The 48,291-nt window shown below is 43.6% G+C and carries 40 protein-coding genes, 3 tRNA genes and 2 rRNA genes (1 of these 45 cut by a window edge); 15 read left to right on the plus strand and 30 right to left on the minus strand.

The annotated features are described in order from the left end of the window. The 4 genes from cptA to A391_RS0113300 all read left to right on the plus strand — a co-directional run. Positions 1-415, plus strand: partial view of a phosphoethanolamine transferase CptA gene (gene cptA, locus A391_RS0113280; protein ID WP_019899875.1) — the 3' portion only. 1,268 nt of this gene lie to the left of the window's left edge; the window shows 415 of its 1,683 coding nt (coding positions 1,269-1,683); the start codon falls outside the window, past its left edge; its stop codon occupies positions 413-415. Between the two features lie 623 nt (positions 416-1,038). Further along, entirely contained in the window at positions 1,039-2,565 is a 1,527-nt protein-coding gene (locus A391_RS0113285; RefSeq protein WP_019899876.1) for a porin, read from the plus strand. 325 nt (positions 2,566-2,890) lie between these two features. Further along, a complete protein-coding gene (locus tag A391_RS0113295) occupies positions 2,891-3,226 on the plus strand; it encodes a rhodanese-like domain-containing protein (RefSeq protein ID WP_019899878.1) in 336 nt (111 codons plus the stop codon). 45 nt (positions 3,227-3,271) lie between these two features. Further along, complete coding sequence (locus tag A391_RS0113300) at positions 3,272-3,505, plus strand: sulfurtransferase TusA family protein (RefSeq protein WP_019899879.1); 234 nt, start codon at positions 3,272-3,274, stop codon at positions 3,503-3,505. A 147-nt stretch (positions 3,506-3,652) separates the two neighbouring features. Here A391_RS0113300 and A391_RS0113305 read toward each other — a convergent pair whose 3' ends face one another. The 4 genes from A391_RS0113305 to A391_RS0113320 all read right to left on the minus strand — a co-directional run bounded on the left by A391_RS0113305 (position 3,653) and on the right by A391_RS0113320 (position 9,380). Next, entirely contained in the window at positions 3,653-6,541 is a 2,889-nt protein-coding gene (locus A391_RS0113305; protein WP_019899880.1) for a valine--tRNA ligase, read from the minus strand. Positions 6,542-6,574: 33 nt separating this feature from the next. Further along, a complete protein-coding gene (locus tag A391_RS0113310; protein ID WP_019899881.1) occupies positions 6,575-7,471 on the minus strand; it encodes a hypothetical protein in 897 nt (298 codons plus the stop codon). Between the two features lie 7 nt (positions 7,472-7,478). Further along, entirely contained in the window at positions 7,479-8,045 is a 567-nt protein-coding gene (locus A391_RS0113315) for a LemA family protein (protein WP_019899882.1), read from the minus strand. A gap of 66 nt (positions 8,046-8,111) precedes the next feature. Beyond that, positions 8,112-9,380, minus strand: coding sequence for an FAD-binding domain-containing protein (locus A391_RS0113320; protein ID WP_232416182.1), 1,269 nt, complete (start codon positions 9,378-9,380; stop codon positions 8,112-8,114). A 114-nt stretch (positions 9,381-9,494) separates the two neighbouring features. Between A391_RS0113320 and A391_RS0113325 the strand changes: the two genes are divergently transcribed. After that, the gene (locus tag A391_RS0113325) at positions 9,495-9,944 is read left to right on the plus strand and encodes an NfeD family protein (protein ID WP_019899884.1); all 450 of its coding nucleotides are present in this window, start codon (positions 9,495-9,497) and stop codon (positions 9,942-9,944) included. Between the two features lie 34 nt (positions 9,945-9,978). Beyond that, the gene (locus tag A391_RS0113330; protein ID WP_019899885.1) at positions 9,979-10,821 is read left to right on the plus strand and encodes an SPFH domain-containing protein; all 843 of its coding nucleotides are present in this window, start codon (positions 9,979-9,981) and stop codon (positions 10,819-10,821) included. A 56-nt stretch (positions 10,822-10,877) separates the two neighbouring features. On the opposite strand, the gene A391_RS0113335 is transcribed toward A391_RS0113330, so the two are convergent. From A391_RS0113335 to A391_RS0113410, 16 genes are all read right to left on the minus strand, one after another. Next, entirely contained in the window at positions 10,878-11,624 is a 747-nt protein-coding gene (locus tag A391_RS0113335) for a HesA/MoeB/ThiF family protein (RefSeq protein WP_019899886.1), read from the minus strand. A 3-nt stretch (positions 11,625-11,627) separates the two neighbouring features. Beyond that, positions 11,628-12,401 carry a type II secretion system protein gene (locus A391_RS0113340; RefSeq protein WP_019899887.1) on the minus strand — a complete coding sequence of 258 codons (774 nt, stop codon included), beginning with the start codon at positions 12,399-12,401 and terminating at the stop codon, positions 11,628-11,630. After that, positions 12,398-14,149: a hypothetical protein gene (locus A391_RS0113345; protein ID WP_232416183.1), complete on the minus strand. Its 1,752-nt coding sequence runs from the start codon at positions 14,147-14,149 to the stop codon at positions 12,398-12,400. The genes A391_RS0113340 and A391_RS0113345 overlap by 4 nt, the downstream gene beginning before the upstream one ends. Continuing rightward, the gene (locus A391_RS0113350) at positions 14,142-14,675 is read right to left on the minus strand and encodes a hypothetical protein (RefSeq protein ID WP_019899889.1); all 534 of its coding nucleotides are present in this window, start codon (positions 14,673-14,675) and stop codon (positions 14,142-14,144) included. The genes A391_RS0113345 and A391_RS0113350 overlap by 8 nt, the downstream gene beginning before the upstream one ends. A gap of 2 nt (positions 14,676-14,677) precedes the next feature. Then, complete coding sequence (locus tag A391_RS0113355; RefSeq protein ID WP_019899890.1) at positions 14,678-15,307, minus strand: hypothetical protein; 630 nt, start codon at positions 15,305-15,307, stop codon at positions 14,678-14,680. Next, the gene (locus A391_RS0113360) at positions 15,304-16,956 is read right to left on the minus strand and encodes a hypothetical protein (protein ID WP_019899891.1); all 1,653 of its coding nucleotides are present in this window, start codon (positions 16,954-16,956) and stop codon (positions 15,304-15,306) included. The genes A391_RS0113355 and A391_RS0113360 overlap by 4 nt, the downstream gene beginning before the upstream one ends. A gap of 18 nt (positions 16,957-16,974) precedes the next feature. Beyond that, a complete protein-coding gene (locus A391_RS0113365; RefSeq protein ID WP_019899892.1) occupies positions 16,975-18,180 on the minus strand; it encodes a type II secretion system F family protein in 1,206 nt (401 codons plus the stop codon). A 3-nt stretch (positions 18,181-18,183) separates the two neighbouring features. Continuing rightward, on the minus strand, positions 18,184-19,890 hold the full coding sequence (locus tag A391_RS0113370; protein ID WP_019899893.1) for a GspE/PulE family protein: 1,707 nt from the start codon (positions 19,888-19,890) through the stop codon (positions 18,184-18,186). Positions 19,891-20,028: 138 nt separating this feature from the next. Further along, the gene (locus A391_RS0113375; protein ID WP_019899894.1) at positions 20,029-21,576 is read right to left on the minus strand and encodes a tetratricopeptide repeat protein; all 1,548 of its coding nucleotides are present in this window, start codon (positions 21,574-21,576) and stop codon (positions 20,029-20,031) included. 7 nt (positions 21,577-21,583) lie between these two features. Then, on the minus strand, positions 21,584-23,449 hold the full coding sequence (gene mshL / locus A391_RS0113380) for a pilus (MSHA type) biogenesis protein MshL (protein WP_019899895.1): 1,866 nt from the start codon (positions 23,447-23,449) through the stop codon (positions 21,584-21,586). Positions 23,450-23,696: 247 nt separating this feature from the next. After that, positions 23,697-25,232, minus strand: a complete 1,536-nt coding sequence (locus tag A391_RS0113385; RefSeq protein WP_019899896.1) for an ExeA family protein — start codon at positions 25,230-25,232, stop codon at positions 23,697-23,699. 31 nt (positions 25,233-25,263) lie between these two features. Further along, entirely contained in the window at positions 25,264-26,685 is a 1,422-nt protein-coding gene (locus A391_RS0113390) for a sigma-54-dependent transcriptional regulator (protein WP_019899897.1), read from the minus strand. Positions 26,686-26,952: 267 nt separating this feature from the next. Further along, positions 26,953-27,438, minus strand: coding sequence for a diguanylate cyclase domain-containing protein (locus tag A391_RS0113395; RefSeq protein WP_157261368.1), 486 nt, complete (start codon positions 27,436-27,438; stop codon positions 26,953-26,955). A 210-nt stretch (positions 27,439-27,648) separates the two neighbouring features. After that, positions 27,649-27,724 (minus strand) — tRNA-His (locus A391_RS0113400). Positions 27,725-27,745: 21 nt separating this feature from the next. Continuing rightward, positions 27,746-27,822, minus strand: a tRNA-Arg gene (locus tag A391_RS0113405). A 110-nt stretch (positions 27,823-27,932) separates the two neighbouring features. Further along, a tRNA-Pro gene (locus tag A391_RS0113410) sits at positions 27,933-28,009 on the minus strand. Positions 28,010-28,112: 103 nt separating this feature from the next. On the opposite strand from A391_RS0113410, the gene folD reads away from it, so the two are divergent. Both folD and dksA read left to right on the plus strand, forming a co-directional pair. Continuing rightward, positions 28,113-28,979, plus strand: coding sequence for a bifunctional methylenetetrahydrofolate dehydrogenase/methenyltetrahydrofolate cyclohydrolase FolD (gene folD, locus A391_RS0113415; RefSeq protein WP_019899899.1), 867 nt, complete (start codon positions 28,113-28,115; stop codon positions 28,977-28,979). A 148-nt stretch (positions 28,980-29,127) separates the two neighbouring features. Continuing rightward, positions 29,128-29,550, plus strand: coding sequence for an RNA polymerase-binding protein DksA (gene dksA, locus A391_RS0113420; protein WP_019899900.1), 423 nt, complete (start codon positions 29,128-29,130; stop codon positions 29,548-29,550). A 119-nt stretch (positions 29,551-29,669) separates the two neighbouring features. On the opposite strand, the gene pnp is transcribed toward dksA, so the two are convergent. The 7 genes from pnp to rimP form a co-directional block, all read right to left on the minus strand. Next, entirely contained in the window at positions 29,670-31,799 is a 2,130-nt protein-coding gene (gene pnp, locus A391_RS0113425; RefSeq protein WP_019899901.1) for a polyribonucleotide nucleotidyltransferase, read from the minus strand. Between the two features lie 145 nt (positions 31,800-31,944). Further along, complete coding sequence (rpsO, locus tag A391_RS0113430) at positions 31,945-32,214, minus strand: 30S ribosomal protein S15 (protein WP_019899902.1); 270 nt, start codon at positions 32,212-32,214, stop codon at positions 31,945-31,947. A gap of 148 nt (positions 32,215-32,362) precedes the next feature. Then, positions 32,363-33,271 (minus strand): tRNA pseudouridine(55) synthase TruB, encoded by a 909-nt coding sequence (truB, locus tag A391_RS0113435; RefSeq protein WP_019899903.1) that lies wholly within the window; start codon positions 33,269-33,271, stop codon positions 32,363-32,365. Positions 33,272-33,291: 20 nt separating this feature from the next. After that, a complete protein-coding gene (gene rbfA, locus A391_RS0113440; protein WP_019899904.1) occupies positions 33,292-33,648 on the minus strand; it encodes a 30S ribosome-binding factor RbfA in 357 nt (118 codons plus the stop codon). Positions 33,649-33,857: 209 nt separating this feature from the next. Then, positions 33,858-36,599, minus strand: a complete 2,742-nt coding sequence (infB, locus tag A391_RS0113450) for a translation initiation factor IF-2 (protein WP_019899906.1) — start codon at positions 36,597-36,599, stop codon at positions 33,858-33,860. Between the two features lie 120 nt (positions 36,600-36,719). Further along, positions 36,720-38,186 carry a transcription termination factor NusA gene (nusA, locus tag A391_RS0113455; RefSeq protein WP_019899907.1) on the minus strand — a complete coding sequence of 489 codons (1,467 nt, stop codon included), beginning with the start codon at positions 38,184-38,186 and terminating at the stop codon, positions 36,720-36,722. Positions 38,187-38,258: 72 nt separating this feature from the next. Continuing rightward, positions 38,259-38,744, minus strand: a complete 486-nt coding sequence (rimP, locus tag A391_RS0113460) for a ribosome maturation factor RimP (protein WP_019899908.1) — start codon at positions 38,742-38,744, stop codon at positions 38,259-38,261. A gap of 282 nt (positions 38,745-39,026) precedes the next feature. On the opposite strand from rimP, the gene A391_RS14070 reads away from it, so the two are divergent. The 7 genes from A391_RS14070 (at position 39,027) to A391_RS0113495 (ending at position 45,980) form a co-directional block, all read left to right on the plus strand. Beyond that, on the plus strand, positions 39,027-39,251 hold the full coding sequence (locus tag A391_RS14070) for a YezD family protein (RefSeq protein ID WP_019899909.1): 225 nt from the start codon (positions 39,027-39,029) through the stop codon (positions 39,249-39,251). A 72-nt stretch (positions 39,252-39,323) separates the two neighbouring features. Next, positions 39,324-41,024, plus strand: coding sequence for an alginate export family protein (locus tag A391_RS0113470; RefSeq protein ID WP_019899910.1), 1,701 nt, complete (start codon positions 39,324-39,326; stop codon positions 41,022-41,024). Positions 41,025-41,051: 27 nt separating this feature from the next. Next, the gene (locus A391_RS0113475; protein WP_019899911.1) at positions 41,052-42,059 is read left to right on the plus strand and encodes a sulfate ABC transporter substrate-binding protein; all 1,008 of its coding nucleotides are present in this window, start codon (positions 41,052-41,054) and stop codon (positions 42,057-42,059) included. A 41-nt stretch (positions 42,060-42,100) separates the two neighbouring features. After that, positions 42,101-42,976, plus strand: a complete 876-nt coding sequence (locus A391_RS0113480; RefSeq protein ID WP_019899912.1) for an EAL domain-containing protein — start codon at positions 42,101-42,103, stop codon at positions 42,974-42,976. Positions 42,977-43,105: 129 nt separating this feature from the next. Next, the gene (gene cysT, locus A391_RS0113485; protein WP_019899913.1) at positions 43,106-43,936 is read left to right on the plus strand and encodes a sulfate ABC transporter permease subunit CysT; all 831 of its coding nucleotides are present in this window, start codon (positions 43,106-43,108) and stop codon (positions 43,934-43,936) included. 39 nt (positions 43,937-43,975) lie between these two features. Beyond that, a complete protein-coding gene (cysW, locus tag A391_RS0113490) occupies positions 43,976-44,866 on the plus strand; it encodes a sulfate ABC transporter permease subunit CysW (protein WP_019899914.1) in 891 nt (296 codons plus the stop codon). 52 nt (positions 44,867-44,918) lie between these two features. Beyond that, positions 44,919-45,980, plus strand: coding sequence for a sulfate/molybdate ABC transporter ATP-binding protein (locus A391_RS0113495; protein ID WP_019899915.1), 1,062 nt, complete (start codon positions 44,919-44,921; stop codon positions 45,978-45,980). 37 nt (positions 45,981-46,017) lie between these two features. Here A391_RS0113495 and A391_RS0113500 read toward each other — a convergent pair whose 3' ends face one another. From A391_RS0113500 to A391_RS0113510, 3 genes are all read right to left on the minus strand, one after another. Then, the gene (locus A391_RS0113500) at positions 46,018-46,950 is read right to left on the minus strand and encodes a GGDEF domain-containing protein (RefSeq protein ID WP_019899916.1); all 933 of its coding nucleotides are present in this window, start codon (positions 46,948-46,950) and stop codon (positions 46,018-46,020) included. 365 nt (positions 46,951-47,315) lie between these two features. Continuing rightward, positions 47,316-47,429, minus strand: a 5S ribosomal RNA gene (rrf, locus tag A391_RS0113505). 202 nt (positions 47,430-47,631) lie between these two features. Further along, a 23S ribosomal RNA gene (locus tag A391_RS0113510) occupies positions 47,632-48,291 on the minus strand; the annotation flags it as partial.

Below are 48,291 nucleotides of genomic sequence, written 5' to 3' on the forward strand. Positions count from 1 at the left end.
TGCAATACGTTATAACGACAGCATTGTGTATGATCTGATTCAAAGATTAAAATCAACTAATCAGCACAGCATGCTTACATTCTTTTCTGACCATGGTGATGACGTCTATGATTCAAACAATCATGAGTTTCAAGGTAGAAACGAATACTCACCAACATTGCCTATGTATGCCGTTCCGTTTATCACTTGGTCCTCTAAAGATTGGTTTACTAACGACCTACTGAAAAACCCTGAGATTTTGGATAGACAATATAGCAATGCAGATTTTATTTATACGTGGTCTCAATTAATGGGGATAACGTACAAAGGCTTTGATCATGCGAAAAGTATCGTCTCTAGCAAGTTTAAGGACTATCCAATCATTGTTGGTAACCCCTATGATGCAAAGTCACTCAAGAAACTAGAAATCAATTAACTCTGCTCTTTTTTGCAGAATTGCAAACAACCGCACTTAAAAGCCCACCTGTATGTGGGCTTTTTTCTTGGTAGTGATGGCTCACCATAGACTCAAATAAATGCAAAGATAAGCAATAGGCTAATCAGCCCCACATCCACAATTTGTGTGGATAACTTTGTGGGTGCGATGGGGATAGCGCATGTAAGCCACTGGCGGATATATCAAACGGCTAATCGTAGAAGTTTTGAGCAATCAGTATTACTGCAGTTAATATTAACTGGATCACCCAACTTGCTAGCACTTGGTTTAATCATGTTGGCGGTTGTTATATGCTTGATTATCTTTTTCCAATATTAAACTCGCTTATTAGCCACCTACTTCTGGTGGTGTTTCAACATCAAATCGAATGCTACCTTTGTAGGTTTCTATATTTGTAGTTGTCATATTTTTGTCATATTATTGTCACATTTAGCGCGCCTATCTAACAAAACACAAAGTAGCATGGCAACTTTAGATTGATATTGCACGGGCAGTAATTTAGACAACAACATCAAGCCGGCACAATTAAATGCCTAAGCAACTCTTTTAGACAGCTATCAACAATTGATAAGTTCTTTACCAACCAATTTTATGGTGATTTCATGAATATAAATAAAATAGCTATTGCCTCACTATCTATGATGAGTGCTTCATGGATCAATCCTGCATTCGCGCTAGACTTGTATGTGGACAGTAACACTCAGCAGATTTACGCTGCACCGGGTGAGAATCGCGTCAAATTAGGATCTTTTGAGAAAAAAGAAGAAATCGACAAATTAAAGGCAACGCTAAAAGCAGAAATTGAAGCAGAGCTTAAATCAAAACAACCTGCTCAAGCAGACAAACAGGCGAACACCTCTGAAGTAATCACTAGTTTAAACACAGACTCAACAAATACAGATTTAACCGATAATGTTGCTACGGTAGAAACTCAACCAAAAGTGAAAAAAGGCTATTCACCTGCAAATCTAAGCTACGGGAAAAACGGTTTTGAGTTTAGAACTGATGATGATAAGTTCTCTCTCGCAATTCAAAACAGAGTGCAAGCGCGCTTTGCAGAGCCATTTGATGGTGACCCGCGCACACTGGCAGATTTAGACAAAGACGAGAAGTCATTCATGATTCGTCGTGCCCGTACCAAGCTGAATGGGCACGCATACGTACCCTGGTTAAAATATTACCTCCAATACGACTGGTCTCAACCGGTATTAAGAGATTTAAACTTAACGGTAGACAAATATAAATGGGCGCAAGTGAGAGTTGGGCGCGGCAAAGTCTCTTACAATAATGAACGCGTTACCTCATCTGGTAGCCAACAGTTTGTGAATCGATCTATTGTTAATGACGTTTTTACGGTTGATCGCCAACAAGGCATTGAGGTGAAAGGTAATTTATTTTCAGGTACTTGGTATGACATGACTTACTATGCCGGTGCTTTTACAGGCTTAGGCGTAGGCGAGAGAAATAATGACGATGGCAATATGATGTATTCTGGCAGATTACAGTGGAATGCATTAGGTGGCGAAATGAAGTTCAGCCAGTCGGATATCGAGTTTCATGAACAACCAGCACTAAATATCTCTGTAGCAGCCAATTCAAACAGAAGCAAATGTACCGCTTTTGAAACTGATAGCAGAAGCTGTAGAAACTTAACAGATGTGAACGCTGCAGGCACAGCAAGGTATAGATCACCATCAGAAACGTTCGAAAAAGGTGGCGCAAAGTCTGGTCAATACGAAATCAGCCAAATGATGGAAGAAATACATTTCAAATGGAACGGCTTTTCATTCTTGCATGAGCTGCATGCTAAAAGAATTAAAGACACCCTCAATAACGATCAAGAAACAAAATTACTTGGTGGCTTTGTTCAAGCAGGCTATTTCCCACATCGTCAAATCATGGCTATCCCCGAAAACATCGAACTGGCTGGACGCTATGCTTTTGTAGACATGGATACTGACCGTGACAATGACAAGCAAACTGAGCTAAGCGCAGTGATTAACTACTTTTTAGAGGGTCACTTCAACAAACTAAGCTTACAATTAAGTCGACTCAACGTAGAAGACCCGATTAAACTAGAAAAAGATAACGAAACCAGAGTTTGGGCACAATGGGACTTTTCTTTCTGACACCTTAGTTTATTCCATACATTAAGAAAAATAGCGCCTGTTTGGCGCTACTTAAAACTAATGGCGGCTCACTCTGTCAATGAATTAGGAATTGATGTTGTTTGAAACTGCATGTGTCGTGGATATTTAGCCATTCGCAAGATTACACTAGCAAAAAAACCAAACATCAGCCAAAATTAACAAGAGATGTAGATGAAAGCGCTAATTCAGACAATCAAACATTGCCTCACTGGTTGATGATGCAAATTACATCATTGAATCACCGTCAATCTCAATTGAATTGATAACATCTCGCCCTATTTATTAGTTACTTCAGGTTTATTTAATGAGCACATACAACGAAATCGACGCCCATGACTTATCTGTCATGCTGACCACCCAATCTCTATTATTAGTGGACGTCCGCAACGACGATGAAGTGGCTCGAGGCGTGATTCAAAACGCAGTACATATTCCACTCGCAATGCTTCCAGTTCAGTATGAGTCGCTCGCCAAAGCAGATAACATTGTATTTTACTGCCACAGTGGCGTGCGTTCTGCACACGCAGCTGCTTTTGCCGCTAGCAAAGGCTGTAAGCATGTATATAATTTAGCTGGCGGCGTATTGGCTTGGGCTAGAGCAGGTCATCCGTTTGTGCAAATCAACACACCGTCTAGATAAGCGAGATTATGCAAATCAAAATAAAAGTAACACAGGAAAACTATCATGGATTTTGACAAAGTAGTCGATGCAACAGGTTTAAACTGCCCTTTGCCGATTTTGCGTTGCAAAAAGGGGTTAAGCGATATGGCGGCCTCTCAAGTATTAAAAATAATCTCTACCGACCCAGGCTCAGTGAAAGACTTTAATGCTTTCTGCGTACAGACAGGCCATGAGCTTTTATTATTAGAAGAAGACGAAACCGCATTTACGTTTTATATTAAAAAACGTGTGAGCTAATGAATGCTTGCTGAGATGTAAGCGACTCGTTTAAAAGTTTTTTAACGTCATCTTAATTACTTATCATGTTGTAACCAGCGCAATATCAAAAAAAATAGCTAGCCAATCGGCTAGCTATTTTTACAACTTGTTGCCTAAAGTTTAAAGTTACTTAAGCTTTGCCAACTGACTAGCCAACTTATCCAAAGTTGCACTAAAGTCAGCCACTCGTGCTTTCTCTTGCTCAACCACTGCGGCTGGCGCTCTTGCTACAAAACTTTCGTTATTGAGCTTGGCGTTTGCTTTGTTGATTTCGCTTTCTAAGCGTGTAACTTCTTTACTTAAGCGCTCTTTTTCCGCTGCGACATCAATCTCAACTTTCAGCATTAATTTAAAGTCATTGACTAACATCACAGGTGCATCAGCTTCTGGTAGGTCGCTTACGATGCTTACTTCCTCAAGCTTAGCCAGTGCTTTTAAGTATGGTGCATAGGCAGTTAACGCTTCTGCATCACCTGCGGCAATCAGTGGCACCCGCGCTGCTGGTGAAATGCCCATTTCGCCACGTAAGCTTCTGCATGCATCTACCGCTTGTTTCAGCAAAGCAACCCATGCTTCAGAGCCTTCATCAAGCTTGTCTGGCTGTGCTTTTGGATAAGCTTCTAGCATAATGCTTGGGCCATGCTTTTCTGTCATCGGCGCGATCGTTTGCCAAATTTCTTCTGTGATAAATGGCATGATAGGGTGAGCTAGGCGCAAGATGGTTTCCAATACACGTAACAAAGTACGACGAGTACCGATTTTTTCTGCCTCATTGCCGTTTTGTATCTGTACCTTGGCTAGTTCTAAATACCAATCGCAATACTCATCCCATACAAATTCATAAATCGCTTTGGCTGCCAAGTCAAAGCGATAGTCTTCAAACGCACGCTCAACCTCAGCTTCTGTACGTTGCAATATGCTCACAATCCAACGGTCTGCCTGTGAAAATACGCGACCACCTTCCACACAACTACCAAGACCAAAACCGTTGTCTTGGCCTTCTGTATTCATCAACACAAAGCGCGTTGCATTCCACAATTTATTGCAGAAATTACGGTAGCCATCACAGCGCTGTAAATCAAACTTAATATCACGGCCTGGTGAGGCTAATGCGGCAAACGTGAAGCGTAGCGCATCGGTACCATAGGCGTTAATGCCTTCAGGGAACTCTTTACGTGTACGCTTCTCGATTTTTTCGGCATCTTTCGGGTTCATCAACCCTGTCGTGCGTTTTTTAATCAGCTCATCCAGACCAATCCCATCAATCAAATCGATTGGGTCCAGCACGTTGCCTTTAGATTTACTCATCTTCTGACCTTCAGCATCACGAATCAAGCCGTGTACATAGACATGCTTGAACGGAATTTTGCCTGTGATGTGCGTGGTCATCATCACCATACGCGCGACCCAGAAGAAAATAATATCGAACCCTGTCACCAACACTGAAGATGGCAAATACTGTTGCAAGGCAACATTGGCAGCATCTTTCTCTGCATCACCGGTCCAGTCTAACGTTGAGAACGGCCATAAGGCTGATGAGTACCAAGTATCCAGCACATCATCGTCACGTTTCAAATGACCAGCATAACCATCTTTTGCGGCCTGTGCCTTAGCTTCTACTTCATCATGCGCAACGTATACTTTGCCGTCATCAGAATACCAAGCCGGGATTTGATGCCCCCACCATAACTGACGAGAAATACACCAGTCTTGAATGTTATTCAGCCATTGGTTATAGGTATTAACCCAGTTTTCTGGATAAAACTTGATTTCACCACTGGCAACAACGTCCAATGCTTTCTGGGTAATTGATTTACCATCAGCCGCAGGTTTGCTCATTGCTACAAACCATTGGTCGGTCAGCATAGGCTCAATCACCACATTGGTACGGTCACCACGCGGCACTTTGAGCTTATGTTTCTCAGCCTTAACTAAGTAACCTTGCGCCTCTAAGTCTGCTACCACCTGCTTACGTGCGGCAAATCGCTCAAGACCAATCAGATTAGCTGGCATCTCGATGGCTGGGCTAATAGAGCCGTCTGCCGCCCACACTTCCGCGGCCGCTGGAACAAAGCCTTGCAGATTCAAAATAACAATTTTATCCAAGCCATGACGTTGACCGACCATATTATCGTTGAAGTCATGTGCAGGCGTGACTTTCACCACTCCGGTACCGAACTCCAAATCGACGTAATCATCAGCAATAATTGGGATCTCACGGCCACATAATGGCAATTTAACGTGCTGACCAATCAGGTGTTTATAACGCTCATCTTCTGGATGCACCATCACCGCCACGTCACCCAGCATAGTTTCTGGGCGAGTTGTCGCGACTGTCAAATGACCTGCACCATCCGCGAGCGGATAGTTGATGTGCCACATGAAGCCGTCTTCCTCTTCCTGCACCACTTCTAGATCTGATACAGCTGTACCTAACTTCACATCCCAGTTCACTAAGCGTTTGCCACGGTAAATCAGGCCTTCGTTATACAAGCGCACAAAGGTTTTGGTCACCGTTTGGTTTAGGCCTTCATCCATGGTGAAGCGCTCACGTGACCAATCTGGGGATGTGCCTAAACGGCGCATTTGTTTAGTAATCGTACCGCCTGAGTACTCTTTCCATTCCCAGACTTTTTCAAGAAACTTTTCACGCCCTAAGTCATGGCGGGATACGCCTTGTGCATCTAACTGACGCTCAACCACAATTTGCGTCGCGATACCTGCGTGATCTGTGCCTGGTTGCCATAGCGTATTGTCGCCGCGCATACGGTGATAACGGGTTAACGCATCCATTAGCGTCTGGTTAAAGCCGTGCCCCATATGGAGCGTGCCTGTCACGTTTGGCGGGGGTAATAAAATACAGAAGTTATCTTGCTTAGCGGTATCTAAACCAGCGGCATAGTAGCCTTGCCCCTCCCAGAATTCATACCATTTGCTTTCAATGGTTTTTGGGTCGAATGATTTTGCTAACTCTTTATTTTCTTGCATCTTTTGTGTGGTGTTGTCAGTTGTCATAACCTAGCATTTTATCACAGGGCAAACCTGCTGTTATATCGCCAAATAGCTTGCGATAAAAGAAAGCAAAATAGCCGCAAGAAATATTGAAAAGTGCACAATTGCCCAATAGCGGTAACGCAGCCTTAATGCCTGCGGCGTGATGCCAGAGATCACGAATAGGCGTTTATTTTTTGGTTTTGCAATCAGATGTCGCTCGCTCTTTAGCAACTGCGCCTGCTTAAGTTTCACTTCAGAATAAGCCTGTTCGCGCGCCAGCGCCCATTCATGCATATCAACTTCACCATCTCGGTTAAGATCAAAACGCTGTAAAAGCCTAGTTTTAGATTGCTTCCATTGCGTCAGTAATTTGCCGACTTCCTGATGGATTTCAGATTCCGTATTGGCTTGTGTATTGCCATCTAAATCACCCAATACATAAATAGATTTATCTGTAAATAACACATCCTCAATATATCGATGCCCATTTTGCGTAATCACATGGCGGCTGGCTGCATAAATATGAGCACCTTTGGGGTCAACCACGCACACGCCAGACTCATCATGCAACTCAAATACTTGCTCGCTCACTTGGTAGTCTTCTAAACGCCACATGTAATTGCTATCACGTGCGTAAACCCATAGCCGAAACCAAACACAAGGTACGCCTTGTATCGGGCTGCGCGTTGGGCTTAGATGTTTAGATTTTCCGAAAAGCTCAACATAGCCTTGGGCCGCCGAAGCAATCGTTGAAATAGGCACTTCAGATATCGCAAGCAGTCTTTTATAGTTAAATGCCCAAGCAAATATAGCCACCAAGGCACTTAATCCAAATAGAAATGGGAGTTGATGGGCTTGCCGATCGTGATAATCTAAATACACGCCCGCAAGCACCAATCCAATACAAACACATAAGGCTAGCGGGTTTAAATAGTAACTACGAAACTGCACACACGACCTAAAGCTTTGTATTAAAGCGCTGACCAACCTCAACATCGGTTAACTCGGCTGAAGAGAACTTAAGCAGCTGTTCTTTAACAAAACCAAATAGTCTCGCCACAATTACATCGGGAAATTGTTGAACACGTACATTGTTAATATAAACACTATCGTTATAAAACTCGCGCCGATCTGCAATTTGATTTTCAAGCCCTGTGATGCGGGTTTGCAACATAAGGAAGTTTTGGTTTGATTTAAGCTCTGGGTAATTTTCTGCCACTGCAAAAAGGCCACCTAGGCCCACGCGAAGTGCACTTTCAGCCTGCCCTAATGCGGCAACATCATGATGATCACGTGCCTCATTGACTTGGGTACGTGCTTGAATGACTTTTTCTAACGTTGCTTGCTCATGCTGCATATACTGCTTACAAGTATCAATCAGCTTGGGCAACTCATCGTGCCGCTGCTTTAGCAATACATTGATATTGGACCAGGCTTTCTCAACGTTATTTTTAACACTGACCAAGCTGTTGTAAGTGATCACAAAGTACAGCACGACTACCGCCACCACCATCCACGTTAACATCGCGTCCCCTTATTGTTATTCATATGGCCTACATGATAAAAGATAGTATCACTGACTGTTTATATATTAAATATCAGGCATCAATAACGGGCTGACTTTTTCCCAGTATCTAGAAAATCGTTTTAAGCGCTTTTCACTAAGTCGCACATTCACTAACTTTTCCATAGGCTGCCATCTTGGTGCAAATGGCGCTAAAATCTCTTTGACTGTCAGGTTGGGTGTATCTTGCGTGACCACTTGCCCCACCCCTTTTTGCATGAACACTTCATGCGTGTCACCCATCCACACCTCAACACTCATCATCTCATGCAGGCAATCCGCAACAAACTGCAAACGATTAAGCGACCAGTGCCCACATAGCACAGGATCAAAGACAAATATCTTAGGGTATGGCTTATCCATCAATGCATTATGTGCAGATAACATTTCATCATGGACATAAATAGCATTCGCCTGAAAACGATGGGCGGCTTTCATTGGCAATGATTTAATCGTATATTGTTTTGGAATCGTGGCGATAGGTGGCGAAAATAAGCGTGCATTCAATGCCTCATAGCTAGCATCAAACGGACATTTTGCAGAACATGTGGCGCAGTACTTTCCGCCAGTATAACGCTCTAAGTTTTCTTTGTTGAAGTAATACGGTTTAGAGCTAAAGGTAGAAGCAATCCATTGCCAAGACAAATGATTGCTGGCGAAATCACCATCCAACAAATGCGCCTCAAACCAATCAGCGGCTTCACGCCAGTCCATTTTTAGATGATGGACAATATAACTGGCAAACCACATGCGGGCATGGTTATGCAGATACCCAGTATCAAGTAACTCTTTCACAAAGCCATCCATACATGGCAAGCCAGTGTTCGCTTGTTTAACGGCATCACTCAGTGGCTGGTACTGAATATCTACTTTAGGAGGCTCCATTTCACTAAAGATTGCATTTCCTTCTGCAAACCAGACTTGTCGCCAAAAGTCACGCCAAGCCAATTCCATCAGCAACTTCTCAGCTTGTATGCCTGACTGTTTTTTCACAAAAGCGAACACTTCACTAAGCGTCAAACAGCCATGACGTAAATACGGTGATAAATGTGTCACCGCACCATTAACAAAATTACGATTGCGGCCATATTGTATGGCATCAATCGCATTGAGCTTTCTAACCCCACTGGCCCTGCCTCCAGACCACGCCAACTCAAGATCAGGTCCTTTCGCCGCAGAAAATAGACGCCTAATGTAGTGCAACCTTTCTTCCCGATCGCTAGGGATATTGAGTTTTTGTGCGGAGCCCATTGATGTATTTCCTACAAGATTAAGGATGTGTGATATACCACCCAAAAGGGTACACCTTTTGTACATAATTTAATATTAAAAAATATTGAAATATCATGCAATAATAATCACCGATGTTTACGATTATCAATTTATAAATTCTTTTTAGCAGGATATCAAATGATAGAAGCAACATGGGTTTGGGCGGTATTAGGTATTGTTTTAATCGCAGTCGAAATACTGGCCATCGGTACGTTGTATGTATTATGGTTTGGTATTGCAGCCATTTGTTTGGCGATCGCAACGTGGTTCTTTCCTGACACTCCTTACGCAATTCAATTTATCGCTTTTGCCATACTCTCACTCGGATCCTTAGCAATATGGCGTCGTTATTACAAAAGAAATGACACCAGCTCACCTGTTGGACAATCACAAGGCGAAGAAATAGGACGCGTTGGCACCGTAGTAGAAGCAACAAGTCCCACACAAAATGGCTTGATACGCTTCACTCAAGGCTTAATGGGTAGCCGCGAGTGGATGGCAGTTTCCGATGAAGTTATTGAAATTAACAGTCAGGCAAAGGTCATCGCTGTTGAAGGCAATGCACTTCGCATTACAAAAATCAGTTAACGCTTTTTAATCGTCACTTAAGAGGAATATTCAAATGACAGAATTTAGTTTAGTACTCATATTTTTAGCCATTGTTGCCATCATTAAAGGTGTTCGTATTGTGCCGCAAGGTGAAGAGTGGGTGGTTGAGCGACTAGGTAAGTTTGCTGGCGTATTAACTCCAGGACTACATGTCATCAACCCGATTTTCACCAAGGTCAGCTATAAAGTCACTACCAAAGACATTATTTTGGATGTGCCAGAACAAGAAGTCATCACTCGCGATAACGCTGTGATTTTAGCCAATGCAGTTGCATTTATTAAAGTGACGAAGATTGACCGCGCTGTATACGGCATTGAGAATTTCCGTGAAGCAATGCGCAACATGGTGCAAACCAGCTTACGTTCCATCATTGGCGGCATGGATTTAAACCAAGCCCTGACCTCACGTGATCGCATTAAATCTGAGCTAAAACTTGCCATTGCAGATGAAGCACTAGACTGGGGCTTAACGGTTAAGTCTGTAGAGATTCAAGACATCAAACCATCCCCTAACATGCAAGATGCAATGGAGCGTCAGGCAGCAGCAGAACGCGAAAGAGTTGCGGTAGTGACCGAGGCAGAAGGCGCAAAACAATCCCTTATTTTAAATGCTGAAGCACGCTTAGAGGCCGCACGTAAAGATGCTGAAGCACAGATGGTCGCGGCAAAAGCCTCTGCAGAGTCAATCAAGTTCATTACAGAAGCCGTGCAAGAGAATAACGCATCAGCGATGTTCTTGTTAGGTGACCGCTACATCACTGCGCTACAGAAAATTTCATCTTCTGAAAACAGCAAAATTGTGGTCATGCCTGGTGACTTAGTGGGTGCCGTTAAAAGCCTTGTTGGCGGGAAATAAATAACGCTTAATCAATCAACCTTACCGATTTCCTCCCCTGTAATAGGGGAGGAACATTAATGACCACAGACCGTACATGCAGGGTCTTTACCCAGCTTAATCGTACGCCATTCCATAGAGAGTGCATCTAGCAACAATAAGCGCCCTTGCAAGCTATCTCCGATACCCATGAGTATTTTCAGCGCCTCTGCCGCTTGGCAAGTGCCGATCATCCCCACCAGTGGTGCAAACACACCATTCGTGGCACAACGTAAATCGCTATCTTCACCGTTATCAGGAAATAGGCAGTGGTAACATGGGCTGAGTACTGAGCGCATGTCATACACAGTGATCTGCCCCTCAAAACCAATCGCAGCCCCGGACACCAATGGTTTTTTCAATTGCACACAAAGACGATTCAAGAGATAACGCGTCGAAAAATTATCACTACAGTCAATCACCACATCCGCCTGTGTAATTAGCTTTTCAAAGTCAGTCTCTGATGACTTTTCACAAACGGTATTCACCGTAATCTCTGGATTAATTGCCAATAAGGTGGCTTGTGCCGATAGGGCTTTGTTCACACCCACAGCGCTTGTGGTGTGCACAATTTGGCGCTGTAAATTAGTTAAATCTACCACATCAAAATCACAGATAGTGAGGGTACCCACACCCGCAGCTGCTAAATATAAGGCCACGGGCGAGCCCAAACCACCAGCGCCCACGATTAATGCATGGCTATTAACAAGTTTGTCTTGTCCTTCATATTCAATCTGCGGTAATAAAATATGGCGGCTATAGCGGAGAAGTTGATTGTCGTTCATAAATTAATGCAATTGTCCTGCTTGAATCATCACATTATAAAGAACATAGGGTGAAATCCAAGTGACGATATGATCAAACTCGCCATTAGGGTCGTCTGCACCTCTAGGTTCGTGGCTTACAAATACGCCATCATTATTTAGATTAGCAGTTTCGTCTGCCCCACCTGTAGCTTGATCACCAGTCGGCCCCGTTGAGTAAATAACAGCAACAGCATTATTAATTAGATAGTTAGTTTCTGGCAATCCAGCAGAGCAGGCAGCGGCGACGATGCCAACAGAGCTAACACAAACCCTTAGGTCTGGCGCCAAAGCAGACATGCCTACGACGTTCATACCATCAGTTGCATTATTTGTAGTGAAGTCTGGGGGCGTAGTAATAGCACCATCTTTAAACTGCGTCACAGCATACCTAATTTGATTACCCCAACCATCTAATGCAAAGCCTTGCGAGTCAATCGGTTGTACACCCAAAGTTGCAGCAGGTAAAAAACCTACAGCCAGCGTGCAGTCAGCCCCACCACCTAAAGGCTGCTCCATACCATTACTTGCCGCCGTAGCTGGGCAAGGCAGTCGTCCATGCGTTTGCGCATACCCAAGTAAGGCCTTCTTAGCTAATTCAAGTGTACTTTCAGTTTGTGATTGAAACAGTAGATTACGCTGCGCTTGTAAAGGTAACAGTAGCGCAGCTAAAACAAAAGCCAATATAACCAATACGATGGCCATTTCAACCAGTGAGAAACCATGAGTTTTTTGATTTAATCTAAATTTATTACTCATGGTGCAACCACAAAAGTTTGATCGTTATAGTTAGTAGCTCTTTGCTTACTTGTTGCATCCAAGGTCATATCGCCATCAGCATTTTCTTCACTATCTAAATAGTTTCTAACATCATTACATGATGGAGTAAGTTGCGCACCACCAAGATAAGCAAATGGAGCAGAAATAATTGGACGCCCAGTAGTCACAACAGCAGACTCTGTCGTTCGCCCCCCTAATGTTATTGTCGCGCTAGCTGGCCTTGTCATTTGGTAGTACACATAATTTTGCCATTGATTTGTCACAAACCAAGTCGGCAAATAGTTTTTAAAACTGATATCCCCACAAGATGAAAGATCCCCATCTGAAGTATTGCATGTAATCACGGAGTTTGAATTAGAGCAACTAGCGGCGGTTTTCGTGGGGAAAGTATTTTGTGAGCACCCCCCAGATCGAAACCGAAACTTACCATTAGTGATTCTATAGCTACCCCGCAACCCTGTGGATGAACACCCAAGGCTAGTGCATAAAACTCTAGAGGTAGCATTGCCACATGTCCCTGCACCCGTACAAGTGCAGCGAGTTGAACTGTTACGAGTGCATAGCCCACTATCTGTATTAGCTATATTACCGCCACTTGTTCTATCAAACCTGATGCTAGTAACTCCTGAGCTGCTAGCATCAAAAATTGACTCCTCACATGACAAAGTTGTAGCAGATGCTGTTCTTGTATATGCACAACTTTGATTATTTACTGGTAAAACCCCAGCCATGAGCCCAGTAGTCATTGCGGATGTAGTTAACTCACATGCGAAGTTTGTAGTGGTACCCAATTGCGCAGCATAAGGATAATACCCATTGGCATCTTGATAGTTTTTTAATGACGCGCGCGCGACTTCACCCACTCGCTTTTCAAGGACAGCCAAGAGTTCATCAATCGTAATGTAAACTAATTTATCATTAAAATAGTAAGGTTGGTTAAGGCTAGCATCATTTGAAGACACATTTCGGCTATCTTCCCCCATGATGAAATCTTCATCAACTAAAGCAGCATCACTATTCTTAAAAGTTGCCGCACCTATTCTCACTGTATCCAAATATTGACTAGCATCTGGGGCCAGTGAAGACCTATCTTGACCATCAAGAGGACTCCCAGGTGAAATAATCACAGCAGCCACACGATCCGAGACAAGACTCCCATTTCTATCAAGGACCTTTAGCCAAGGATAAGAGTCCGTGCCACCCTGACGCAAATAAGGTGTAACTGCATGTGGTGGGTTAGCCATTCCTGGATTTATGATAGGGTATTCAGAATTCTGATAGTCGCGAATTAGATTACGAGATACCGCATACCAAAGGCGATTGCCCTGAGCATCCCGGAAATCTGCCCCCAATCCAGTATGAGGCATGACGCATGGATTTGATTGAGCCCTCCATGGCAACTGACCAAGTAAGTAACTTGGTTGAAAAGTAGTGGTAACGCAGTCGCTCTTTCCATCATATGCACTATCACCATCAAAATCCAAATCAGTATTCCTGTCAGGCCACGGCATCATACCTGGCGAATTTGGATGTGCAACAGCCCATGCTATCAACGCTTGCTTGGCAGCATTAAGTTCTAACATAGTTTGTTTATCTTGCTCGACTTGCAGGCTTGATGCGTTAAACATTTTAAACATAAACGCTGCAGCACCCAGCCCGATAATAAATGCGATCAGAATAAGTACCATACCTCGCTGACCTTTAGGTCTGAGGCGACGGCTATTCACCACCTGCAGTCTCCTCCGCCTCATTCAATTTTAATAGTTTGGATTTTTCCACTACTTGGAGTTCTTTGATTTGACTGGTTTCAGGCTCATACATCTGCCCCGCTCTTAGCCGAATTTTTTTACCGCTAGCCTGCACATCAACACCTTCTGTATTTGCGGCTTTACTTGAAAATCCTCGGCGGTTAATTCGCCCAATTTGCACATTATCAACAGTACCGTCTTCTTGTACTGCTTGGTTATTAATCCAAAGTGTGCCTTTAACCCCATCGCTACGCTTCACGTAACCTTGCATGGTAATTGGGCCTGTCATTTCGACAGATGAATCATCTGTATCGCTTTCAGATGGCTCATCCTCTTGTGTCGTCACTACTTTTAACTGCTGACTTTGTCTAAGTTTATCTAGCCGCTCGCGCTCAGCAGGTCTGCTAAATAAACGCCCAAAATCGTCATTAGGGGCTGCATAGATTCCATTGAGTCCAACACTCAGTAGGCTAAAGATAATCGCTTTAATAAGTAAGTTAATCATGACTAAGGCCCTACTACCGATTGAATCGTGGCAGGTTCACGTAACGTAAGCCAATCCAGCTCACATTGTGCATGTAAGTTTGCTGTTAGTTGTGCACTTAAAGCGCCACCTTCATTCAATCTGGTAATTTCGCAATCTCGCAATATTAAAGCCGCAGCATTAGCGCCACTTAAAGACTCTGTCAGTTGTAACAAGTCGCCCTCATGTAGCATATCTAGCTCAAACTGCATGATGGATCTACTTAATGTAAACCCACCTAGGTTTGTTGCAAAGGCGGGGGTGTATTTTTCCTGTTGTTTAATACTGTATTTAATGCCAAATAGCTTATGATTTTTATGCTGCTCTCTTAAACGCTCCACCCACTCGATACGTCGCTCTTCACCTACAAAACCTTTGTTAATCAGCGCTTGGTATTGTGGCAAAAACTCCGTAATAATTTCTTTTTCTAAGCCCGAGGATTGATAGCGTTGACGAGCAGCATTTAACTGGTTTTGTTGTGTAAGTAGTGCTTGCTCTTGATCCACTTTATATTGTTGGGCAAACACAATACAAACCACCACCACGACAACAATCCCGCCTAATATTGCCAGCGGGATTTGTAACTTTTTCCAGTCGTTCTGCTCTAGCTTCATGATGGTTGGGCCTCAGTAGCACTCACCATGTCATCTTGCGCAGGCCTTAGTACAATTTTTAATTTAAAAAATGCCGGTTGCTTTTGTGCAGACTGCTCGTCTGTAGTACTTCCTTGAAGGCTCACAAAAGAACTTACGTTGACAGGCTCTTGTAGCACCACGACCTCAGCGACTCTGGTATCCGCCTTAATGTTAGCAACAAACTGATTCAAACTGTTCAATGCACGGCGATAGTCTCCCGTAAATCCCGAAATTTGAGCCGTTAAAAATGCAACTTCCATTAGCTTAGTAGGATCTGCTGGTGGCGCCGAGTTAGCTACAGCTAACTCACTATTTGAGGCCGTAGGCAATGGCGTAAATTTATCTTGATCATTGATATTGGTATCATTTGTCAGCACCCAATGTAAACGATCAATTTGCACTTCATCTAATGAGCCTTTAGCTGTAGGTGCTAGTGCAGCACTTAAGACTTGCATCATGCGCCTTGGCGATTTTGGAAAGGTGGCAATGTTCTTATCAAGCTCTACCGCCACTTTTAAATCATTGGCACTAATCTGAGTCACGGGAAAGTCTTTTGCAGCCTCGTCATATTGATGTTGCTGAATCAAGGTATCTTGCTGTGCTTGCTCAAACGCGATTTTCTGATCCAAGCCCTCTTTGAACATCCATCCTGCAGCGGCTAATCCAAAAAAACCAATCAATGCAGCACCAATCATTAAGCCCTGTTTTAATTTATTAAACTGGAAAGATTTAGTGAGCCAGTCTGGTGCTAGGTTGTCAACAAAATGTCCGTTTGCCAGTAATTGCATATGCATCAACTCTGGCTTTTCTTGAAGTAACTTCACTGGCAGTCCCAGTGTTTTAGCTAAGCCGCTAAGATTCACATCGGCACAATTTAAACCTTGTTCCTGGCTAATCCCTTGGCTAATTTGCTGCGTTGTCCCATTCACACTCACCAACGCTAGATTCAGGGGCGTGTCGCGTGATATGTAACGTTGACTCATTAAATAAAGACGCGTTTTTTCAATTTCCACAAGGTAGAAATAACCTATTTGCCCCGTGGCCTCTGGCACATTTGGTACCAACCGACTCATGCGCAAACATCCATGATGGAAATAAGTCTGCCTAAGCCCAGAAGAAAGTTTTTCACAGAATAAAAGATGAGGGGCAGTTAGCTTAAGTTGCTTCATCAATACTAGGCTTAGCATTGGGAGCAAGTAAACACCTACCAACTGTGCTTCCTGAGCCTTAATAATAGCGACCCAAGCTTGCAAGAACTCATCTTTACTGATGGCAACAAACAAGAAGTTATCATCTTTTCGCTTGTCTTTATCTCGATCAATAAAGTGTGCGGTTCGGTAATCTAATCCACGATAATGTTGATTTAACTTGCGAGTCACCATCTCATGCTTCGCACTGCCAGAGGTGTGAGGCAAACTCTCGAGCCTAAAGTCTTCTTCTACTGCATCTGCAATTAAATAAACTGGACTAGATGAATATTGCTGCAAAAATACCGAAAATGCCTGATGACCACCCTCGTCATTCTCAAAAGTTTGGTTACCCTGCAGCTTGCCTGCATGCCAAACACCAACCAATAGTTGATTGGCCGTGGCGCATAACACTAGTTTTTTTGGATTAGCGAACATCATGCTTTTATATTAATTCACTTAAATTTTAAGCTTACTAAATGAGTCATACACAGGGCCTAATACCGAGAACATAATGAACGCAAGAATACCACCTAGCAATACAGTGAGCGCTGGCTCTATCATTTTTAACATTTTTTGCATCGCATCATTCACATCGCGATCATAAAAATAGCTAATATTAAGTAGTGACTTGTCCAAGGCGCCTGTGCTTTCCCCCACCTTGATCATTCGGACGACAAGTTGCGGGAACAAGCCTGCATTACGAAAGCTCTCGCTCATGGCATCGCCCGCGTTAATTTGCGCATGCACTCGCGTCAGCGCGTCTGCCACCACGCGATTTCCAACGATGTTTTCGCATATTTTAATCGCATCTAAAATTGGGATGCCGGTTTGATACATCAAAGCAAAATAACGAGCAAAGCGTGCCATAATAATTTTATGCAAGATTGGCCCGGTAATAGGAATATTTAATTTAAGCAAATCAAAACGGTAACGCGCTGCTGGATTTGTCCGAATCGCAGCGGCCAATAAAACTACAGCAATCACAGGTAAGCCTAGGATTAACCACCAATAATTCACAAATGCATTAGACATGGCGATTAAAATCTGAGTATTAAGCGGTAGCTCTTGCCCCATATTGCGCAAAAAAGACACCATTTGCGGCACAACATAAATCATTAAAAACACGACCGCTAGCGATACAACAACAGCAACAAAGGCTGGATAAGCCAATAGCTTTTTAGTCTGCGACATTAGCTCATCTTGCCAACGTATCGTATGAAACAGGTTATTCAATACCACAGGTAGTTGCCCCGTCCGCTCTCCTGCATCAATCAAGCTAACAAATACATCACTAAACACGCCAGGATGCTCTGCAAGTGCTTGCGATAGCATCTTACCGCCTTCAACTTCTGAGCTAATGGCACCTAAAACCTTTTGAAAGTATGGATTGTTGCTACTCTCGCGCAAATCGTTCAAGCACTCCAGCAAAGGTACACCCGCGCTAGAAAGTTGCTCCAACTGAAAACAAAACATGACTAAGTCTTGGTTGCTGACTTTATTACGATTAAATAAACTGGTTGATCGTGTTGCTAATCTAAACGTAATTAAATCCAGCCCCATTCGCTCAAGACGAATTTCAAGATCCACCTCATTTAGCGCATCCACTTGCCCCAGCGCGATACGGCCTAACTTATCAACGGCTTTGTAGCTAAAAGATGGCATAAGCTAATGACTAATTCTACTGGTTAAATCAATCACGCGCATGACTTCCGCGACACTGGTATATCCTTCTAAGATACGGCGAACCCCGTCTTCTGCCAGAGTCACAAATCCTTTATCTAGCGCAACTTTTTTAAGCTCGTCTAAGTGAGCACGGCGAGAAATCAACGCATCCATATCACTATCAATACGTAGTAACTCGATAATCGCCATCCGGCCCCTATACCCAGTTTGATTACATTGTTTACAACCTTTTGGTTTGTAAATATGTGCTTTATCATTGAGTTTAAGTTGTAAAATTTTATGCTCAAGATCATCAGGCTTATGCTTTTCTTTGCAATGTGGACATAAGACCCTTACCAATCGTTGCGCCACAACACCAATAATATTGCCGGCCATGATGTCAGGTAAGATACCGATATCAGTTAGTCGTGGAAACGCCCCTAAAGCAGAGTTGGTATGTAGCGTGCTAAATACTTGGTGCCCAGTCATCGCCGCGCGAAATGCCATCATCGCGGTATCAGCATCACGAATTTCGCCCACTAAAATAATATCGGGGTCTTGCCGCATAATAGACCGAATACCATTAGCAAAATCCACCTTGTTCACCTCTGCCACAGAAGTTTGACGCATCATGGTAACTGGATATTCAACGGGGTCTTCTAACGTCATGATATTAACTGACTCGGTGTTCTGATGCGTAAGCAATGAATACAACGTGGTTGTCTTACCGCTACCAGTTGGGCCCGTGACAATCAAAATCCCCTCAGGGCGAGTCATCATTAACTGTAACTCATCTAGGGTCTCTGGCCGCAGCCCCATACGCTCCATCGGAATAATCGACTTTTCACGGTCTAGCACACGCAAGACAATATTTTCGCCATGAATGGTTGGATGTGTCGACACCCTAAAATCAATCGGGCGTCCACATAAATTCATATTCAAACGGCCATCTTGTGGCGCTCTGGTTTCAGCAATATCAAGCCCACTCACCACTTTTAGCCGCACGGCCAAACCGCCCCAGTAGCTTTTATGTAAGCTTCTGATTTGTTGCAGTACGCCATCGATTCTATAGCGTATACGCAAGAATGCCTGCTCAGGCTCAAAGTGGATATCCGATGCGCCGCGTTTTACGGCGTCCATCAACAATGCGCCCACTAGTCGCACCACAGGTTGTGTGTATTCATTATCATCAACACTTAAGCTTTGATAATCAATTTCACCTGTTTCTATTTCACGCAAAATACCATCTACAGATAATTCATATCCGTAAAATTGATCAATCACTTCCTCTAGCTGTGCTTCCGCCGCCAATACAGGTTTTAGCTGAATCTGCCCACCCAACATAGCACGCAACTGATCTAGTGCAACCACATTGAACATATCAGCCATGGCGACGACCATCGTTCTCGTCAAGGCATCATAAGCGACAGGTAATAAATGATATCGACGTGAGAAGTCTTGTGGCACCATTTGCAAGGCCTCAAGGTCAGCTACCACAGTCGACAAATCAATACTGTCGGTCCCTATGGTATGCGCAACCATGTCGCGCACCATCGCCTCCGTCACAAACCCTAAGCGAACAAGCTGACGCCCTAAAGGCAAATCATTATGTTCCTGCTCTATCAGCGCAATGCGTAGCTGGTCCTGGCTAATTAAGCCTTGCTGCACCATCAGTTCGCCTAAACGAATTTTACGCCGCTGTTCAGCCATTAAATTTAGCCTGATTATTTGAATTCATTATTGTTTTTCATCTATCTAATTCAGCACTACGATTATCTTAATTCGCCATTTTGAGGCCGCAACATGCTAAGTGCCACCCTTAAACACAACACATACTATTAAAAAGAATCACTGCAATGCGCGAACCCTTGCTTCTAGTTGGGCGCGATCTGGGCTACCAGCACCAGTGATATTAAGTAACTCAAGTGCACGCTGATATTGCACGAGCGCTAACTTTGGCTTACCCAAATGCTCTAAACTAATTGCCAAATTAAATGCATAATCTGCGCTAATCGGTGCATACTGGCTTGCATTGAAATAAGCTGATTGCGCAGAAGCCCATTGATTTTGTGCGGCATATAAGTTGCCTAAAGCCGCATGTAAATTAGCCGCATCAGGCTGACGTGCCAGCATGCTTTTAATTTTACTTTCAGCAGCCACTCCATCAACACTCACCTCCAAATCCGCCATCGCAGATTGAGCAATGCTATTCCTAGGCTCAATTTCTGTGACCTTACGATACCAACCAATCGCATCCATATTTCTATCTTGACGCTGTGCAATTGCCGCCATCCCTAACAAAGCATCGATATTTCTGACATCTTTTTGAAGCACTTGGCGATACTTCTGCTGCGCAGAACTATCATCTCCTCGATTGAACGCCTCATAAGCCGCCAGTAGCGTTGGATCAACACCAGCAACAGGTGTTTTACTGACCAGTTTTAGCGGTTGTTTTGAATCAGAGGCTTGATCATCACGCAGGTTAGCCTCATCCACTTTCTGCGGTTTACGTGTACTCAACGCAACTGTTTTCTGCGGTGTGAATTGCGGCTCATCTGCCGCCAACTCATCACTCAATGCAAGAGAACTAGCTTTCGCAGCCGACACAGGTTTTTCCAATGATTGCATTGCAATCTCATTGCTGGCTTGGCTCGCCTTACCAGCCGCAGGCGCGTTCACGTCAACCTCATGAGCGGCTTGCTCAATTGCGCTGGCCTCTTCACTAAGCTCGCTAGGTAATGACGCATCGGGCACTACATTACCTTCCATCGATTCAATATCAACAACTGGGGCAGCAGGTGCAACTGGCTTTACAACCACGACCTCATCAGTAAATAGTGTTTGAAAATACTGATAGCCTTGCAATCCCAACAAAATCATTAACGCACCAGCTACACCTAATACTATCAATGCAGAACTTGAGCTCGCCCTCTTTACCGCCTGATTAGCGACAAATACACTAGCAGCCGCTTGCTGACGCCCTTCTTTTGTTGCACCACTCTGTGCTTTTACGCTAGCAACGCTGGCCACCGCAGCTTCATTAAAAGCATCAGCCTTGCTTTTCGGCTTAGCGACCCCTTTAGTTGCCTGTACATTAGGTTGAGTAGTGGCATCCTCTTTTAATTTGAGACTAGGGCTAATCAAGCCAGCCTCTTCAGCAAGAGATAAGCCAGCATCATTGAAAACACCATCATCTGTACCTGATGCAAGCAATACCGCACTATCGGCTGATAGATCATCATCCCGAGCTACGGCAGTGTCCATGCCTGCTGGCGCCTGAGGGTCCAAAGGGGTCAAAGTTAACGCACCCTTAGCCAAAGGCCTTGCGTGCACTGTGCCTTTAGCTTTTTCCTTATCTTTCTCGGCAGAGGCCAAGGCTTTAATTAGCAAACTCATTTGCTAATTACCTTTCACTCTCAGCATCTACTGTATTTTCCAGTTGCTGCGAAGGCAGATACTGTTTATAAGAGGCCAACTCATCACTTTCCAGGCTGGCATTAACAATCACAGTAGGTCTTAGGAAAATAACCAACTCGGTTTTGCGGTTGGCATCGTTCTGTCCCGTAAATACTTTTCCTACACCAGGTACTTTGGATAACCCGGGCACTTTGTCAGTGTTCGTAAGCACATCATCCTGCATTAAACCACCCAGCACAGCTGTGTTACCACTCAGAATCTGCAACATCGATTCCATTTCGCGCACTTGTATTTCAGGCACCAAACTTTCAATCGTTAAATTAGGATTCGGGTCTTTCTTAAAACCCAACACTCTAGAAACCGTTGGCCTAATATTAATATTCACATTACTTAAATCGTTGATTTGAGGGGTAACGCTCATCACAACGCCAACAGGCACTGTATTGGGCGTGGTTGTCACCGTTGACAATATTCCCCCACCTACAGACCCCTGTGACTGCTGCGACTGCACGGTAAAGTAAACCAAATTGTCTACTACTTTTAATACTGCAGTTTGATTGTTGAGCACCATCAACTTAGGACTGGACAACACTTTCGTTGAACCAAACTGCTCAAGCAGGTTAATAGATGCAGCAATATTACCTATTTTGCTTATTGGATTAAGATAACCAGCTACAAATCCTGCATTGGTAGCCACTCCAAAGGCATTCGCAGTCGTAGTAAAACTATTACCTGTAGCACTTATGCTATTCGTTTGCGCACCCAATTGCTGCCTGAACTGAAAGCCACTATTAGTCGCACTATTATTTAACCGACTCCAATCAATACCCGCTTGAAAGCTATCACTAAGCCTAACCTCAACAATTGTGGCCTCAATCAACACCTGGCGCTTAGCGCTGGTTAGCACTTTATCCAAAAACTCCTGAACTCTCTCATGCTGCTTGTTAGTGCCTCGAACGCTGATAACGCCAGCTTCACGGTTGGAAATAACATTAGCAGCAAATAAGGTTTTGTACTCAGTAAACGCTTTTTGTGCATCAGCTTTTCCATTTGCGTCCGTTTTTTGCGTCGCTGCTGCGACATTGACAGAACTATCTTTACCACTCTGATTATCAAGAGTCGCAGATTGTTTATCTGCCTCTAATCTACCAATAATGATTTCTTTATCACTTTCGGCTAATAATGCGGTAATGTTTTTTTCTAAAGTTTCCCAAAAGTGATTATTAGATTCACTTCTCACTGTAGTACGAGAGCTATTATTCGCCCCCGTGCCCGAAGTATTACTCGTTGTGCTACCTCCAGCACTAGAACTTTGGCCTGTGCTAGAAATTTGCCCATCAACACCAATAAAACCAGCAGCATCACGCGACATATTTACATAATCGACCTTATAAGTTCTTAATACTGGCTGATCAGGGGTAATTGTTAACACATTGCCTTTGACGCTGTACGTCAAATCAACCTGTTTAGACAATCGCTCTAGAATTGCAGGTAAGGTTTGGTCTACGGCATTTAATGTCACACGCCCTTGAATGGCCGGGTGAATATCAACATTAAGCTTGCTGTCTCTTGCTATCGCAAACAACACTTCTTTCACTGGCGTGTCATACACAACAATACTATAAACAGGCTCTTTAGCTTTAGGAGTAGGTGGCGGCAAATATGGACTATTGGTTACCGGCTTTGGAATAGCCGCTGAAGAGATAGCTGATTTTGATATGACTGAGGGTGTTGAAGTATTCTGTCCATCAATATGCCCTTTTGATGGCTGAACTTTAGATTGATGCGAGCATGCTGTCATACACAAGACCAAGATCATACTCAGCAATGCTAATACTGTTTTATTATTCATCACGGCTTGGCTACCCCTAATTCTGCAACTTTATCTGTACGCTATGCATCAAATTGCATGATACCGCAAAAATACAAATAGCAACAATTAGTTACAATGATAAATCAAGGTTATTGATTAGGTAACTCGGGAAAGTTTGTATAAAAACTAGCAATCTCGGAACACTACAGCCTCAGACTGACATGAATTAAAGAAACACCAATAGATAAGCCTGCTTCAGCCAATTAGAAGAAATATGAAGCAGCGCTTAAGGGATGATCGCCATGTCTTTACTTATACCAGCCAACGTCCTCATGTATGGCCGACTATTTTTAACATAGGGCGGCAAGCTTTTTAAAGCTTCCAATGCATCAACTCTACGCTCATACGCACCATACAACACCACGGTATACAAACCATCTTTTTGTTGCATACGGTACAGGTAGATATTGTCAACCTCTACTTGCTGACTTAAGCGCTCAAGCTCCATTGCCAATTGATGCTCTTCGCCTTGTACACCCACGGGCAACGCATTGGGTACTGATTTAATTTGTAGCAATATTGTGTCTGGCTTTGCGCTTTGCAACAACCTACTCATCGCATCCAAACGCTGGTTCACTAAGCCCACACTGTTTTTGCTTTCTGCAGCGTCAGCCCTATCACTCGCCATTGCAGCATCTTTCAAAATAGCTGGTGCACTAACATTAGCTGACACACTAGGATTAGTTAATGCCGATAGATTATTCACCCCCATTTGCGTATTGGTAACAGCAACGGCAGATTGCCTTGCCCCCTGAGGCAGGTTAGGCTTAATTGTGGATGGCTTAATCATGGCAGGCTGCGCTTGCTGACCTGCCACATTGGCATTAGTTTTCTGGGCAGTTGACTGTTGCCACAACATCGCAGCGATTGATAGACCACCTAAAATCACAAGCAAGTACATGAACCACGTGACAAATCGCTTATATCGCCCAAACTGTTGGCCATAAGAACTTTCTGCAAACTCACTATCCTGAATAGCGGCCTTAACGTGCTTAGGGGTTACTTGATAGGCATTCTCAGCAAATGCCGCAAGCAATGCCTTATCTGCTAAGATATTCACGCGCCTGACCAGCCCCTGCGCCGCATGTGACAACTTCTTAATCGATGCATCAGTAAACAGATGTGGTCCATGGTAACCTGCCGCACGAAGCCTAAAAATCAAGTATTCACCCACATCTTTAGTTTGCAACGGCCCCAAGTTAAACCGATGCGTAATTCGCTCACGCAACTGGCGAATTTGTTCCTGATTTAAATTCTCGTCCAGTTCTGGCTGACCAAACAGCACAATCTGCAACAACTTATCTTGCTTAGTTTCTAAATTGGATAACAAGCGAATCTCTTCCAGAGTTGCCAGCGGCATGCCTTGTGCCTCTTCAACAAAGATGACAACTTGACGTCCTTCTGCATGCCGATTTAACAAATGTGCTTGCAATGCTTGCATCACTTTTAACCTATCGGCATCTTTAGGTAATTGCAGTTGCAGTTCAAATGCAATCGCATGCAACACGTCTTCAGGCGCTACGCTTGGGTTTGCAAGGTAAATGCTCTCGATCCTTTCAGGAAGTATCGTTTGTAGCATTCTACACAGCATTGTTTTGCCGCTACCAACCTCACCCACCACCTTAATAATGCCCTCACCATTGGCAATGGCATACACTAAAGCATCAAGCACCGCACCTCGATTACCACCAGAAAAGAAAAAATCAGTATTCGGGGTAATCTTAAACGGGGGTTGCTGCAAACCAAAGTGTGGATAATACAAGTGATTTCCTAAAGAGGATTAGTTGTGACGATTACTCTTCTTGCGTATTCATACGACTATACAGCGTTGTACGATTCACATTCAACAATTTAGCCGCCTGACTTAAATTACCATGCGTCATTTTCATCGCCGCATCAATATATGCACGCTCCCAGGACTTCAGTACGGCATCCAAACTTACATTCACTTGGCGCTGCAGATGTTTTTGCGCCTGTGCAGTCATACTTGCATCATCGTTAAAATTAAATGCATCAGCCGTTGAGGCCTGCTCACTTAAATCAAACTCGGCAATCAACTCATTTTCTTTAACCGTTTTACCTGAGTACTTGGCAATTAAACGGATAACAATGTTTCTTAGCTCGCGCACATTGCCAGGAAAATCATACTCCAGCCAACGGACCTCAGCTTTGGCATCTAATTTAAATGGCGTCTTATCAATTTGCTTGGTATAGAACTCAATAAAGTGATCGCGCAACAAATGTTTATCGTCCATCAACTCTCGCAGTGGTGGCACATGGACAGTAAAAACGCTCAAGCGATGATATAAGTCCGACCTAAACTTACCAGCACGCACTTCTGCTCTCAAGTCTCGGTTAGTGGCGGCCACAATACGTGCACGACTTTTACGCGTTTGCGTTTCACCAATACGCTGATACTCACCATTTTCTAGCACACGTAACAGCTTAGCTTGCAACTCTAAAGGCAACTCGCCAATCTCGTCCAAAAACAACGTACCATCACCCGCATCTTCAAAGTAGCCTGCATGCGCAGCTACCGCACCCGTAAACGCACCTTTTGCATGTCCAAACAAGATAGATTCGGCCAACAATGGAGAAACCGCAGCACAGTTAACGGATAAATAAGGATACAGCAAACGCTGACTCGCAAAATGAAAGCTACTCGCCACCAACTCTTTACCACTACCAGATTCACCTTCAATCAGGACCGGAAATGGGGAGTCTGCAAACTGTCTAATTTGCATGCGTAACGCTTGAATAGGCAAACTGTTACCGAGCAAGCCCCCATGCTCCTGCTCCACTCTCATTTCGTTCAACTCAACGTCTTGCACCTTGAGCGCATTCAACAACATGTCTTTAAGTTTTTCTACATCACAAGGCTTCGCAATAAAATCCACTGCGCCTAGTGCAAGCGCATGCTTCACATTGACGTCATCACTTTGACCGGAAAGTACATGAATCTTAATGGTAGGAGAATGTGTTAGCAGCGCGCTAATCACTTTAAAACCCTCTTCGGGCGTATGTGGGGTAGGAGGTAAACCTAAGTCTACCAAAGCCAAAGCTGGTGGGGCATCTAATTGCTGGAGTAAACTCTTCAGTTGCGTGTACGACTCCGCCACACACACTTCAAAATATTTACTCAACACAAAATGTAAGGTATCAGTGATTAGCGGGTCATCATCAATAATCATCAATACAGGACGTAGTGCTGCCATTAACAAACCCTTTTTTTAAATTAGATAACAACTGTAATCTACGTCACTATAGCCTGAATAGTTTGATGTATCAATACTTACACCAATGCTTGGCATGGTTCGAAATCCAAGCAATAACTACCAAGCAACCGCACTTGTCTTTTAAAACAACATCGATCTAGATTACCCAACTACTTGCAGTGGATACTTATTGATGATGATAAAAAAATGAGCGCTAAAATTCAATGGTAGCAAATGCTATTCGATCAACAAAGTAGCATTTTGACTTTAATCCAGCGTCAATATTTGACTGGGCAATGTGTGCCGATTTTTCTTCAAATAGGTCAAGAACTCAGCACCACTCAACTCCGTAAGTTTTTGATTTAACGCCTCATCTTCACTTGGGAAACTAAAAATTGACGCATTTTGTGCTGCAGTTTTTAAGCCTTCATGCTCAGAATCACGAATGATGCTTCGCACTTTATCCTGAACCTTTTCAGTGGCTGGCGTATACGGCACAACAATCCAAAAGTCACTTCCAATCCTAGCGACCAAATCCGTATTTCTAAAAGCTTTTTTAAGATGAGTTGTCATCGAGACTAGTTGTTCAGCGGCCTCTTTAGCACCATATGCGTCACCAAGCTCATTTTTATCGCCATGTTCAATATGAACCAAACCAAACGGCATCGGGCACAAATACCTAGACATAATCGCCATTAGCCATTCAAATATGAAAAGGAAACGGTCTGTATTCTCAATATCTTCAATTAGCATGTCTTCCAAACCCCACATTATCTTTAATGATCGGTTGCGATTACTACCAGCACTAATTCAGTCGTATGCGTACTTATAGATACTCACTTAGATATTTAGCATACAGTTGATACTATCTTACAAGAATTAACTTAATCAAGAATAATTTACAGAGCAGAAAGGTACGCTAGAAAAAAATAAGCCCCACATTGCTGTGGGGCTTATTCAATATGGGGTGGCTGATGGGGCTCGAACCCACGACAACAGGAATCACAATCCTGGACTCTACCAACTGAGCTACAGCCACCATAGAGACTTTAAAATTTTATGGCCTGCCCGACAGGAATCGAACCTGTAACCCCCAGCTTAGAAGGCTGGTGCTCTATCCGGTTGAGCTACGGGCAGATTTTGGTTACAAGACTTTATATCATCTACAACATAAAGTACTACACTTTTCGGGCTGACTTTTAATATAGGTGTTAAAAGAAAACTTGACTTCTAACACCTAAAAATATTGGTCGGCGTGGAGAGATTCGAACTCCCGACATCCTGCTCCCAAAGCAGGCGCGCTACCAGGCTACGCTACACGCCGAAGAGGCAGTAATATAACCAAAACTAAGATGAAGGTCAATCGCTATATGCTAAAATGACGTTTTATTTTACAAATTAATTGAATTTTTAGATTCTGACACCCAATGACAGCTCAAATTATCAATGGCAAGGCGATTGCCGACAATTTATTAGACTCAATCAAAGAAAGAATCAACCAACGCCTGTTAGCAAACAAACCTGCACCTGGCCTTGCAGTTATTTTATTGGGCGGTGATCCTGCCTCATCAATCTACGTGCGCAACAAGCGTACGGCATGTGAGAAAGTGGGCATTCGCTCTGTCGCTTACGACTTACCTTCCACAACAACTGAGGCTGAACTACTGGCATTAATTGAGCAGCTCAACCATGATGATTCAATTAATGGCATTTTGGTTCAATCCCCACTTCCAGCACATATTAAAGATGAGCACGTGATTGAGTGCATCAGCCCAGATAAAGATGTAGACGGATTTCACCCTTACAACATTGGACGCTTAGCTGTACGCCAACCCACACTGCGCTCATGCACTCCATTTGGTGTAATCAAGCTGTTAGAAGCGACCAATATCAAACTCATGGGCTTGGATGCCGTTGTGGTTGGGGTATCGAACCACGTGGGTCGACCAATGGGCTTAGAGCTACTACTAGCAGGCTGCACAGTAACCAGCTGCCATCGCCACACCAAAGACCTAGCTAAAATCATCGCAAATGCTGACCTGATTGTGGCAGCAGCAGGCAAGGCCGGTTTAATCAAAGGGGAATGGATTAAGCCTGGTGCCATTGTGATTGATATTGGCATCAACCGCTTAGAAGATGGCCGCATTTGTGGTGACGTTGATTTCAACGTAGCAAAAGAACGCGCTGGCTGGATTACTCCAGTTCCTGGCGGCGTGGGTCCAATGACAGTGGCCACCTTAATGGAGAACACTCTTCTTTCGCTAGAGCTTAGCGAACAAAACGGCATTATTTAACCTCATTAAATCAATTGGATAGTGTCATATAAATAGAGTTTTGCATCAAACCATTAATCAGTGTACACTCATGCGCTAATTTTAAGAGCTAACATCTTAGTTAGTTCAGTTTTCAATATTTTTAATTTTTTGTATTTGGGTAATTATTATGGCAGATGTAATTAGTAAGCATTTCACGCCTTATCAGCCGAAGCCTGATGAAGAATACATGAGCAAAACTCAACTTGAACATTTTCGTTCAATATTAAATGACTGGAAAGCTGAGTTAAGCCAAGAGCTCGACCGCACTGTGCACACCATGCAAGATGAGGTGACCATGTTTGCTGACCCTAACGACAGAGCTAGCCAAGAGTCTGACATGACGCTTGAACTGCGTAATCGCGACCGTGAGCGTAAACTCATTAAGAAAATTGACGAAACCTTACGCAACATCGAACACGAAGAATATGGTTACTGCGAAGGCTGCGGCATTGAGATCGGCTTAAAACGTTTAGAGGCTCGTCCAACAGCAACACTATGTATCGATTGCAAAACTTTGGATGAACTCAGAGAGCGTCAAGTAGCGAAATAACCACTAGAGTGTAAAAACACTTAAACTCTTATTCAGTACTCAGGTGTTTTAAATCTTCAAATAACAAAAGCCCGCATATGCGGGCTTTTTGTTATCTAGGGACGATGATGCTGTTGATATTACTCGTCAGCCTCTGTCTCAGCTTTTGCTTCTTGAGCAGGTGGGTCAATCAAAGCTTTCATGCTTAGACGTACACGACCTTTTTCATCAGCCTCAACTACTTTCACCTTCACTACGTCACCTTCCTTCAAGAAGTCAGCAACCGCATTCACACGTTGATGTGCAATTTGTGAAATGTGCAACAGACCGTCTTTACCTGGGATCAAGGTAACGATTGCACCGAAATCAAGCAACTTAATCACAGTACCTTCATAAGTTTGACCCACTTCAACTTCAGCAGTGATTTCTGCAATACGGCGTTGCGCTTCAGCACCTTGCTCAGAGCTAGTGCAAGCAATTTTCACGGTACCGTCATCTTCGATATCAATCGTTGTGCCAGTTTCTTCAGTTAAAGCACGAATCACTGCACCACCCTTACCGATAACATCACGGATTTTTTCAGGGTTGATTTTCATCGTGATAATACGTGGTGCAAATTGTGACATTTCAGCGTTAGCACCGCTAACAGCTTGCTTCATAATACCCAAGATGTGTGCACGACCTTCTTTAGCCTGCGCTAAAGCCACTTGCATGATTTGTGCAGTAATGCCGGTGATTTTGATGTCCATTTGCAACGCAGTGATACCATCTTCTGTACCCGCTACTTTAAAGTCCATATCACCTAAGTGATCTTCATCACCCAAGATGTCAGTCAACACAGCAACGCGGTTACCTTCTTTGATCAAGCCCATTGCAATACCTGCAACGTGATTTTTCATTGGTACGCCAGCGTCCATCAATGCTAAGCAGCCACCACATACAGACGCCATCGAACTTGAACCGTTAGATTCTGTAATCTCAGAAACGACACGCATGGTGTAATCAAAATCTTCTTTAGCTGGTAGCGCAGCCACCAAAGCACGTTTTGCTAAACGGCCGTGACCGATTTCACGACGTTTTGGTGTACCTACGCGACCAGTTTCACCAGTTGCGTATGGAGGCATGTTGTAATGCAACATAAAGCGATCATTGTATTCACCTTGCAATGCATCAATAGTTTGCTCATCGCGGCCTGTACCTAAAGTAGCCACTACTAACGCCTGTGTTTCACCGCGTGTAAACAGCGCTGAACCGTGCGTACGTGGCAACACACCAGTACGGATGCTGATAGGACGCACAGTACGTGTGTCACGACCATCAATACGTGGTTCGCCATTTAAAATTTGGCTACGTACAGTTTTAGCTTCTAAATTAAAGATTTCGTTTTTAATTTTGTTCGCTTCAGCCGTTGAAGTTTCTTCAGTAATCAACTCGCCTAATACACGGCTTGTGATTTCTTCCAATTTAGCGGAGCGAGCACCTTTAGCTTTGATTTGGAATGCCGCATTAATATCAGCAGCAGCCAAGCTAGCCACTTTTTCAATCAATGCAGTATCTGGCTCTGGCGCAACCCAGTCCCAAGCATCTTTACCAGCTTCAGCTGTTAATTCGCTAATCATTTTGATCACTGCTTGCATTTGCTCGTGACCATAAACAACTGCACCCAACATCACTTCTTCCGAAAGCTCTTTCGCTTCAGACTCAACCATCATCACAGCAGTTTCAGTGGCTGCAACGACTAAATCAAGCTCGGTTTCTTCTAATTGTGCTTTAGTCGGGTTCAATACGTATTCTTCGTTGATATAACCAACACGTGCTGCACCTAGTGGACCGTAGTATGGAATACCTGATAATGACATCGCTGCAGAAGCACCGATAATTGCAGGAATATCTGCATCGATTTCTGGATCTGATGACAACACGGTTGCCACTACCTGCACTTCGTTATAAAACGCTTCTGGAAAAAGCGGGCGTAATGGACGGTCGATCAAACGACTTGTCAGTGTTTCTTTCTCAGAAGGTCGGCCTTCACGCTTGAAAAAACCACCTGGGATTTTACCTGCAGCATAGGTTTTTTCCATGTAATCTACAGTCAACGGGAAGAAGTCTTGACCTGCTTTAACTTCACGCTTGCTGGTAACAGCTACCAACACCACCGTATCACCGTAGCTCACCATCACAGCAGCATCTGCTTGACGTGAGATTTCACCAGTTTCAAGGGTTAGCGTGTGCGCGCCGTATTGAATACTTTTAGTAACTTTATTAAACATTTATTTTCCTTTTTCAACAGACTGTTATTCACTACCCAATAACAATCTAACAATAAAAAAAGCCGACGCATATCCATGCAATCGGCTTTTTACAGCAATTATACAAGTGAAGCTAAAAACAAAAAGCTAAGCACTTTTATAACTGTTATTTACGCAGACCTAAACGTTGAATCAATGTTTGATAACGGCTTGAGTCTTTGCGTTTTAGATAGTCTAACAGGCTACGACGTTGGCTAACCAAAGCTAACAAACCACGACGTGAGTGGTTATCTTTTTTGTTAGATTTGAAATGCTCTGTTAAGTATGTGATACGGCTAGTTAAAAGTGCAACTTGCACTTCTGGGCTTGCTGTGTCATTTGGTGCGCGTTGATATTCTGCAACGATTTTCGCGGTATCTTGTGCTGTAATTGCCATAACTTTTTCCTAATTTAGATGTTTTGCGTCAATACAAAAGTAGCCTAGAATCTGATTTAGAAACCAACCCACTCATGCATTCATTTACATGAACCGTGCATTATAGTGACAACTTTACTGCTTAACAAGTTATTTTAGCAAATAGCCTTTAATTATTTACTTGCTGCATCAATCGCTTAGGTGCAATTTTTCCGTCACTCTGCTGCTCACCCAAGCCTAAAAATACATTCCGCTCATCATAAAGGCGCAACAAGCCTACTGGTATATTGCCACTTCGCCAAACGGCTTGACCTTGCATTAAATAAAAAGCACTGTCCGCATCCAGCATCACAGATGGCAAATAATCTACTGCAGTTTCAGGCGGCGCTAACTTAGCTAATCGCTCCTCACTACTTAGCGCTTCAAACGCCTCTAAAGTAATGGTTTCGGCAATCACATAATTTGCAGTGGCAGTTCTACGTAAACCAATCAAATGCGCGCCACAGCCCAAATGTGCGCCTATATCTTCTGCGAGGGTGCGAATATAGGTGCCTTTAGTACAAGTCACTTCAATTTCAGCGACATCACCCGCAAAGCTAAGTACTTCAATCGCATGAATAGTAACGGTACGTACTTTACGCTCAATTTCCACACCTTCACGCGCATATTCATACAGCGCTTTACCCTCGTGCTTTAAAGCTGAATACATGGGGGGGACTTGACTGATGACACCAACAAACTTACGGCAAGCTTCATCAAACTGATTGCTGGTGACATTGACTGGTAAGGTGTTAAGCACTGCGCCTTCAGCATCACCAGTGGTAGTGGTAACACCTAATTTTATAGTGGCGCGATAGGTTTTATCTGCATCAGTTAGATAGTGCGCGAATTTAGTTGCCTCGCCAAAACAGAGTGGCAACAAGCCTGTTGCCAATGGATCTAAAGTACCTGTATGGCCAGCTTTGGCTGCCTGTAACAACCACTTAACTCTTTGCAGCGCTTGGTTAGAAGAAAAACCTAATGGCTTATCTAATAACAAAATACCATTGATATTTTTTTTGACTCTTTTGAATTGCAAAGGAAGGTGACTTCTGAAAATTAAGACTTGTTTTTGTCTGAAGCGATCGCCTCATCAATTAATTTAGACATCATCATGCCATTATCAATCGATGCATCGTAAACAAAATGCAATTGTGGCACAGTACGCAACAACATACGTTTAGCTAACTGCGTACGTAAAAAACCTGCTGACTTTTCAAGCCCCTGCTGCGTACTTTCGCTCGCTTTGGCTGCACTGTAAAAAATCTTAGCATGCGCCATGTCGCCTGTGACTTCAACAGCAGTCACAGTGACCATGCCCACGCGCGGGTCTTTAATTTCAAACATCAACAAATCTGCGATTTCTCGTTGCATTTGCTCAGCCACTCGGTGACTACGTGAAAAATCTTTTGCCATTCTAATCCTAAATAAAGCTGAGCCGACTCTCTTAAACATTACTCACTTAAATCTTGAGCCATTCACAGAGCCCACATCAACGCCAAAATGAGGCGTCAATATAGCTAAGCGCAACCAGATACTACTTAATATATGCGGTTTGATGCAATCTTTACGCCACAACAACCACATGCCTACAACCAATAAAGATCATAGGCACTTACTGTTAACTATAAGGTACGCGCCACTTCTACCATTTCATAAACTTCTAAGATATCACCAACCTCAATATCGTTGTAGCCTTTTAATGACAGACCGCATTCAAAGTTGTTTTTAACTTCTTTAACATCATCTTTAAAGCGTTTTAGCGAATCTAACTCACCAGTATGCACAATCACGTTATTACGCAAGATACGCACTTTAGAGTTACGTTTAATCATACCATCCTGTACGTAACAACCAGCAATCGCACCAATTTTAGAAATACGGAATACTTCACGCACTTCTACAGTACCAATCATGCTCTCTTTTTGCTCTGGTGCCAACATACCGCCAAGTGCAGCTTTTATCTCGTCAACTGCCTCGTAAATAATATTGTAGTAACGTACATCCACACCTAGCGTATCAATCAATTTACGTGCACCAGAATCGGCACGCACGTTAAAGCCAATCAATACAGCCTTAGATGCCGCTGCCAAGTTAACATCTGACTCGCTGATGGCACCAACACCTGTATGAATAATATTCACTTTCACTTCGCTGGTAGACAGTTTTTGCAAACTTGTCGCCAAGGCTTCATATGAGCCCTGCACGTCTGATTTGATAATCAAACCAAGTGTTTGCACTTCGCCTGATTCCATTTGTTCAAACATGTTCTCAAGTTTTGCTGCTTGCTGCTTAGCAAGTTTCACGTCACGGTATTTACCTTGACGGAACAATGCAATTTCACGTGCTTTGCGCTCATCATTCAATACAATCACTTCTTCACCAGCGCTAGGCACGTCAGACAAACCTAGAATTTCTACTGGCATAGATGGACCTGCCTCTTGAATATCTTTGCCAGTTTCATCCAACATCGCACGCACTTTACCAAAAGTAGTGCCAGCTAAAATCATATCGCCACGTTTTAAGGTACCTGATTGCACTAAAATCGTTGCTACTGAACCGCGACCTTTATCTAAACGACCTTCAATCACCAAGCCTTTTGCTGGGGTATTTTTAGGCGCTTGCAGCTCTAACACCTCAGCTTGTAACAGCACCGCTTCTAACAGGTCATCAATGCCTTGACCTGTTTTAGCTGAAACCGCACGGAACATGACATCACCACCAAAGTCTTCTGGTACAACCTCTTGGCTCACCAACTCCATTTTTACACGCTCAGGATCAGCATCTGGTTTATCAATCTTATTGATCGCCACAACAATCGGCACACCGGCTGCTTTAGCATGGTGAATCGCTTCAATCGTTTGTGGCATCACACCATCATCTGCTGAAACAACCAGAATCACGATGTCGGTGGCTTTAGCACCGCGAGCACGCATCGCAGTAAACGCTTCATGGCCCGGTGTATCTAAGAACGTCACCATTCCGCGTGGTGTTTCTACGTGGTAAGCGCCAATGTGCTGAGTAATACCACCAGCTTCGCCTGTTGCTACACGGCTACGACGGATGTAATCCAATAATGAAGTTTTACCATGGTCTACGTGACCCATGACAGTCACAACAGGTGGTCGTGTCTCCATAACCGCTTCAGCATGCTCAGCTTCTTCGATAAACGCATCAGGATCGTTAGGTGCCGCAGCTTGCGCTTTATGCCCCATTTCTTCAACGATAATAATCGCAGTTTCTTGATCCAACACTTGGTTAATGGTCACCATCATACCCATGCCCATCAAGGTCTTAATCACTTCGCCTGATTTTACTGACATTTTGTGAGCTAAATCAGCCACTGTAATGGTCTCTGGCACAAGCACTTCATACACCAACGGCTCAGTAGGTGCTGTAAATGCATGTTGTTGATCATCATCTTGATGATGCTTGCCGCCCTTGCCTTTTGGTGCACGCCAACCTGCCTTACCACTTGCAACATCTCCGCGTGTCTTTAACCCACGCTTCTTGTTCTCAGCATCAGTCCACTCTTTATTATTACCCTTACCTTTTTTCGCATCTTTTGCGCCTGGTTTTTCAGCGCCCTCTTTGGCTACTGGCTTATGTAACGTACCCTCTGAAAGCTTAGCGGCCTTTACTTTAGCTGCCTCAGCTTCAGCTAGTTTTCTAGCCTCTTCGTCCAAACGACGCTGTGCTAATTCTTCTTTTTTGCGTTTATCTTCAGCTTGCAACGCTAGTAAAGTTGCATGACGTTTAGCTTCTTGCTCACGTAGCGCAATCTCTTCTGCACCAAGCAAGTCTTTACGACTGATGGTTTGCTGTCTAACCACAACTTTTTCAGGCTCGGCCACTGGCTCAGCAGGCACCTCAACCACTTCAGGAACGACCACTTCAGGCTCTGGTGGAACAACAGCTTCTACCACTTCAGGTTCAGCGACTTCAACAGGCAACGGCTCTTCAATCACTGGAGCGGACACTTCCACAGGCACTTCAGCTGGCTCGACTACTTCAGTAACAGCCTCCGCCACCACCTCTTCCACAACCTCATCTTCAACCATGTCAGCATCTTCACGCTGCTCTATCACACGTTTTTTACGAACTTCAACTTGAATCGTACGTGCTTTACCGGTGTTATCGGTTTTCTTGATTTCTGTACTTGATTTGCGTGTGAGCGTAATTTTGTTTTTAGGAGCAAGCGTACCGTGCTCTTTACGCAAATGATCTAGCAATGCCGCTTTATCATGCTCACTCAATTCATCATCTGCGCTCGTTTTATGCACGCCAGCACTTTTAAGCTGTTCTAATAACAATGCCGTTGGCAGCTTTAATTCGCCAGCAAATTGTTCTACGGTTGTTTGTGCCATCTTGTTGCTCCAGTATTCTTTTTTCTAAGCTTTATTGCCTAGCATTACTACTCATTATTACTTTGCTTCAGTTCGGTCAATGCTCATTGACCGATACTCATAAAGCTCTACATTTGAATATTATTTAAACCAAGGTGCGCGTGCAGTCATAATCAGTGCTTTTGCTCGCTCTTCGTCCATATTTGTCAACTCAACCAACTCATCAATTGCAAGTTCGGCCAAATCGTCCATTGTTGAAATCCCTTTTGCCGCCAGCTGATGTGCAGTCGCATCATCCATACCCTCTAGCGTCAACAAGTCTTCAGCAGCTTCTTCTACCTTCTCTTCTTTAGCAATAGCCTCTGTTAACAATGCTGCACGAGCACGCTTACGTAACTCTTCGACAGTATCTTCATCAAAAGCATCGATTTGATTCATTTCAGCTAATGGAACGTATGCGATTTCTTCCAATGTGCTAAAACCTTCTTGCACTAGAATTTCAGCCACCTCTTCGTCCACGTCCAATTTTTCCATGAACAATTGACTCACACCGGCATACTCTTCTTGGTTTTTCTGTGCAGCTTGGTCAACCGTCAAGATATTGAGCGTCCAACCTGTTAGCTCTGATGCCAAACGCACGTTTTGACCATTTCGACCAATCGCTAGCGCCAACTGCTCTTCTTCCACCACAACATCCATACTGTGTGCATCTTCATCCACAACGATGCTAGATACTTCAGCCGGTGACATTGCGTTAATCACAAACTGTGCTGGCTCCATGCTCCATAAAACAATATCCACACGCTCACCAGCCAACTCGCCAGTCACAGCCTGAACGCGCGAACCACGCATACCTACACAAGTACCAACTGGATCCAAACGCTGATCATTGCTTTTTACTGCAATTTTAGAACGCAAGCCTGGATCACGTGCAGCTGAACGAATTTCCAACAAACCCTCTTCAATCTCAGGGACTTCCAATTCAAACAAACGCACCAGGAACTCTGGTGTGATTCTAGACAAAATCAATTGAGGGCCACGGCCACTACGCTCGATGCGTAACAAATAAGCACGCACGCGATCACCAACACGCAAGTTTTCTTTTGGAATCATTTGCTCGCGTGGCAATAACGACTCAATGCGACCCACCTCAATAATCGCATTACCTTTTTCCATACGCTTGATGACACCAGTTACCAGTTTTTCATCACGCGCCAAGAAGTCTTGCAAGATTTGCTCGCGCTCTGCTTCTCGCACTTTTTGCAAGATTACTTGCTTAGCAGCCTGCGCGCCAATACGCCCAAACTCAAGATTCTCTAAAGGCTCTTCGTAATAGTCGCCGATTGTTAAGCCTTTTGAACGCTCATCTTCTTCATCAATTTGATAGGCAGAATTTTCTAGCAAGTCGTAATCAACATACTGCCAACGTCTAAATGTTTGGTATTCACCTGTTTCACGATCAATCGCAACACGCACATCGGCATCATCATGATGTTTTTTCTTTGTAGCTGAAGCCAAAGCCAGCTCCAGCGCGGTAAATATGACGTTTTTATCAACGTTTTTTTCATGCGCCAAGGCATCTACCAACAATAAAATTTCACGACTCATTTTCAATCTCCGACTATATATTGCAGGTTAACTGCCTTATTTATTAAATTCTTACAATACTCACACTTGCATTTAAAACACTGGATTTAATCGTGCTTTATCAATATTACTAAGCGCCATTTTGTAGGTTACCCCCTCAAAATCAAGCATCAAGTGCCCATCTTCAACACCTTTAATCAATCCTAAAAAGGTCTTTCTTGGCAATGTGGTTTCTGTTGCATTTGGCCCTTCATCTTTCATACCGACGCGCAACTTGATCGATACGCGCTCACCAACAAACCGCAAGTAGTCAGATTCTTTCTTTAACACGCGATCTATACCTGGTGACGATACTTCCAAGCGGTCATAATCAATCTCATGCTCAACCGCCAACAAATTACCCAGCTGATTGCTTACCAGCACGCAATCGTCGATATTGACACTATCTTTCATATCGACAGGATTTTGTTTATCAATAAACACACGCAATAATTTGCCACGATTGGAAATCTCCAAATCAACAAGCTCATAGCCTAACTGGCTTACCGACTTTTCTATTAACGTTTGCAAATCTTGCATAAACTCCACCCTTTACTCTCACCGCACAATCTGAACACGAATACGCAGATTGCAGAAACAAAAAATGGGCACAAAGCCCATCAAAAAATTCATCCGCATTATACCAATCAATTCAATGAATTGGAAACACTACAGTTAATAAAGTTTGCTTTTAACACTTTTTACATAAATTACGCTTTTATATTCTTTTTAATTATAAATTTATACAAAACAATTATTTTTAATTATTAAATAGTTTATTTATAGTGCGTACTTTCTTACTTATTCAACATTGACTGCATTATGACAAGCAAGCTAATCACACAAAATGTTACTCAAGAGATTATACGTGCTGTAGAAGATCTTCAGCATGGTACGGGGTTTGGGTCGATTGAAGTCATAGTACATGATGGCCGTGTAACACAGATTGAAAAAAGAGAGAGGCAACGCTTTAGTCAAGGCAAGCCAAATATACAAAATGTCAATACGTCTACTACACTGAGCACAATCAACAGTGAAGCGACTTAAATAATAATTCATTAGACTTTTACTGGACAACCAATACAGAAGCCTAATTAGCATTGAAATAAAGGGAACATCATGCACACCAAAAGGAATCTTTCATTCAGTAAAAAGCTGGCACAGCCTTTACTGATCAGCAGTCTATTGCTTAGCGGCGGATTTGCACATGCGAATGAGGCTGAAATTAAACTTGCTGACAACACAACACAAACAACAAAAAGCATCGAGGACTTGGAGCAGGAAGAAAAAGTAAAAGCTCGCTTAAAAGAAATTGCGGATGAGGCAAAAGCTGCTGCAAAAACCGCTAACGGTTACTACGTAGAGCGTAGAAGCTATGGGACGCAAAAAGAAAGCGAACCACCTCGTTATGTTAAACAGGCAAATAAAACTTGGTTGAAGGATTACGATGCTTTTAATGATGTGAACTGGCTGGATTTAGGGCTAGAGTATCGTGCTCGTTATGAACATCGTGACAACGATTTCCGTCGCGCTGATGAAAATATCGACGATCCGTTGCTATTACGTACACGCGCATACATTGGCGTAAAAGAAATTTTGGATCCATTGCGTTTTGCCGTTGAAGTGCAAGACTCACGCCGCAACAATGGTGACTACTCGCGCGCATATGATACCCGTGATGTGAATCAAGCCGATATTTTACAAGGCTATCTAGAGTTACATTTCAAAGAGTCTATCTTTGGTAAAGATGACTTAGGTAACAATCGCCCATTCTGGGTGCGTGGCGGCCGCTTGGCTTGGGAGTCATTAGATCGTCGATTAATTGCACGTAACGAATGGCGCAACACAACCAATACGTTTCAAGGTGTACGCGCTAACATTGGTGACAAAAAGAATGATTGGCAATTAGAAGCGTTTGCGGTGAAACCTGTACAAAGATTTACGCGTAGCTTGGATGAGGTAGACCACTCACAAGATTTTTACGGGGTGATTGGAGACTGGCGCGGCTGGTCTGAGTATGTCACTTTACAGCCTTACTACTTCTTGCTTAAGCAGGATGGCAACAAGGTTAAATACAATTCGAACGGCCAAGAGTTAACAGGTGCAACACTCAGCGCCGCACAAATCGACCGTAAGATTCACACCGCAGGCTTGCGCGCTTATGGCGCCTTTAACTCCGGTTGGGACTATGACACTAGCTACGTTAAACAATGGGGCAACCAAGATCGCTTTTTAAGCAACGCATTGGGCAGCATCAATGTAGACCATGAAGCATATTCATATGGAGCAGAAGTAGGTTACACCTTCAAGAACTCTTGGAAACCTAGAGTGAGTGCCTACTATGGCGTAGCTAGTGGTGACAGCACACCTGCAACTGGCACGGACCGCACAGATAGCCAACGCTTCGAACGCTTATTCGGCTTTGCACGCCCTTGGTCTAACAACGACTATATCCAAATGGAGAACATCAGAACACCGAAGTTGCATTTGGAGTTTGAGCCAAAAGTTTCGTTTCTGGAGAACGTAAAAGTAGACACGAGCTTCAGCTGGTACCGTTTGGATGATGCATCAGATCGCTGGCAAGCAGGCAGCAATCTGCGTGACAGAACTGGCGCCAGCGGCAACGATTTAGGTAAAGAAGTTGATTTGCGCGTTCGCTTCCCTATTAATCAATACGCATCCTTAAATATTGGCTACGCACACTTCTGGGCCGGTGACTTTGTGAAAGACTCAGTCAAAATCGCAGGTAACAATAACGATGCAACCCGCGCTAGCTCATCCGACTTCTTTTATACAGAGTTAACCCTATTAGGCTTTTAATCTTCAGAAAACTAGAAAGAAAATACCATGCAAACATTCAAATATTTAAAGAAAGCCTTGTTGATTAGCGCACTGTTTGTGCCGCTAGCCAGTTTGGCTGCAGAGATTACTTTGCTAAACGTCTCTTACGACCCAACTCGCGAGTTGTATCAAGATTACAACGCTGCATTCAGTAAATATTGGCTAGCTAAAAGCGGCGACAAAGTCACCATCAAGACTTCACATGGCGGCTCTGGCAAGCAAGCCCGTGCCGTGATTGATGGCCTCCCAGCTGACGTCGTGACACTGGCACTGTCTTACGACATTGATGAAATCAGTGCAAAGGCTAAGCTTATTCCTAAAAATTGGCAAAAACGCTTAACGCACAATAGCTCGCCGTACAGCTCTACTATTGTTTTATTGGTACGCAAAGGTAATCCTAAAAACATCAAAGACTGGAGTGATTTGATTAAACCAGGTGTTTCAGTGATTACCCCTAACCCTAAAACATCTGGCGGTGCCCGCTGGAATTACTTAGCTGCGTATGCTTATGCACTTAAGCAAAACAATAATGACGATGCAAAAGCACGCGAATTTGTGGGTAAGCTCTTCAAAAACGTGCCGGTACTTGATAGCGGTGCTCGTGGATCTACCACGACATTTGTAGAGCGCGGCATTGGCGACGTATTTATCTCTTGGGAGAATGAGGCATTCTTAGCGCAAAAAGAGTTAGGTCCAGACAAGTTTGAGATTGTCATCCCATCTTTATCCATTTTGGCTGAGCCACCTATCACCATTATCGATAAAACTGTTGATAAGCGCAAAACACGCACAGTGGCACAGGCTTATTTAGAGTATTTATATAGCGAAGAAGGTCAAGAAATTGCCGCTAAAAACTACTACCGCCCAACACTGGCATCTGTAGCTGCTAAATATGAGAAGCAATTTCCTAAAGTCAACTTAATCAAGATTGATGATGTATTTGGCGGTTGGCAAAAAGCACAAAAAACGCACTTCTCTGATGGCGGTACATTTGACCAGATTTATCAAAAGTAACCACTAGCTCGCCTGCTTTAATGTTTTAAAAGGATATAAAAATGACAGCACCAACCAGCGCAACTTCACCGATTGAGCAATTAAGATTGCAATTAAAAGAGTCTCTGTTTTTAGATTTAGATGACTATGGCTTAGTTGAGCAATCAACTGGTGAATTTAACAGTCCGTTTTTAGGCGTTCAATTAAATACTGCATTTCAACCTATTTATGACATAGCAGCAGGCGACTTAATTGGCCACGAAGCATTATTACGCCCATCACTTGGAGGTGAACTGACCAGCACACCAGAGTTCGCCTTCACATATGCCGAGCAAACAGGAAAACTAGTACAGTTTGACCGTGTTGCCCGAACACTACATGTACTTAACTTTAAGCAAATCTATGCAGAGAACGGCCTACTGTTTCTGAACGTTCACCCTAAACTGCTAGTTTCAGTGAATACGCACGGTAAAGTATTCGAACGCATACTACATGCCAACTCGGTCCCCACCCACCGTGTCGTCATTGAAATCAAAGAAAGCGAAATTGAACAAGACAAACAGCTGTCAGAAGCCATCGACAACTATCGTGACAGAGCCTATAGAATTGCCATTGACGGCTTTGGCGGCAAAAAATCCCACATTGATCGCCTATGGAAACTGTCACCTGATTTTGTTAAGTTGGACTTAAGCATTATTCAGCAAGCCGAAGGCAACCATCGCGTGCGGAAAATACTGCCTGGCTTAATTAATTTAATTAAAGAAAGTGGCGCACAAGCCATCGTCACAGGCATTGAAACACAAACGCAGCTTGATATTGCAATTGAATCAGGTGGCTTATTTGTGCAAGGCTACTTCTTAGCAAGGCCAGTCAACGCCAAGGCACTTCAACCGTCATTGGCACTTAACAAGCTAGCCTCACTCAACAAAGCGGCATAAACACGCCTCATATCGACGACCTAACACACATGTAAATACCATTTTATTATATAAAATATCAAAATATTATTTAATTGTTATTTAGCTATCGGTTACATTATCACGCGCTCACAACAGATATCAGACATCATGGCTAAACAGAAAAACATCCTACCAGGCTTTAATTTATCACTCGGCTTTACGATATTTTATTTAAGTCTGATCGTACTTATTCCATTATCAGCTGCCTTTATTAAGACGACCGAGCTATCAATACCAGAGTTTTGGGAGGTCATTACTGCACCGCGCGTCGTAGCATCTTACAAGCTAACGTTTGGGGCATCATTTATTGCGGCTATCATTAATGCCGCATTCGGTTTACTGACCGCATGGGTGTTAGTTCGCTATCCATTCCCAGGTAAAAAGTTTATAGATGCGTTAGTAGATTTACCCTTTGCCTTACCTACCGCAGTAGCAGGTATTGCATTAACAGCCGTTTATTCTGGTAACGGCTGGATTGGCTCATGGTTAGAACCATTAGGTATCAAAGTCGCCTTCACGCCAATAGGCGTGGTGGTTGCCCTAACCTTTATTGGCTTACCGTTTGTGGTGCGCACGGTACAACCTGTCTTAGAGGATCTAGAAGCCGAAACAGAAGAAGCCGCCGCAAGCTTAGGGGCAAATCGTTGGCAGACCTTTAGCAAAATTATATTCCCTGCAATCTGGCCTGCGCTTCTAACCGGCTTTGCATTAGCTTTTGCACGTGCGATTGGCGAGTACGGTTCAGTGATATTTATTGCAGGCAACATGCCGATGGTGTCTGAAATCACCCCACTCATCATCATTACAAAACTAGAGCAATACGATTATGCTGGTGCCACAGCAGTTGCAGTCGTGATGTTAGTGATTTCATTCCTGCTGTTATTCGCGATTAACGGTTTGCAATGGTGGTCAAATCGTCAGCGGATTGCAGCACGGTAAGCCATTTCACATTCCCAATAAATTTATATTAGGTCATTTATGTCAGGTATCACACCATCACAATATAGCAGCTATCACAGCAAAGTAGCGCGAAGTCGCGCCACCTCTGAGCCGGCATGGATACGCTATGCATTAACCACTATTGCCCTAAGTTTTTTAGCCTTATTCCTATTTGTACCGTTAGCAGCTGTATTTACTGAGGCTTTACGCAAAGGCTTTGATACTTACATTACGGCATTAATCGACCCAGATGCATTATCTGCAGTAAAACTCACCTTTATCGCAGCACTCATCGCCGTTCCGTTAAATCTTGTATTTGGTGTTGCCGCGGCATGGGCAATTGCCAAATTTGAATTTAAAGGCAAAAGCATTCTTATCACCCTAATTGACTTACCGTTCGCAGTGTCTCCTGTGATTGCGGGGTTAATTTATGTGCTCATTTTTGGACTCCAGGGCTGGTTTGGCTCAGCCCTAGTCGATAACGACATCAAAGTCATCTTTGCGATACCTGGCATCGTTTTGGCGACGATATTTGTCACCTTCCCATTTGTCGCGAGAGAGTTGATTCCATTGATGCAAGCTCAGGGAAAAGATGAAGAAGAAGCAGGGCTGGTATTAGGTGCTTCTGGCTGGCAGATTTTATGGCGCATTACATTACCGAACGTGAAGTGGGGCTTGCTATACGGCGTGATTCTTACCAATGCGCGTGCCATGGGTGAGTTTGGAGCAGTTTCGGTCGTTTCTGGACACATTCGCGGCATGACCAACACCCTGCCACTGCATGTAGAGATTTTATACAACGAATATAACTATGCAGCTGCATTTGCTGTGGCCTCATTGCTTGCTTTACTAGCATTAGTCACGTTGGCGCTCAAAACCTTTGTCGAGTGGCAAGTTGCACGCAATGCGAGCCATAACGAAGCTGCTTAAGAGCCATGTTTAATCGCGAACTATCGCACTATCATCATATTGGAACATAACCATGAGTATAGAAATACGTAATATCAAAAAGAATTTCGGCCAGTTTAGCGCACTGAATGATGTGAGCCTAGACGTACCTAGCGGCGAATTAGTTGCATTACTCGGTCCTTCAGGTTGCGGCAAAACAACATTACTGCGCATCATTGCCGGCTTAGAAACACCAGACTCCGGCAATATCCTATTTTATGGTAACGATGCTACAGAGTGTCAAGTGCGTGAGCGTGAGGTTGGTTTTGTATTTCAACACTATGCGTTATTCCGTCATATGACCGTCTTCGAGAATGTTGCATTTGGCTTACGTGTTCGTCCTAAGCATACTCGCCCATCAGATGCTGAAATTAAACGCCGCGTGCACGAACTCTTATCACTAGTGCAGTTAGATTGGCTTGCTGATCGCTATCCACCACAATTATCAGGTGGTCAACGTCAGCGCATTGCACTCGCTCGTGCTTTAGCAGTTGAACCTAAAGTTTTACTACTGGATGAACCATTTGGTGCACTTGATGCAAAAGTACGTAAAGAATTGCGCCGCTGGTTACGCCGCCTACATGATGAGCTGCACATTACCAGCATTTTCGTGACGCATGACCAAGAAGAAGCACTAGAAGTAGCTGACCGGGTTGTCGTCATCAATAAAGGGGAAATTGAGCAAATAGGTACACCACAAGAAGTCTACGACAAACCTGTGTCACCATTTGTATATCAATTTTTAGGTAACGTGAATCAGTTTGATAGCCATATACACGAAGGGGCAGCAAACATTGCTGGCGTCAATTTAAAATTAGATTCGCATCATGACACGCAAAATTCACCGGCATTAGCCTTTGTTCGTCCTCACGACATTGAAATCTACAATACCCCTAAAGAAGATCGTGTCGGTTTTGAAGCAATTGTTCGCTATGTAAACGCAGTAGGCCCACTGGTTAAAGTAGACCTAGAGCGTGCTGATCATACAGAGCTGATTGAGGCAGAGTTAACGCAAGAACGCTTCCGTGAACTGGCACTGACATCAGCGCAACACGTTCACATCTACCCAAGAAATGTGAGTGTGTTTTTAGCTTAATAATCTATATATAGATAATTTTTGGCTACGCAAACTTTTAAGCAATTGAGTTTCGCCCTTTTTCTTTAGCCACATACAACTGTTTATCGACCGTAGCGATGAACTTAATTGCTTCATCGTTACGTGTAGGAGTGATTGTACTAGTCCCAATACTAATCGTCAGCAGCTGACTAACCAAAGATTTTTCATGTGGAATTTGTGCTTTGAATATCACATTGCGGCATCGCTCTGCAATCTTGAAAGCGGCAGCTTCATCTGTCTCAGGTAATACTAATATAAACTCTTCACCACCATACCTAGCAAAGAAATCTCGCGATCTTGTGGCAACACAGGCCAGCACATTTGCCACACGCTTCAGGCACTCATCTCCTTGAATATGACCATAATAATCGTTGTATTGTTTAAAATAATCAATATCCAGCATAATTAATGAAAGTGGCTGGCGGTTACGCTTAGCATTCGCCCACTCCACTTCCATCACAGAATCAAACATGCGTCGATTGAAAACGCCTGTTAATCCATCTTTAAATGAGAGCTCTTCCAACTGCTTCTGAAGCTCAATCAGCTTCTGTTCGGTGTCTTTTCGCTCTGTAATATCAAACATAAATCCGATGAGCGAATCTACTTCGCCATTTTCTTTACGCACGACATGTACGACATCACGAATCCAAATATATTGGCCATCTTTGGTTAAAGCACGATAATCGGCCTCATGATCAGTTCCTGCTTTTGATTGTGCCACACAAAAATCTACAACCCAAGCGCGATCATCAGGGTGCATTCTCAATGCCCAGTCCTCCACAGTCAGCCAACTGTCGGGAGACCATCCTAATAAAGCCTCAATTTGAGGGCCAATGTAAGAAAACTGTAATGTACTCCAGTTGATTTTCCAAGGAATCGCTTTAGTAGATTCTAATAGCGTTTTATAAACTGCGCTATCAGCGTCAAGATAGTTGTCAGAAATGCTCATTTAATATCCAATACGAACAAAACAACAAACCTGACCCAACTCATCACTTCGAAATATAGTGCTGAATAGCCGTTTGTTGTAACCATTAAGGACATGATGCGTCCTAAACTTATATTAGTTTCGGGATATTAACATAGCAACAATATGAGCACACACCATCGGATAAAGCATAATATGCATATAAACAGATAGAACTGACGTATAGCTCTTTACTACGGTCAGGATAGACTGAATCCATACGAATGAAAGGAAATATGATGTAGAGTAAAGATCTATCCGCTTCAGCGCAATCCACGGTAAATCGCTATATTTTTCGGACATAAAAAAACCCCACTACATGCGTAATGGGGTTTTTGGTATAAATAGCTTGGCAGTGACCTACTTTCGCATGCAAAAAGCATACTATCATTGGCGCTGGTTCGTTTCACGGCCCTGTTCGAGATGGGAAGGGGTGGTTCCAAACCGCTATGGCCGCCAAGCATAACTGGTGTCTCGCATGTTTAAACTTCAAACACACAAGCGATTATGCTGTGTTGCCGTCTCATTTTCATGAGGCGTCTGTAACAAATTGGAAGAAGTAAAGTCTTCATACCTTTAGGTATGGTGTCAAACGGGGTATTGATTACATTATCTTACTTTAGTACAACCATAGACTCGAACATGTTCAAGTTTTAAGGTTATAGGATCAAGCCTCACGAGCAATTAGTAACGGTCAGCTTAACGCATTACTGCGCTTCCACATCCGTCCTATCAACGTCCTGGTCTCGAACGACTCTTTAGGGGGGTTAAACCCCCAGGGAAATCTCATCTCAAGGCGAGTTTCACGCTTAGATGCTTTCAGCGTTTATCTCTTCCAGATTTAGCTACCCGGCTATACCACTGGCGTGATAACCGGTCCACCAGAGATCTGTCCACTCCGGTCCTCTCGTACTAGGAGCAGGTCCCTTCAAATTTCCAACGCCCACGGCAGATAGGGACCAAACTGTCTCACGACGTTTTAAACCCAGCTCACGTACCACTTTAAATGGCGAACAGCCATACCCTTGGGACCGGCTACAGCCCCAGGATGTGATGAGCCGACATCGAGGTGCCAAACTCCCCCGTCGATATGAACTCTTGGGAGGAATCAGCCTGTTATCCCCAGAGTACCTTTTATCCGTTGAGCGATGGCCCTTCCATACAGAACCACCGGATCACTATGACCTGCTTTCGCACCTGCTCGACCTGTCCGTCTCGCAGTCAAGCAACCTTATGCCATTGCACTATCAGTACGATTTCCGACCGTACCTAGGTTACCTTCGCACTCCTCCGTTACTCTTTGGGAGGAGACCGCCCCAGTCA

The sequence above is a fragment of the Methylotenera mobilis 13 genome (assembly GCF_000384255.1).
Taxonomy (GTDB): Bacteria; Pseudomonadota; Gammaproteobacteria; order Burkholderiales; family Methylophilaceae; genus Methylotenera; species Methylotenera mobilis_B.

Excerpts from the sequence above, each read along its gene's own strand:
- A391_RS0113285 (WP_019899876.1), top strand. The coding sequence starts at position 1,039 with ATGAATATAAATAAAATAGCTATTGCCTCACTATCTATGATGAGTGCT.
- A391_RS0113295 (WP_019899878.1), top strand. The coding sequence starts at position 2,891 with ATGAGCACATACAACGAAATCGACGCCCATGACTTATCTGTCATGCTG.
- A391_RS0113300 (WP_019899879.1), top strand. The coding sequence starts at position 3,272 with ATGGATTTTGACAAAGTAGTCGATGCAACAGGTTTAAACTGCCCTTTG.
- A391_RS0113305 (WP_019899880.1), bottom strand. The coding sequence starts at position 6,541 with ATGACAACTGACAACACCACACAAAAGATGCAAGAAAATAAAGAGTTA.
- A391_RS0113315 (WP_019899882.1), bottom strand. The coding sequence starts at position 8,045 with ATGTTAACGTGGATGGTGGTGGCGGTAGTCGTGCTGTACTTTGTGATC.
- A391_RS0113325 (WP_019899884.1), top strand. The coding sequence starts at position 9,495 with ATGATAGAAGCAACATGGGTTTGGGCGGTATTAGGTATTGTTTTAATC.
- A391_RS0113330 (WP_019899885.1), top strand. The coding sequence starts at position 9,979 with ATGACAGAATTTAGTTTAGTACTCATATTTTTAGCCATTGTTGCCATC.
- A391_RS0113335 (WP_019899886.1), bottom strand. The coding sequence starts at position 11,624 with ATGAACGACAATCAACTTCTCCGCTATAGCCGCCATATTTTATTACCG.
- A391_RS0113340 (WP_019899887.1), bottom strand. The coding sequence starts at position 12,401 with ATGAGTAATAAATTTAGATTAAATCAAAAAACTCATGGTTTCTCACTG.
- A391_RS0113350 (WP_019899889.1), bottom strand. The coding sequence starts at position 14,675 with ATGATTAACTTACTTATTAAAGCGATTATCTTTAGCCTACTGAGTGTT.
- A391_RS0113355 (WP_019899890.1), bottom strand. The coding sequence starts at position 15,307 with ATGAAGCTAGAGCAGAACGACTGGAAAAAGTTACAAATCCCGCTGGCA.
- A391_RS0113360 (WP_019899891.1), bottom strand. The coding sequence starts at position 16,956 with ATGATGTTCGCTAATCCAAAAAAACTAGTGTTATGCGCCACGGCCAAT.
- A391_RS0113365 (WP_019899892.1), bottom strand. The coding sequence starts at position 18,180 with ATGCCATCTTTTAGCTACAAAGCCGTTGATAAGTTAGGCCGTATCGCG.
- A391_RS0113370 (WP_019899893.1), bottom strand. The coding sequence starts at position 19,890 with ATGGCTGAACAGCGGCGTAAAATTCGTTTAGGCGAACTGATGGTGCAG.
- A391_RS0113375 (WP_019899894.1), bottom strand. The coding sequence starts at position 21,576 with ATGAGTTTGCTAATTAAAGCCTTGGCCTCTGCCGAGAAAGATAAGGAA.
- mshL (WP_019899895.1), bottom strand. The coding sequence starts at position 23,449 with ATGAATAATAAAACAGTATTAGCATTGCTGAGTATGATCTTGGTCTTG.
- A391_RS0113390 (WP_019899897.1), bottom strand. The coding sequence starts at position 26,685 with ATGGCAGCACTACGTCCTGTATTGATGATTATTGATGATGACCCGCTA.
- A391_RS0113395 (WP_157261368.1), bottom strand. The coding sequence starts at position 27,438 with ATGCTAATTGAAGATATTGAGAATACAGACCGTTTCCTTTTCATATTT.
- folD (WP_019899899.1), top strand. The coding sequence starts at position 28,113 with ATGACAGCTCAAATTATCAATGGCAAGGCGATTGCCGACAATTTATTA.
- dksA (WP_019899900.1), top strand. The coding sequence starts at position 29,128 with ATGGCAGATGTAATTAGTAAGCATTTCACGCCTTATCAGCCGAAGCCT.
- pnp (WP_019899901.1), bottom strand. The coding sequence starts at position 31,799 with ATGTTTAATAAAGTTACTAAAAGTATTCAATACGGCGCGCACACGCTA.
- rpsO (WP_019899902.1), bottom strand. The coding sequence starts at position 32,214 with ATGGCAATTACAGCACAAGATACCGCGAAAATCGTTGCAGAATATCAA.
- rbfA (WP_019899904.1), bottom strand. The coding sequence starts at position 33,648 with ATGGCAAAAGATTTTTCACGTAGTCACCGAGTGGCTGAGCAAATGCAA.
- infB (WP_019899906.1), bottom strand. The coding sequence starts at position 36,599 with ATGGCACAAACAACCGTAGAACAATTTGCTGGCGAATTAAAGCTGCCA.
- nusA (WP_019899907.1), bottom strand. The coding sequence starts at position 38,186 with ATGAGTCGTGAAATTTTATTGTTGGTAGATGCCTTGGCGCATGAAAAA.
- rimP (WP_019899908.1), bottom strand. The coding sequence starts at position 38,744 with ATGCAAGATTTGCAAACGTTAATAGAAAAGTCGGTAAGCCAGTTAGGC.
- A391_RS14070 (WP_019899909.1), top strand. The coding sequence starts at position 39,027 with ATGACAAGCAAGCTAATCACACAAAATGTTACTCAAGAGATTATACGT.
- A391_RS0113470 (WP_019899910.1), top strand. The coding sequence starts at position 39,324 with ATGCACACCAAAAGGAATCTTTCATTCAGTAAAAAGCTGGCACAGCCT.
- A391_RS0113475 (WP_019899911.1), top strand. The coding sequence starts at position 41,052 with ATGCAAACATTCAAATATTTAAAGAAAGCCTTGTTGATTAGCGCACTG.
- A391_RS0113480 (WP_019899912.1), top strand. The coding sequence starts at position 42,101 with ATGACAGCACCAACCAGCGCAACTTCACCGATTGAGCAATTAAGATTG.
- cysT (WP_019899913.1), top strand. The coding sequence starts at position 43,106 with ATGGCTAAACAGAAAAACATCCTACCAGGCTTTAATTTATCACTCGGC.
- cysW (WP_019899914.1), top strand. The coding sequence starts at position 43,976 with ATGTCAGGTATCACACCATCACAATATAGCAGCTATCACAGCAAAGTA.
- A391_RS0113495 (WP_019899915.1), top strand. The coding sequence starts at position 44,919 with ATGAGTATAGAAATACGTAATATCAAAAAGAATTTCGGCCAGTTTAGC.
- A391_RS0113500 (WP_019899916.1), bottom strand. The coding sequence starts at position 46,950 with ATGAGCATTTCTGACAACTATCTTGACGCTGATAGCGCAGTTTATAAA.